Genomic DNA, 51,779 nt, shown 5'->3' on the forward strand with positions numbered 1-51,779 from the left:
TTTAGTAATATAGTAGAAGTTAGTGTGCGCCAGCCCTCCGCTATCGGTCCATGAACATATTTGCTGAATGAAGATAAATCCGAGTAAATATAAAAGTAGCGTCTCTCATTAACTGACAAAGTTTTTGTTAAGATTGAAGTATGGCAAAGGGGGAGGTAATAATCATGTCAAATGAATTTCTTACTCGAGAACAAATCGAAAAATTACTAGCTGCTAAATATGAAGTAATCCGTGCAACAACAATGGAAGATGTACAGCTGGTTAGACAAAATATAGATTGTTTGATTGAGATTCACCCTAACAGTAGTTTTGAGCCGACATTAAAAGAAAACTTAAACTTGCAAGAGTATTTAGATGAAACAACAATTACTGTTACAAATGAAACGGAACAACAAATTTGTTACAGAATCGATTTTCCTACCATTCAAAAAGAGAATTCGACATATCAAGATTCAGTGTATGTGAGATTCGATAAAAAATAGGAATCTGCACGCTTACTCTAAAATAACGAAGTAGAGGGCACGGATGAAAATTATAGAAATTCTAACAATATCAGATGTTTCAATTGCCCTAGTTAGTAATAGTGTCCCGATATTCTAGCAACAGAACTAGTCATGAACGAAAAGAAAGAAGTGACTTCGACCTGCAAAGATAACGGTAGCACCAAAAATTAGATGGTGGGAGGGGGCACTCAAGTTGCTTAATACTCAAATCTGCTATTTACAGGAGAGTCTAAAATATGGACAGCCTATTGCAATTTCAAGGGCATACCAGAAGGAAAATATGACTCGACAGAAGCTATTAAACGAGGAGATATTACTATCTTTTTGAATCGAATCCAAAATTTAGATCGGTTTGAGTAACTTTTTTTTATGTATCTACTACTTTAAAGAAGATTCTGTCCGATTGGAAATCTTTAAGACTAGTGGATGTTGGTGCAATATTCATATTTTAAAATAGGAAAGGTAGATGAGAACTGATGATAAGTAATGAGGTTTTAAAGCAATTGGAAAAACTTAAAGAAGAACAAGGCTCTTTTCCACAAGATGTTTATCAAGTAGAAAAAGACTTTGAAGAGGAGTTGGCAGCACTGACAGACTTTCAAAGTGATTTTCACTGGGCATACCTAAGATATTGCGAAAATACAGATGGTACGATGAGTTATGTTTTGACGGATTCAGTGAATAAGATTCCATTGAATCAGATTCAATATTTAAAAAATGACTTTTTTGAAGCAGAGCCATACTATGACTTTTTTAAAAACCATATTCACAAGTATCCTGAGCTGTATAAAGATTATCAAATCCATGAGCAGATTCGAATGATATTGTTACAAATACTGTAGTAATGAGCATCCAGTTGTACAATTTGTGCAGTTATTTAAGGGGAACTAACGAGGGGTTGTAAGATATAATGTCGTTGTCTTTAATGGACTTAAAGTAAATGATACCTAAAAGCATGAGTTTTAATGGTTTTTATATCGAAACTATTTTACTACAGTATTGGTAATATGGATAAAAAGGGGAATATTTAATGTATAAAGCAACAACGCCAAAGCACTTAATTGTATTTTTGCTTGGACTGGATTTAATTCTTGTCCCCGTAAGGTGGGGAGAAACATTATTTTGGATGTTTACAATTCTGATAGCGCTTACTTGTATGCTAATGTATTTTTTGAAGTATGAGTTTGACATAAATGAACAGACACTACTTTATCGTATCCAATTATTCACTTTCACGATTTATGAAAAACAAGTGAATGCGCAGGATGTTCGGATGATCCATTTTAAACGAATTAGTTGGTATACGAGGATAGCTATCGTGAAATTAAATAAAGGCTGGAATCTACGCATTTCTTTGTTTCGTCCAGACACTGTTCTAGAAGAATTGGAGCGGTATGCTGAAAGAAATAACATCTCGATTAGTAAAACGAAAGATTATAAAATTCTAGAGAAAATGGCTTAGCAGTATTTAGAGGTTCTAAATTTGATAGGAGAGTAGGTGTCGTTATGGGGAATTTAGGTTTATTTGGAGCAGCAAACTGGATTGGCATTCTCTCAACAATTTTTATCGTACTTTGCCTTTATTGTGTATTAACCTTCTTTCAACATTTGAAAAACAATGAAGAACGATTAATTAAACAATATAAGTTAGCTGCTGTATTTTGTCTAGCAGTTGCGCTACTAGTGCCGGCGTTTTATAACCTATACATATACAGTGAAATGATGAGATAAATCTACGAATGCTCCTTACACAATGACTGTGATGTAACGATTCTAATTGTTATTACTATTGACAGTAACCAGAGAAGTAAATTATTTATTGGGGGATCTATATGCATGAATTTTATTTGATAAAAAAGACCGAAACACAAGATGATGATTTTTTTCAATATTTTTGTAGGAATATTGACAATTACAAGGATATTATTGTTGATTACACTACACTTGATATCGATGTATATGATTATATTTTCGATTCTCTAACATGGATTCCGAGTGCAAACCCTGCACTCCCAGGAAGACCAAAAGACTTAGGGCTTAACAATATTGGAATAACCTTACTTGATGAGCATTCAGCGCCTTCTTTAATCGCTATTTTTACAGCATGGAGAGATTTGTTTAAGAATGGTCCTAGTGTGATTAAAAAGCTAATTTATTTCAATGGTTATTCTGAAGGTGAGGAAATAGTAAGTTTTAATCGAGATAGCACTATAGAAAAATTTGAAAAGATGATTAAACTATCTAAACAATTGTCTAGTGGAGATTATTATATATTTCATTGGGGTATTTAGTTTTTTTCGTTGTAATTTAAGTGACTTTCTAGATAAAGGTGAAAACTGAAGGGGGTATAAACGTTGAGAAAAGTCCTCTGGTGTATGCTGCTTGTGACGGTATTAGTGGCTTGCAATCAAGAAGATGTAGAAGAAACCCGTAAAAATACAATTGAAAATGCGCAAATGGATGCGCGTGAAGAGAATTTGTTGAGAGCTGCTGGTGGTGAGACAATGTTTATCTATGATGTTTCAGTGGACGAACAAGGCGGAAAGTTAGAAGTATGGCTAGAAAAATATGAATATGGGCAATTGGTGGACGAAATCATTGCCAGTTTAGGAACGGAAATGTTTAAAGATGGGCAAATCCTTGTTTCTATTCAAGAAATGCCTGAAATGTCGAAAGGGATTGTTACAATAGCGGTTACAGATGAGTCTGGCTCTTCATCAGTGAAAAATGTTATGGAAATACCGGGTATGAGTTCTCGAGTGACGAGCCCTTTTATTAAAGAGAATACTCCATTAATGGAAGATATGGCGATTGGACAAATTGTTTACTCAGAAGAAAATCCGATTAGCGTTAAGTCGAACTGGGGGGATCTTGTCAACGAACCAAGTTCAATAGCGAACGAATTAAAGGAACATCCTGTTGTGTATTTGGTGCGTTGCTCATTTGAAGAAAAGCCGGCAAAAGCGGACATAGATTAATGGTACTTTGTTTTTTGATGGGATGGTTAAGGAGGACGAAAATTGTTTAAATATGTGTTACAACTAATCGTTGGAATTCTAACTTTACTGGGATCAACGGCAGTTGCTTGGTATGAGGGAAGCGGTATTATAGACAACCCTTGGGAATAGAAATACTCAACACCATTTTCTAATTTATTTAATAGTGAGATCACGAATGGGTATGACATTAGTCAACTTGATTACTTTGTTTACGCAGCTAAATTTCAACCACTATTTCCGGCAATCATGCTAGTTAGTGTGCTTTATATTGTAATTGTAGTAGCTTTTTATCTTCTCCAACATAATCAAAGGTTAGCAATTTATTTATCAGCTATTACAAGCTGTTTACTCATTGTTAGTAGTGTTTTACTCATGAATGCTTCAACAGAGGGTGGTAAGATATTTTTTGGAATTACAGCAGGTGGCGCATTATTCCTTATATATATCGTGCTCAGTAGTCCTCCAACAGACAGATTTAACATTTGATGGTGAAACAATAACAATATTGTAGAGTGTATTAAGAGGAAAATTTCTACACAAGACGACATCAAGGCTACGATCAGTAGCGAAGATATTGTCATTTCTAATGGTAATAGTGACTTGCTTAACTAAAACATAATCATGAAATAGTTATTCGACTATGGAAATGTAATGACAGATTAGCATCATAAAACTTGGAGATTAAACTTCTAAAGGAGATTTAAATGTTTCAAGTTATTAGGTCAGTGTCGTGTAAGAGCATTCAAATATCTGGATGTGTTTTATTGTGCGAGTTCAAAAGGTTATAGCATAAATATTGAAGCACAGCAGCTCATTGAGCGGCTGTGCTATTTCTTTTTTTAAAATTCTTTATGCTTCTTATATTAATCGTTTGAATTGTCTTTGCATGATGAACTCAGGTTTGAGATACAATTAGTACCCTTGATTGTTCTTAGAGAATGGATAGTCACTATTCATTAATGAGATGGACCATTTATTTTAAACTTGATCGTTCTTTTTTTTGTAGTGGATGTTCGGGGGATATTTTTAAAAGTTAATATCGAATTAATATAACGTTAAGATTGTGTTTTATTTCAATTTGTATACTGTCCTTGGAGGTGTTTAGGATGTGCAATAACATAATCGAAACTGTTGATTTATGTAAAAAGTATAAAACAACATATGCTGTAAAGGATTTAAATTTGCAAGTTAAGAAAGGGGAGATTTATGGTTTTTTAGGACCAAATGGTTCGGGAAAAACCACTTCAATAAAAATGTTATTAGGGTTAATAAAGGCTACATCTGGATCTGTTACTTTATTTGGGAAACAACTAGAAAGTGATAGAAATCACATATTAAAAAAAGTGGGTGCTTTGGTTGAATCGCCCTCTTATTATGGTCATCTAACGGGTTATGAAAATCTTAAAATTATACAACGTATGCTTAATATATCAGAAAAGCGTATTGAAGAAGTATTAAATATTGTTAGATTAACAAAGGCTAAAAATAAACTAGTTAAACAATATTCTTTAGGGATGAAACAACGACTTGGAATTGCAATAGCACTTTTAGGAGAACCCGAATTACTTATTCTGGACGAACCTACAAATGGTTTAGATCCAGCAGGTATCCATGAAATTCGTGATTTAATTAAAAGTCTTCCGGATTCTGATGGGATAACCATATTAATCTCTAGTCATTTACTTAGTGAAATTGATCAAATGGCTACACAGGTAGGAATTATTTCTGAAGGAAATCTAATTTTCCAAGATTCCATAGAAGTATTGCGTAATAAGAATGATTCACAAATTAGAGTACGCGTGAATGATGCTATTAAAGCTAAAAGTATTTTGGAAAACAAATTCGATTACAATATTCAATTAGATCCTAATAGCAATTTGATTTTAAATAAGGCTGATGATAAACATATTTCTTTGGTGAATAATATTTTGGTTGAGTCTAATCTTTCGGTATACAGAATTGAAGAAGTAAAGTCTTCGCTTGAAGATGTCTTTCTTAACATTATTAAGGGGGAATATTCATGAGAGAAGTCATTATAGGGGATAGTATAAAGTTTAAACGTTCGAAGTTACTGTTGATTGCTACAATGTTTCCGTTATTCGTTTTTATTATGAATTTTTCTGATTTTTATTTCAGGTTCGACTTTAATAGGGAAATGGCACAAGAACTACATACTAGTGAATGGTCTTTTCTTGTTATTAGTTGTCATTGGGCTATGTTTATCATGGTTCCTCTAAGTATCGCCATATTCGCTTCTAAAATAGTCAATATTGAGCATGAAGCGAATACTTGGAAGATTTTATTTGCTTTACCTATATCACGATATTCTATCTATTTATCGAAATTTATTTATTTATTTTTACTCTGTGTGTTTTCGGCTACTTTTATTGTAGGGTCTATTCTTTTTATTGGTCTTTCTTTTGACTTTAATGGCCCAATACCATGGGGATTAATTTTAAAGCAAGCCTTTTACCCCTATATTGTATCTTTTCCATTAATGGCTTTTCAGCTTTGGATATCCATGGTTTGTCAGAACCAAATGATTCCTATTTCTTTAGGGATAATATTCACCCTTTCTGGATTTTTCCTTCAGAATTTAAAATGGTTATTTTGGGTATATCCAATTTGGGGGACTCCTATCTTAACATCTGATAAATTTGATGAGGTAATTACAAATACAGATTTATCATTTTTTTTCATTATGAGTTTTATTGTCGGAATCTTCTTCTTAATAAGCGGTATGATTCACTTTAGTAAGAAAGAAATGAAATAGGATAGAGGGTGAATGGGATTGATAAAGACAATGGTTTTTATTGAATATATGAAGTTAAGACGACAATGGCTTTGGGCGGTATTAATAATAATACCACTTGTTAGTTGTTTGCTTGGTTATAATAATTTTTTTACTTATCAAGATATGTTAGTGCAAAAAGACGATAATGAATGGACAGAGGCATGGACACAAGCATCACTTTTTTACGGAATGATAATGTTACCGATACTATCAGGATTTTACTGTTCTTTAAGTTGTAGAAATGAAAATTCAGGAGGGGGTTGGAAGCAAATGTTGGTATTATCGCCCTCAAGAGTAATAATCTATATTGCTAAAATGATTATTATTTTATTTCTAGTGTTTGTAACGCAACTGATTTTAATATCGGAGTTTGTTATCACAGGATTATTACTTGGACTCCAAGATTCTATACCGTGGTTTTTCTTATTTAAAGTGCTTGGTCTCGGCTTCTTAGCGGTATGTGCTTTAGTAGCTATTCAACTCTGGATGGCATCACAAATTAAGAGCTTTGTTACACCGATAGCAATAAATGTTGCGCTAACGTTATTAGCATTTATAGCAGCAGGGACCGAATGGGGGAATTTCTATCCTTGGGCACAGCCCACACTTGCTATGTCTTCACCAGATGAAATAGGAATCAGCTCTTTATTGTTCTTTTTATCAATAAATTTAGTGATATTTAGTCTAGCAACAATTTTAGGAGTTGTTACATTCAATCGGAAGGACATTTATTAATAACTATTTTTTAGCTTGAAAGGAGTAGGAAAATGAATAAAAAGATATTTATTACTAATTCAGTTTTAATGACCGTTGCCGTCCTATCTATGTTTTGGAATTATTTCCAGGCATCTGCGGTGTATAAATTGTTTACAAATGATATAGGGATAAAGACAATTGATTTTAAGTTGGTAACTATAGGGTTTAACGGAATGGATGGTTCAATACAGAACATATATAATTATTCGGTTTTTATAATAGGTTTAATGATGATAGTAAATATCTATTTCTATATTGTGAATAAACGTACTGAGGAAAACACAATAGATATTTAACTTGTTGGTAGTAGAACTTATGGGAATGCTTTGTTAGAGAGCATTTCCATAAGTTTTGTAGAATTGAATGTAAATAAAACTAGGAATATACTTGGGGAAATTAGTTGAAATCCAACTTAAAACTAATATGAATAACAGTACCTTTATTTACAGTACTATCAACAGAAATAGAACCTTGATGAGCTTCAATAAGTTGCTTAGCAATACTCATGCCTAATCCTGTTCCTTCAGAAGGTATTTTGGTTGAAGTACCTCTAAAATATCGATTAAATAAATTTTGCCTAGTTTCGTTATTCATTCCGACACCATTATCTGAAATTCTAATTTCTAATTTATCGCTTTTTTCAACTGATATCATAATTTCAGTATCATTAGGATTATGAATGATGGCGTTCATTAAAAGGTTATTAATAGCGCGTTTCAGCATCTGTTCATCGAAAGTAAAGGGCACGGACTGAATAGTATTTATCCCAATTGAAATATTTTTTTGTTTAAGCAAGGGGTTTTCAGTCATCTCTATGACTATGCCATGAATAAATTGAGAAATGTCTTGTCTTTTCAAATTTAAAGGGAAATGTCCATGATCAAAATGAAAAACTGTATTTAGATCTTCAATTATATTTTCCATATGAATGGCTTGTTTTTTTATTAGAGATGCGAACTCTTTCCTTTCTTGTTCACTCCATTCGTGTTCGGTAGAAGTTAACATAAATGAGTATCCCTTTATGTAAGTAAGAGGCGTTTTTAAATCATGAGATATTCCTGCTGTCCACTCTTTTCTCATTTTTTCTAATTCCGCTCTTTCTAAGTCATTTCTTTTTAAAATCTCTGTTAATCGTTTAAGTTGAATAAAGATATCTTGATAAATACTAAATTTTGGGTTCTTATGGGGTTTATTCTTTGCTATTTTCTTCTTTCTATTGGGTTCTTGATATACACCTTTTGATAATAATAATATCCATTCCAGTATGTAAAAAAAGTCTGAGCCTATCCACCAACCATAAAGCAAGCAGAATATAATCACCGCTAGATAAGGTAGTATAGGTAATAACTTTTGCTCTACAATGTAAGTAGCAATATAATCATCAGAAGTAAACCAAATAATTGCATGATTGATAAAAGTAGAAAGTAGAACAATCATACATAAAACAAAAATGCCCAAGATAATAAGGCTCCCAAGAAAGTGCAGTGCTAATTTTATTTTTACTTTCATATGTCCCTCGTTTTTGGAGGGATGAATTTATAACCAATGCTCCTCATATTTACAATTATTTTTGGTTTTTTTACATCTTCCTCAATTTTTTTTCTAAGACGCAGGATATGAACCATGACTGTATTTCGATCATTTAAGCCTGTTGATTGCTGCCATATTTTTTCATACAGTTGTTCAGCTGAAAAAACTTGATTGGGATTCGCACAGAAAAAGGACAGTAGTTCAAATTCCTTTGCAGGGCAAATTACTTTTTCTCCTTTTATAAATAATTCTCCCGTTTTTTTTGATAAGTTAAGATAGCCGTAGTCATATTGATCTGCCATTTTATTTTGTGTTGGTAAATGCAAATTTTGTCGACGTAAGTGAACTTTAATACGTGCTACTACTTCAAGTGGATTAAATGGTTTAGTAATATAGTCATCTCCACCAATGTTTAAACCAGTTAATTTATCAATATCAGACGTGCGTGCACTTATAAATAAAATAGGCACATCACTTATTTTTCTAATCTCTTGGCAAATTTGAAATCCGTCTATATCTGGAAGCATGATATCTAAGACGATTAAGGAATAACAAAAATTATTTAGTTTTTCAAGTGCTTGATTGCCGGTTGTGGCAACATCAATATCCATAATGCCTTCCTTTTGCAGCATTATACTTAACATATCTAGTAAACCTTCTTCATCATCAACTAATAATATTGGATACATCATATTTTCATCACCTAAATCAGTATTTTTTGGTTTATGTGCTTGATTTTTATAAAAATAGTGAAACATTTAAGAGGGAATTAGTTAAAGCAATCAATACATCAATCCTTAATAATTATTAATAGCATACTTAACTTTTATTTTCCAATGTTTATAATATTTTTCATTTTTGTTGTTAATTGTTTCTTTTCGAACAAAAAGTGTCTTTTGGTTTGAAAAGAATAAGCTCCTAATAAAATTTCATTAGGAGCAGGTTATATTGGTGCAAGAATGATGGGAACTAGAGTGATTAGATAAATATGTATAGTTTAAAACTACAAATAGTAGAAGGTCAATTAATGAAAGTAGGTGTGGAAAAATGATGTGTAGTGAGAATTTAAATAAAAATCACTTAAGTATAAGATCTAATGCTCCTTACTCTTTAAATTATTTAGTGTTTATGCAAAACATTTATGAAAACAGCCAAAACATCAATAGCCAAAGGCCGTTATTTCCATATGTCGATAGCTCGAAATGGGGGCTTTTACAAGGTGAAGAATTTAAAACGATATTTAGGTGCGTTTGGAATGAAGCTGTTAATAAGAATATGCAAAATAGTTTATATGACCATAACGGCATTTTAGAACTTGAAAGCAAATTCTATCAAAGACTTTTTGAGGACAATAACCAGGGGAGTTTTGGCTTTTCCGAAAGTGTAAAATTATTTTTATCTTGGTGGGGTGGCATCTATGGACAGATGGCCGTTGAGAGAGTATGTGATGGTTCTATACAAAACATCTATTGGAAGCTGTCAGAATCAATAAAGCCGATCGATGATATGGCAATCAATCGGCAATTGATCTTGGATATCGTTTATGATAAACCATTACACGGTGGGACGATGTCTGGACCGTGGTATTTCGTTCTACATGTGGAAGAAGTTTTTATTAACTGGCAAGTATTAGCGACAAAGTTATTAGATTGTTGTGCAAACGATTAACCAAATGATCTGTAATTATTTGGTTTCTTTTGAGCGGCGTCTGTAGTAAATTAGAGTTGTTCCGATATTTAATGTAGAGCCATTGTTTAAAATACGAAAAATAGAGGGTGAAGATATGAAAATTAGTTCTATAAATCCCTATTCATCAACTTCGTACTCACCACAACTAGCTGCTAACAAAGATTTTGCTTCAGTACTTTTATCATCGATCAGTCAATCAGCGGAAAATGCACAACAAGTAAAGTATCAGCCGGAAAAGACTACTTCTATTTATGAAGAATTTTCGAAAAAGTATGATGTACGCAAGGGGACTTTCAAGGAAGTAGTCGAAATATCAAACGCGCTGTATGCGGCGGGCGAAATTTCCTTAAAGGAAGTTCTCATCTTTACGTTTGATTTTGAAAGAGCGACTAGATACATAAAACAAAATGCGCCAAGTCCAGTTAGTGCGAATTTCAGTATGCTTGAAACCGTAGCAAATGCTCAAGGACAACGTGATTGGATTACTGAGTTTGAGGAAAGAGCAAAGAAAGATATTAAGTATGGGAACGTGATTGGCCATCAAAATAAACAGAAGATAGTCGATATTTTAAAGAAATTAGAGCAGTAGAAATTTTATAGTAGATATTTTCTTATTAAGAATAGTCTGGTTGAAAAATACTTGAAGCTACTATTATTTAGATAGAGCTAAGTTGGTTTGGAAAAACATTTTTTTCTGTATATGGGGGATTTCATGGAGATTTTTGATGCGCATTTTCATATTATTGATTTTGATTTTCCGGTAAAGGAGAATCAGGGGTACATACCACCGAGTTATGTTGTGGAGGATTATATATATGAGACAGCTGATTTCAATGTGACGGGTGGGGCGATTGTATCTGGTTCGTTTCAAGGTTTTGATCAGGGGTATTTAGTAAATGCACTTGCACAAATGGGCCCGACGTTTTATGGGGTAACGCAATTACCTTACACTGTTAAAGATGAAGAAATCTTAACACTGCATGACAAAGGTGTGAGAGCATTGCGTTTTAATATTAAGCGTGGGGGTTCAGAAGATATATCGAAGCTCGATTATTTTTCAAGACGTGTGTTTGATTTGGTCGGCTGGCATAGTGAGTTATATATCGACGCACAGGAACTGCCAGAAATTGCGCCAATTCTTCAGCGTTTACCAGCGATTTCAATTGATCATTTAGGATTATCGGAAAAGGGTTTACCGCATTTAGTTAAGCTTGTGGAGCAAGGGATTCGTGTGAAAGCGACTGGCTTTGGACGAGTCGAGCTCAATGTCGAACATGCATTGAAGGAAATTTATAAAGCAAATCCTGATGCCTTACTGTTTGGCACAGATTTACCGTCCACACGTGCAAAGCGTCCGTTCAAAGCTACTGACATCGCACTCATTCAAGAGCTATTCGATGCAAAAGCATCCGAGAAAATTTTATTTTCAAACGCTCGTACATGGTATACAAGAACAAATCGCTAAGTTATTTTTACTTATTAAGATAACAATGCCAGTGCTTGGTTGAACGGCCTTGGCATTGCTTCGTATTTACCATTTTAAGTTAATACTAGAAATTGCAATTTTTTCTTCACGCGTTTCCACAGGAAAATTGTGTATATGAATAGTACGAATATAATGATCATTGCTGACACCATGGAACTTTCCACATTGCCCATAAGGTTGAAAAAGTTATTTAAGCCGTGGAATAGTATGGTCATAATAATGGATTGACCATCTACAATGAGTAAAGAAAGAACAAGACCTACAAGCAGCGCATATAAAATTTGTATAATAGTATCCTCAATCGATTGTCCGCCAAGAAGTTGTAAGGAATGTGTTATACCGAAAAGTATACTAGTAATCCAAATAGCTGAAAAAGTACCTTTCGCTAACAGCATCCGCAGCATGATCCCTCTGAAAACAGTTTCTTCAATAAATGCTACGATGAACATCTGCATCAAAAACATGAACAATAAATCACTAAATGAATCAACATTCAAGCCTTTCGTACTGAATAAAATGATACATAAAACAAGAAGAAGCGGTGAGGCTATTAAAATACTATTTTTATTGATATTTTTAAAGAAGTAATGGTCCCACTTCTTTTTGATTGCAATGTATAGAATGAGTCCTATTGCTAGTGGTATCAGCATAACGAACTGTAAAAACAGGCTAGAAGGCTGTGTAAACGACACATAGGCACCGTTTAATACATAGAAAAACATCAGAAGTAATTCCAAGCCAATAATTTTAAAGATGACCTTTTTGTTCATTCGGTTGATTCCCTTCATGACAAATTTTCTTATAACCATACATCTTATGGTCTGGATTCAATGCTTAGATGTTTTTTTGCATATTTTGTATAGGAAACACATTAAGTAGGAATTGCAGATGCTTTTCGTAATGCGCTTGTAATCACTGAGTAGAGCAAAATAATTACAAGTAGCAAGCCGCTTAATATAGCGAAAATCGAAGCTTTTGACAGCATTTCAAATAGTGGTGTATACCATTGAAATATGATGAAGATGATAGGGATTAAAGCAAGAGTTCCGATAAAGCTGTAGCCACCAATAGTCCCAAAACGATAAAAGACTACATTCAGTAATAGACCAGAGATTAAGCAGAATAATAGTAATACAAAGTCAAAAGCGACTGTCAGCATAAATGGTTGGGCAGTATCGAAAAGTAAAATTGGATGAATGATAATAAAATCTTTTACATCTAACAGGTTGGAGAAAAATGCAATGAGTTTATGCGTACAAGCAATAATGACAGCACCAGCAATGCTCCAAGTAAGAAAAAATAAACCTATATGAAATACATACTGGATGCGGCTTAAGCCAAGCTTTAAAAAGTAAGGCATTGTTCTATTTAAGATCTTAGAAGACATTATGCTGTAAAAGATATAAACAGGAATGGAGATAGTTATAGCGAAAGAAATATACTTACCGAAAAATGAATCTAAGAAAAATGATAGAAAGACGATTGAAAATAAAATAATCCAGAAAATGATATTTTGTTTCTTATAGCTTTGAAAAAAGACGTATAAACTACCTTTTAATATATTCATTTATTTGACCCCGCCTTCCGCTGTTTGCTTAAATACACCAACATGTCTTGCAGCGACACATTTTCAAGCATAATATTTTCGGACGCCATTTGTTTACCATCTGCATACACAATAGCTGTCATTTCATTCATAAAGGATTGTTTGTAAATTATCTCAAATCCATCAATTGCCTGTTCAACGTAATGAGGTAAGCCTTTTACAGCAACGACATGTTGACGCCATTCATCTGAATTTTTTTGTAGCAGTAATTTCCCCTCATTTAGAATTAAGATTTCTTCGAATAACTCACTCGCTTCATCAATTAAATGCGTTGATAATATGAATAATCTTGGATTTTCGATCTGCTGTTCAATTAATAAATCGTAAAATGTATTTCGTCCAGCTACATCCAAGCCGATATACGGTTCATCAAAAATCGTGATGGCGGTATTACTAGCAAAGCCTGTAATAATACCAAGTGCAGACACCATCCCCTTCGATAGGCTTTTTACTTTATCTTTTGGGTTGAGGGCAAATACTTGTAGCAACTCTTTAGCGAAAGCATCATCCCATTTTGGATAGAAGAAGCTATTGGCTTTCAGGCTTTGTGCGATGGTCATCTCGTCTTGAAAGTTTCCACTTTCTGCAACGAAACAAATATCACTTAAAATGTGTGAGGCATTGAAGACATTTTCTCCGTTGACGCAAATTTCCCCATCAGTTGTTGTGATAAGCCCAGCTAACAGATTCAAAAAAGTCGTTTTTCCGGCTCCATTATGACCTAAAAATCCAATGATTTTCGGTCCTTCAATTTTCAAGTTTATATTTTCTAATGCATGTTTATGCTTAAATGATTTACTAACATTTCTCGCCTCGATGATCATACGTTAACCCCTTTGTAACATATTTTGTAATTCTACATCTGAAATGCCTAATCTAGTTGCTTCTTTTTTCAATGGTTCGATATGTTGCTTAAAAAAGCTGAGCTTACGTTCCTCAATTAAAATTGTTCGTGCTTCGTTACTAACAAACATACCCACGCCACGTTTTTTATAGATAACCCCTTTATCCACTAATTCGTTCACGCCCTTTCCAGCAGTAGCTGGATTGATTTGATATTCCTTAGCAAACTCATTTGTCGATGGAATGCGATCTTCTGGTTGTAACATACCATCGAGAATGGCATCCTCAATACGCTCGCGAATTTGTTGGAAAATAGGTTTTTCGTCATTTAATGATTGCTTCACAATCCACCTCCAGGTCAATTGGTTAATTACTTATGTAACTAACTGTATAACACGTTGAATTTTCTGTCAATTTGTTTTTTAGAAAAAATTGTGCATTGTACAGATGTACAGAACAAATAAAGTTGGAATCGTACAAAAAAGTTGGAACCGTACAAAAAAGTTGGAATCTGTGGATAACTTTCCACCTTATTATCAAGTAAACATAAATACGCGTTTTAGATAAAATTCATAATAATAATGTCGGTAACTAAACATAATTGTTATAAACAATGCTTGTTTTCTTAGAGATTGTTGCTATTCAACTACAGTTGAACAAGTATCTGTGTCTAGTGGAAAAAATATTTTCAAGTGAAGGTAAAAAGGAGAAACGATGAAAAAAAGCTTTTAATAAAGATGCGGTATTGAATGTTATTGCTATCGCTGTATTAATGCTGTTAATAATTGAATTTCTATTTGTGTTAACTGTACCTTTGTAATAAAGATTGATTAAAGATCCTGTGTTGATGCAGGATCTTTTTTATTCAACAATCGGGCCATAGTATTGAATAACATTCTTTTACAAAATATTACCAAACAACTGTTTGGGAAGGTTATAATTCAACTAATGAAGTAGTACATAGGAGGTAATCTTTTGGATAAAAAAACAAGTCTAATTTTAGGGTCGTTATTCATTTTAACTAGTGGATTAATTTTTACGATTGAACGCTTAACTGCATATGTATATTGGTCAGCACAAATTCATACTGGAACGTGGGATACTATACCTCAAACAATGCCGTTATCCGATAACCTTTTTACGGGGTTATTTTTTCTTGTTGGTATCGCCTTAATTATTCTGTCTTTCAAAAAAAGTAATTAAACTATCTGGTGCTTTAGAGCAACAAGCATTTCAAAAAGTCCCCAAACACCGCTTTGGGGAGGTATTTAATTCAACAATCGAGCCATTTGAATTCATATATTCAAGAAGTTTTAAATAAACGCGTTTTAAAATAAATAGTACGCTTTTCTCATTTAAGGACCACGTTGTTAAATAATGGATTAAATGGTACCATTGTAATAATGAAGTTCAAAGAAAGGGAGGGAGGGGAGAGTAATGTTTGATTCCATTTTATATATCTTTCCTGCTTTAGCATTAGGAATAGGTTTACTATTATTTTTTGTTGGTAGAGCAAAGAGAAATAATAAACTTATATTTGTTGGTTTAGGATTTATAGTCTGTCTGATTATGGTTGAATCACCTGATTTTATTCAAGGTTTTATTCAGGGATTTCGTGATGAATACAATGGCTAACTCAATACAACGATTGGACGCGATTGTTTAAGAAGCGTCTCTATTTTTATTAAATTCAAGATTACTTTAGTTCATTAAAGATTTATAAAGTATGCAAAATAAATCTAAATAATGTTCCAAAATGCAAGTTTGGGACACGGAAAAAATGATCTTCAACAATCGGGCGCTTTCCTGGAATAAGGAAAGTGCTTTTTTCATTAAAGGGCCATATTATTGAATAACATTCTTTTATGAAATGTCCCCAAACGACGCTTTGGGAAGGTTATACTTCCACTAACGGGTGTAGTTGTTGAATAAGGGCTGTGCTTTAATTGGATTAGATTGGAAAAAAGTGTATATTAAAATTAGAACAAAATAAATTTATATGTAGGGAGATGACTACTTTATGAAAAAGAGAATTTCTATAGTATTAACAATGATAGCTATCATTACTTTTGGTGTTTTTATTTTTTATGGGTCTTTGACCGAGGCTAATAAGGAAACCGACAGTATTGTAATAGATAAAGATGGAGAAGTAGTAGAACCACTTAGTGGTAACAACGATAATATAGGTCATTAATACACATTAATATCGGTAGACATTTTTCTTGACGTTCTATTTGTACCAATACTCTCTTAAGCAATCGGGCGTTTTAGTGCAACAAGGACTTATAAGCTATACAAAACAATCATAATAAACGTTCCCAAATGAAAGTTTGGAGAGAGACCGAAATCCAAGAAATACTGTTAAACCAACATTTCTTGGATTTTCCTTTAAATATTGTTTATACAGCTTTTTATGCAAATATATAAACAGGGCTACGATAGTACTTTTCAAGATTATGTAGAGTGTATTATCTGAATAAAAATCTGTATATTTGGCGCATTAAAACAAACTGCATTTTTTATCATTCATCATTCCTATACTTCAAGTACAGGGCCTTTAATTGAAAACCGATATTCAGCAATCGTGCGCTTTCCTTGAAGATCATTGAGTTGCATAAGCAGCTCTTTTTTTCTTATTGAACTAACGGAGCAGGTTAGTTGAATAAGGATCCTATAAGGAGAGATCGAATTTACCAGCAGACTAGAGATTATACAGAATTTATTTATGGGAGGAATTCCAATGAAGGAAAAAATATTGAAGTACATAGAAAATAATTTCCCTACCTTAACAAGCGATTTGTATCTAAGGTTCGAACTAGGTGACCCATATAAAAATGGAACTGAAGAAAGAATTAATCAAGTTGTTACAAGAGTGACCACATTATTCGAAGAAGTGTTCAAGCCGGATGATTTTATTTATCTTTATATAAAAGATTGGGATGTAACAGAGGGTGTTATGTTTGGAAATAACACCCCAGAATACCTGTATGATTTATTAAATAAACAAAATATAGAAGAGGAAACTTTCTTCGATTTAGATGAGGATTATGATGAGGTAACGGGTCAAACAATAGAAGTTAAGAATGAATACAAAGTGAAATTTGTATACTCAGAATTAAAGTCTGTACCCTACCAGGAAATACTTGAAGGTATAGGGAATTATGAACAAGGAAGAGAACCTTCTATTGGACAATCTGTGTACTTTATTAGTACTGACAAGGACATAATATTTCATATGTATGACGACCGTGGATGTGATGTTTTTGGCTTAAATAAAGATACTCTTGTGCCCTATTACCATAAGTTTAGGAAGTGGATTTTAGATTATAACCGTATTGAAATTGACGACGCTTTTGAAGAAGGTTTATTTAATTATTATGAAACTACCGAGGAAAAAGAAAAAAGGCTTAGAGAAAACAGACTGAAAGTAAAAGAAACTAAAATTAACTTATCTCAGGACAATACATGTCACATTACTCATGCTCTTGCCATACCAAATGAATGTGCAGAAGAATGTATCAATGAGATAGGTGGAACAGGATTTAATATCGCTATCGATAATAAAAATAGTGAGTGTACTAATATTAAAGCAACAAAAACAGAGGCTTTGGCGCTTGTTGATTATCAAACTGAACTTATGTCTTTATATTCAAAAAAATATAAAGGTGAGTATATAGGATGGTCAGTTAAAGAAGCTTTTTAATTAGAAAATCCTTATTCAACTAGAAGAGTGCATTAATTAAAGATCATTGAGTTGCATATCCAGTTCTTTTTTCATTTTTGAACTAACGAAGCAGTTTAGTTGAAGAAAAAATTAACAGGGAGGAAAGGTACTTGAGATTTACTGAAAGAACGTTAAGAATTCTAAAATATGCAGAAACAGAAGCTGAAAGGACAACCAAGGTTGTTTATCCTGTACACTTACTAATGGGGGTATTACTCGAAAGAACAGGTGTGTGTGCTGAGTTATATATTAATTATCCAAATCTTACAGAGATATTAAACGAACGAGTTAGGGAAGTGAAATTTAATATGGAAGATGAAGGTATTAGTTATGAACCTTTTACATCAAATATAACGCAAACCACGAAAATGGTAATAGCGAACGCAAATAATCGAATGAAACGATTCAAACAAATTTTTATAAATGAAGGTCATATAGTAGATGCAATTTTTAAAATTAATGACCCTTTAACAAGAGCAATACTTGATGGATTGGATTTTTCTCGTATACTTGAAATCGTGGCTTATCCCAGAGATATGATAGTTTCTTTAAAGGATTATTCGTTTCCACCTATTCCAGCAAGTAATTTAACTTTTAAAAAAGCAGAGCAAAGCGATTCTGCCTCCTTGAAAACCTTTGTAGAAAAAGAATTTGGAAAAGGATGGTTAGACTCTATTGAAAACGGTTTTTTACAAGTAGATATTCCTATTTTTATCGCTTTAGAAGACCAAAATCTTGTAGGTTTCTCTTGCTTTGACGTTGTTCGAGGGAAAAAAGGATTATTCGGTCCAATGGGTACATCTTTTTCAAATAGAATAAATGGAATAGGAAATACTCTGCTTCATCTATGTTTAGTTGAAATGAAGGAAAGAGGCTATGAATACGCTATTATTGGAGAAGTTGGTCCCCTTGAGTTTTATGAAAAATCTTGCAATGCCGTTGTTATTTCTAAAAACTTTCTAAACCCTGAAGAGAAATAGAAATGGATATAAAAAACTATGAAAAATTATATTCAAATATGGAATACCACTTTGGTATAGAGCTGAACAAGCTTGTGATTAATATGCTTGATTTCTTACCTTCCGATTCGCTTAAAGATAAAGTTGTCCTTGACTTAGGATGTGGTGAAGGTAGAGATAGTGTCTTTCTCGCTAAAAAGGGTTTTAAGGTAACAGGGGTAGAAATTTTAAGGAGTGGACTACTTAAGGCAGAAAAACGGGCAAAAGAAAATGGATTGAATATTAATTTAGTTGAGGAAAATGTAAACGACTTAGTTATTTCTGAAAAAGTGGATGTCCTTCTTGGTATGGGCATTTTACAATACCTTATACCTGAGAATAGGTTAAATCAAATTCAGCATTTTAGAGAGATGACTAACTCTGGTGGAGTACACGTTTTATTTGCCTTTACAGAGCATCCAGAGGTTGAGGAAGCTCCTCAGTTACTATGATGACTGGGAGCCGTTATTAATAAGAGAATATATAATGAAGGATATTACGTTCGATAAAATCCCACACTCGCATTATAAAACCGTTTTGATTGTTAGGAAACCCTAATGCTGTAAGTTTGTGAAAGATTGTACTTAAGCTAACGGGGTGCTTTAGTTCAATAACGATCTTCAACAATCGGGCGCCTTCCTGGAATAAGGAAAGTGCTTTTTTCATTAAAGGGCCATATTGTGGAGCAATATTTTTACTGCAAATTAATGAACAAGCCCCGCAAGTATAAATGCTGCTGTATCAACTGTTTGCGCCATTTGTATAAAAAGATGCATAAACATTAGTCCTCGCAAAAAAGGCGCGAATGTTGATTTAACAACATTTGCACCTTTCTTTTGGGCTTTTAGTATTTATTATATGTTTAAAGAATGGTAGTGCGATTTAGGAGATTAATGGCGAATTTTCTCGCCCTCCTTATCTATTTATCTGAAGCATCTGGCTCACTTTCGGCTTTAAAACTTTTCTTTTTAAGGAAAAGAGCTAAAATAAACGCAATTCCAGATACGATTAATGTCGCTAAAAAGGCATCGTTAACCCCGTTAATGGATGATTGAAGCATTAAATGTTGCTGTGATGTTTGGTCGGTTACTTGACTTGCTACAGCCGCCATATGGGTTTTCGTACGGCTTACCATCACTGATATGAGTAAGCTTGTTCCAATTGCGCCAGCTACCTGGTTTAAGGTACTGTTAATCGCAGTACCATGTGGTGTTTGGTCGGTTGTTAACGAGTTTAGCCCATGCGTTTGGATTGGCATGCTGACAAATGACATACTTAGCATTCGTAAAGCATAAACGACTGCGATATAAGTACTTGAAGTATTCTCATCTAATTGTGCAAAGGCAATCGTTGTCCCAATGGTAATCATCACACCGATCAGTACTAACGTTTTTGCCCCGATTTTATCGAATAATCGACCAGCAATTGGACTCATAATCCCGTTTAAAATGGCACCAGGTAATAAAATTAAGCCGGTTTCCATCGCCCCAAGTCCTTGTGTGTTTTGTAAAAACAGTGGAATTAAAATCATCGCAGAGTACATCGCAATGATGTTTGTCGCTGTAATTGCTGATGCCAATGCATATTGTGGCGATTTATAAATCCCAAAATCTAACATTGGATCATCTAAACGGAACTGGCGAATGATTAATAGTGCTAAGAAGACACAACCTAGTACGATTGGAAGCCATACGAATGTGTCCCCCCAACCTTTATTCCCGGCTGAGCTAAAGCCGTATAAAATGCCACTAAAGGCAAAAGCAGAGAAAAAAACTGATAGTGTATCGATTTTTCCTGAATAGCTTGGTTTCGTTTTATCTAAGCTAAAGTAGCCGATTAGCCAAACAATCCCCATAATCGGTACCATTATTAAGAATAAAACATTCCAGCTATAATGTTCGATTAAAAATCCAGATAATGTAGGACCAATAGCTGGTGCGAACATAATAACAATCCCGAATAGCCCCATCATCGAGCCACGTTTTTCTTTCGGGAATGATGTCATTAAGTAGAACGTCCCCATTGGCATTAACAGTGCAGAACCTACACCTTGGATTAAACGACCTGTTAATAATAAACCGAATGAACCTGCAACCCCTGCTAGTAATGAGCCGATAAAGAAGCTCCCGATGGACATTAAAAATAGGTTGCGTAACGAATATTTCTTCATTAAGAAGGCAGTTGTCGGTACTAAAATGGCGTTGACGAGCATATAGCCTGTTGTCATCCACTGAACTGTGGATTCTGAAATCGACAAGTCATGCATGATTTCAGCCAATGCGACATTTAAAAAGGCATTGTTTAGTAACGCAAAAAATGCGCCGGTAATTAAAACAATTAATGTTGTTTTTGTAGATGATTTCATGTGGTTCAACTTTTCCTTTCCCTAGTTGTATTCTTTTAGTAATCAACTTAAATATACTTTAAGTATAAAAATGAACTGCAAGTATAAAATGTATATTAAACCTTTTGTTTTTAAAAAACAAGAAAAATATACTTAGGTTCTAAAAGAGGAATCGTAGTATAATGATTGTATTCATGTGAGGGAAGTGAAAAGATGGAGGACAAAAAATTAGCCATTATCCAATCATCGTTTAATTTGTTTTTAAGCCAAGGCTATCATGCAACCTCGATTCAAGACATATTAAATCAATCCAATGTTTCAAAAGGAACATTTTATAAATACTTTGAATCGAAAAGCTCATTGTTACAGCAAACGCTACTTTACAGAGAAGAACGTATTCAGTATCAACGAGATTTATTATTAGATGAGGATAATCTAGCGGACCGTGATGTATTCATTCAACAAATAGAAGTGACGTTCTTAAATAAGGGGACCATCAATATGTCTGAATTAATGGATGATGCAGCCGTTTCAGATGACTCTAGTTTAATTAAATTTATGAAGGATTTGCGAAATGCGTTTATCGAGTGGCTTTATAAACGATTACAACAGGTTTATGGCATGAAGTACGAGCCTTATATTGCGGAGATTACACTCGTGTTTGCGGGGATTTTACAGAATTTATTTCATTTCTCGAATTTAATGGATCATAAAGAGGATGCGTATATCCCATTAATTGAATATAGTCTGACAAGTACAGAAAAGATTATTGCGAGTAAAGCAAACGGAGAGAAGCCATTGGTGTCAAACGAGGTATTTGAGCAGAACTTCAAAATTAACCAGCAGGTCGATTCAATATTTAGTGATTTTGCCATTCATACGAACAGTTTACGGAAAGCCATAGAGCGCTTATATGAAGAAGATGCACAAATAAGTGAATTATTATATGAGTTGGTCACATTTGTACAACAAGAAATCGTGACAGAACAGCCGAATCGCTCCTTAATTTTAAGTGCGATGACGACGATTCATTCATTTGAAAAAATTCATACATCGAATGAATTAGCGGATTTCCTAGAAACGATGAAAAATTTAGGGTATGAGTTGCTCTAGTGATTGATTGTTGGTACTAATCCCATTAGAAAAATCCGTGGCATAATAAATGAAAAATGCTACGGATTTTTAGGTCCCCAAAGCGTCGTTTGGTAACATCTTTAATGATTAACATTGTAAATGCATAAATCTGATACCACCCTTTATACAACAAACGGGCGCTTTTCCTTAGTAAGGAAAGGCGTCTTTATTCATGGAAAGGGCCAGATTATGAAATTATTTAGACAGTTTAGTTCAATAAGAAATAGCAATGAAATAAATGATATATTTAGAAATAAAGGGATGAGGTTTGCGAAATGAAGAAAATAGGAACTATCCTTTTAGTTTTGCAACGCCATCAATTATGTATAAAGTAATCAACGACTTAAAGGTATTCTGAAGTTCAAGTCCCTTAGAGTCTAGAAGAATAAACGGAAGTATCTATTATAATATTTATTCATTATTTTTCGCTATACAACTAAAAAGGAGTGGAATGATGTTTTTCTTAACACATGAACGACAAGAAGTATTCAATGCAGCACATACATATCCATTTGAGGAAGAGTTCGATGCTGAATTTGAAGATCATTTATATGAGCATTTAGCCGAGTATATAGATGTCTTACCACAAAAGTTTCAGTCGGGAATTATTGAACGAACTTTATTTCGAAATGATATTTTAATGAAAGAATTTGAAGAATGGTGCAATGTGACAATTGAGCAGTTCACAACTAAGAGTAATGCTATTTATGAAAAGCGTGAAGCAATTGTTGAACGCTTTAATCCGTCTGCACAAACCGTTTTTTCACAATCATTTCATGATGGTAAAATTTTAAATGCTGAGCAACAAGGAAATAATTTTACGCTTCTATTAGATATGAGTGGCGGGTTTACAGTCGAGTCAATTGTACAATTAGTTTTTCATGATGCACAAACAGAAGGTAATCTAGAAGGCTATTACGTGTATGATGAATTACTAAAGATCGAAGGTAGATTTGCATTACGAGTTTTATCTAGTTTTGGTAGCCCTTATGCTGAATGGACGGTTTTCTTCAAAGATGTGTCAGCAAAATACTTGTATCGCCCTGCAGTTTATATTGAACCGGGAGAAGTCGCTACGTGGGATGATTATGTTATTGCGCTAAATCTAGATGACAAATACTATATTGTAAAAGATATGCACTTTGTAGAGATTGATTTGGCTACTCTTTCGCAAACGGATAATGGGATTTTTGCTGGAGGGTTATTACTAGGTGATACCTTTGAGGAGGCAAGAGAGCGAATTTATTGTGCTACTTATAAAGATCCTTATGCTCATTTTAGTGAGCCTATTCCGACTGATGAGTTGTTATTTGCTATGTTTGATTTAGACCAAAATATACGAGTACGTGCCTTCAATACAATTTTTGCACTAGGAGAGGATGCTGCATATATCGTTAATGATGCGCTACGTAAAGTCGATGTAAGCGCAGATGAAAATATGTATTTTAGCATTATAGCAAGCCATTTCGATCAACTCGGTTGTTTAGAGGATGATGTAAAACTGAAATGGCCTAGGGAATAAGAAGAGTGCTGTTCAAAACGTTCTCCGATTGAACAGCCTTTTTGTTTTTATTTAAGCCAGTATAGCCTGAGATTTTTTTTATCATAATTTTCTTAATACCTGAAAAACATCTTTTCTTTTACTAGCCGAGCTAATAGATGAACCTACATTACTCCATTAAAGGGCCATAATGTGGAATAATAAAATTTGTCATTATTTTAATGTGTAATAGACTTAGTAACTATGTTTTTCCTTAATACTTACTTGGGATGAATTTTTTATTTTTTAAACAGAGAGGAGAGTCAATATGGAAGTAGTATATTTTGCAGGTGGATGTTTATGGGGAGTACAAGCTTTTATAAAAACTTTACCTGGAGTTAAGTTTACAGAAGCAGGAAGGGCTAATGGAACAAGTCATACACTTGAGGGGGATTATGATGGGTACGCCGAATGTGTAAAAACAGGATTTGATCCGACAGTTGTAACAATCAAGGAATTAATGGGATATTTTTTTGAAATCATTGATCCATACAGTTTAAATAAACAAAGACAGGATGTTGGCGAGAAATACAGAACAGGAGTTTATAGTGAAAAGCCTGAACACTTAAAAGAAGCGAAGGCTTTTCTTAGTGAGAGAAATGATTATGACCTTATAGTTGTTGAAGTATTATCTCTTACAAACTATATAAGAAGTGCAGAAGAACATCAAGATAGGTTAGCTAAATGTCCAAACGATTATTGTCATATTCCAGAAGAAATATTAAATAAGTATAAGTAATGAATTTATAACGTATACATAAATAAACCTAATAACGTTCCAAAATGTTAGATTGGGGTCAAAAAAACGCTTAAAACGTTGTCATATCAATGTTTTAAGTGTTTTTTTGTTCCATTCATATACATATTTTTATGCACTATCGTTTGAACTTAGATACAACAAGGTTTTTAACGCTGTTCAAAAGAAACTGTACTGGCTCAAGTCTTGAATAAAATCTTGCATACGCTGCTCATTTATTAACGTTGTAAATTCGCACTTTTCTGACGGGATCCCTATTGAGATTGGCGTTACGCCTATAATGGCTTCAATGGTTTTCTCAGGTATATGAGGTACAACAGTTGGCATTGGAACAAATATTTCACTTTCCATATCATCTCCATCTTCCTGCTCACGTTCAAAGGAATTCGTTCCTATAACAGCATCAAATGTACTGTAAACAACCGGACTTTCATAGAGCACGTAAAGTCCAGAAGCAGGAACTGAGTATGATTCACTCGATAAATACGACATGCTAGCTATCCAATCCGCCTCATAAAGCTTGGCTAAAATCGATTCTTTTGGCGCCAATGTTTCGGGTAGGCTAGGTAGATTTTTTGTATAGCCTCTGAAATTGAAATTCAGTACTTGTCCATTATGGCTAATCTCAATGAAACAGTAGTAGGTTGCTAATGGATAGCCTCCTACTAATTGTTCGAACTTGAATCGTGTGTAGTCCTCATTTTCCATTACCTTTGATAAAGTAAAATAATCGAGCGCTTCTGCATACTGAGACGTTAAAAATTGTTCGGCAATCAGCAGCTGTTCTTCTACAGAAATACGGACATTCGTTGTGATTGAGGGTTGTGAAAGATATAGGAGTTTGCCGTTTTTATCTAGTTCCACGTAATAATCTTCGTCACTATTTATATCCTTCCACATAAACATCGCTTTTTCACCTTCAAAATCGTCAATACAGAGCTCATATCGAGCAGGGACTGTAAAGAACTTTAAGGCAGTTATTTTTAATTGTTCTTTTAACATTGCGTTCACATCATTTTAGTTAATTGTGAAAATCATACTTGCTTCAAGCTACTACATAACAAAAATATTCGTAGATCCATCCGTTAGGGGAAATGGGTTGCAGGTTGTCGAAACACATCTTTAACGATTAACAATTTTAAAGTTGTTGTGCCCTCTTTTTTAAAACGGTTAAGAACCGAACAATCCCTTCGTTTTTTAGTTCGCCATCTCTCGTTTTCGGATCGATACGGACATCTTTTATTCGTTGCTCAAACCATATCGTCAGCTCTTTTTGTAGCTCGGCATCGATATCTTTTAGCTCGGTTACATGGATAGGCTGCGCACGATTGGATAGTTTCATATTCATAACGCCTGTTGCTCTTTGTAGCAATGAGCGCTCAAATACTAGTTCAATTAGTTTTGATCGTTTCGTAACGAGTGTTTCAACCGTAAAGGTACCTGATTGCACTTGGACATGGTGCTCCTGCAATGTGAATGCTAAATTTTTATAGGCTAAAATACGATTTGCATAGGTTAAGATGAATAAGACTGCCCCGATAATGTAAAAAATCCATTGCCATAACCCTAAAATTGCGACAACAATAGCAAAAATCGGTGGTCTTAACCAAATAAGCTTTCTCGCTTTTTTAGAAGCGCTATGTGTCATTGATTCACGCGTAAATTTTGGAAGCAATGTTGCCATAAGCTCTTCTGCTTTTGCAGTTGGTAAATACGGGAAAAATTCGTTAATTTGCTGCTCGCCAGACGTCATAATTTCTCCTGTTGAGATGAGGCGAATTGTCGTGACACGCAATAGCCTTTGATACAAACTTTGCTTATAAATGACTGCTTGTACTTTTTCTTTTCGAATCGAAAAGCTTTGTTTCGATAGCCAACCCTTTTGTACGTAAATGCGCTCATTGTCCATCGAAATTTCATATTGGTAATAGCTATTAAACGTCCTCAGTATACCAATACCAATCGCCACCATAATGGCTAGTAAAATAAGTACTAAGGTCAACCATAAAGGAAGCTTTACTGCCTCAATATCTACAAATTTTTCTAGTTTTAGATCCGACCAAACATTAAGAACAATCGGGATAAAAGCTAAAAAACTAAACGATGTAAGTGAGGCTTTTAATAAATCTTGTACAGTCGGTCTGAATAGCACCCCTGCATTCTCATCTGTTGATGCTATGATGGATAGATTACTTGCCGATAAAACATACGCCTCCATTTTGTCGCGCTCAGCCTGTCTGACAAATTTAAGTGTTACATCTCCAGTTGCATCACCTGTTTCCATTGTGACTGTATGTGCGCCGAATAATCGTTGTAATACCGTTGTGGCAGTTTGTACATTTTCAAACTTCTCTTTCGGTACGAATCGCTCCGATTTTGAAAACAAACCCGTATAGACACGAACCCCATCTCCAGCAAACAACACTTTTGTAAAGAGCAGTTCTTTTAAACGCCCTAAAAAGCTCAATGTCACAATGGCGATCAAGACGAACCGAAGCACATTGATAAACGTTGAATCACTGTTGAAATTAATGATAAATACAATAATGAACAAGTAAAAATTACTTCTAATTATGTCTAGGAAATCGTATAAAAATTTGATTTTTGGATACTTGAATGTCACTATTCGTCAAGCTCCTTTAAACGCGCGAGTTTTGAAATATCATCTCGCAGCTTTTTTGCGACTTCCTCTTCTACATGCGGAATTGCATGACTTCCTTGCATCGTCGCAATATCGACCGATGAAACGCCATATTTTCGCATGATGACACCTTGTGTTAACTCAATCGATTGAATTTTAGCCATCGGAACGACTACCTCTGAAATCGACCAAACACCACTTTTTATATATAAAAAATCATCTGTTACTCCATAACGGAATGTTTTGTAAAAAATTGGCGAACTAACGACATAGGTCCAAGGGATGCCAATGATTGTAAGTGCAATCAATCCAATCCACACATACTGTAACCAACTCCACCAATGAAATTGATAGGTGAAAAAAAGTAATACTGCGAAAATAATAATGCCAATAACGGATGTAATGAGTTCATTGACATTACGAACTTTAATTGCTTTCGGTGATATTTGCTTATAATCTATATCCATTTTTAGGCCTCCATTACTTGTTATAGTACTATACGTTTTGAAAATATGATTTGTTTCGAAATTTTTTAACTTCCGTTAGTTATGATTACCGTTGCATTAATAAAATGATAATACTCCTACTGTTTTTATATAAAACTTACATCAATCAGGAAATCGTAAGTACCAATCGTACTCTATTTACATCCAAGTGCTTATTTAGCTGTTTTTATTCATGATACCCTCCTGTTTAGAGTTTGCTGAAACATTTCACATTTAATATCCGTATATTGGTATAAGATGAAAAGAAAAAACAAACAGAGAAGGTATAATATGATTCATTTATTGAAATATGATAAGGAATATGAGTGGTTGATTGAAGTTAATGGCGATTATGTTGCTTACGCTGTATCAGGTGAAGCATATGATTATGTAGAACAGACAAGTAAGCGAATGCGACGGCTAGCGGAAAAAATGTATTCATTCCCGTTTTATTTGTATTTTGAAAGCTATTACGAAAGCCCCGAGTGCATTTTGCAAGAAAAGGATTTTGATATCCGTTATAAGCCTTCGGAGAGAACGGTATTAACGCAAACTGGGCGAAAGACGTTTCAAGCAGAGGTGCCTGCTTTTACGGTGACGATTACAAATACATACTTGCTCGATAAAGCCTTTGAGCTATGGTTTCAAAATTCCTTTGATAATCATTTATGGGCGATAACGCAAGAAGATATTGTTTACTATAAGAACGGCTATGCTTCTGTTGATTTAACGGGAGGTATAACCATCCTTGCAACCGAGCATGATGCCAATGGATTTACGCTTATAACAAATCAAGTTGATTATCAGAAGGAGTCATTGTTACGAGCTTTTTTAGAGGAGACGATAAAGGAGTTATAGAAAATGGATGAAATAAAGGAGATTTTTCGAAAATAAAGGTGGAACCAAAAAGGTTATTCATAACAAGTGAGTCCCGATATATTATCAGTAACTAGTTAATTAACTTAAATCCTTAGAGAAGTAAAAACGAAAAATTGGTTTAAAAATAATGTACTTATTTAGACGGGAGATAGCTATTTTTGGAACAAAAAATACTAGAATTGCTCAACGGAATATATCCAGTGGATTTTATAAAAGTTGAAGCAGTAACAAATGAAATGTTTCGGTGTACCGCAAAACAAGGTGAATACTTTGCAAGAATTACAAACTACAAAGCTTATGATGAACAATTAGAAGAGGTTACATATACAAACTACTTGCATAAAGAAGGGCTAGGTGTATCACCTGCAATAGTTTCAATAAATAGTAAAGTGGTAGAAAAGATATCCTTTAATAACAAGGAAGTATTAACTGTTCTTTATGAATCTGCTGCTGGTAATCACTTATCAAGAAATCAATGGAATGCATATGTATTATAAAAGTTAGGAATGCAAATAGGTAAATTACATCGCCTTTCTAGAAAATTTGAAGAGATAAATCCGACTAGATATATAAATGATTGGTATCAAAATGAGGAATACGCTTTCTTAAAATATATTCCTGAGGAAGAGACTACAATTAGAGATGTTGCACAAGAAATTTTAACAACGATTAAAAACATGCCAAAAGAAACTTCCAATTATGGATTGTTACACGGCGACTTATGGTTAGAGAATATATTGGTAGATCGTGATTTAAAACTGTCAATGGTTGATTTTCAAGATTGTGAGAAGAATTTTTATATCTTTGATTTAGCTGTTCCCATATATAGTGCGATAGAGTATTCTTTTGTCGGTGGTGGGAACATCATTGAATATGGAAGAGGTATTACAAAAGCAATCATCGAGGGATACCAAGAGGAAAACGATTTCCCAAATGAAATGTTAGATAAACTCCCTTTATTTATAAAACTAAAAGAAGTCTTTGAGTATAGCTTGATGCATATGTACTGGAATAAAGAAAGGTTAACTGAAGAACAGATAAGAATAATGAACCATTTTAGAATGAGAATTGAAAAAGATCATTCTTTCCTTGACACAAACGATTTATTGATAAACTAATCTTAATTTTCTGCAATCGGGCACGATTTTTGAATAACACAGGTAGAAAATAATCAAACATTTTTATAAAATTAAACCCACTCATTTTGACTAATCTTTTTTTCAAAATGAGTGGGTTTCTTCTATCTATAAAAAAACGTTTGTAGCTTATTTTTCATCTTTATTCATGAGTTACTCCAGTAGCTTATCGTAGATAAAAAAGTGGAACTCTTTACTTTTATTGAAATGATGGAAGTACAAAACTCCGGTTTTTCATAACTAGCAAGCGCTATTTATAAGATTTGGAGAATTTTGACGAAAAGTGTTCATTCGATTCAAACAGTTTCTGCTGATTCTATTTTAGCTGTTACATTCATCTTCTTTTTCATATACATTGAGTAAAAGTATACTTACGATATACTGATTATCTTGTATCCATTGATTATAAATTCCATCATGCTCTTCTACTATTCTTTTCACATTTTTAATTCCTATTCCCTCGAATCGTCTATTCTTTCGAGTTTGAAGCTCCGAAGTATCAAATACATTTGAAATTTCTATAAGTAGGTTATTATCAAATTGTTTGATAATAAGTGAAATCTCTTTTTCTTTAGAATTAGATAAACGTAAGACTGCGTTTATAGAATTATCTATTAAATTTCCTAGCACAACTGCAAAAATATCAGTATCTAATTTAATCTTTTCAGGAAAGAAAGATTTAACGTTTAAAGTTATTCCATTGCTTTCAGCAATAGATATTTTTTCATTCAGAAGATAATTTAGCACATAGTTATTTGTAAAATAATAATCAATGTGTTCGATTTTCTGTATCGAATTTTGAAGATATTTTTCAGCTCCAGTAGTATCTCCTTGACTTAACATCCCCATTAGAACCACGTATTGATTTTTCAAGTCATGCTTCATTGAATATAGTTTAGATTGTGAATCCTTTAGTTGTTTGAAAAATTTTAATTCTGATTCAAATACCTTCTTTTGCGTTTTAGTTTTTTCAAGCTTTTCATAATATTTTCCGAGTGTTATATAAAGATATAGTATGCATAAATTCATATAAATAATACAAGTAGCAATCAATTTAAAAATAAAATTAGGTTGATCAATAATTTGATTTTCAGGTAATACGGCAGTACTTAACAGAAATAGCGATATCACTGGTATAGAAAATGTTATCATTAGGGTAAAAATATTTATAGGACCCTTTAATTTGTACATTTGAAGAACGATAATTATTAAAAAAGCTACAGCCTGTAGCATTAAAATTAAAGCCATACCTCTCCCCCCAGCCACAAAGAGAAAATTTGAATCATAAATTTTTAATCGTAATATATAAAGAACGAATCAACAACTAAAAACATAAATAGTAAATAAGTTTTCAAAAAGAAATACTTTCAAATTGGATTTGAGTCACTTTGCTAACCTTAAAAAACTATAATGTAATGAAGATGATATTGATAAGAATAGATGGAAAATAGTTAAAGTTGAATAATAAAACGATAGTTTCCATTCATTATATTATGTCTCTTAACTTCATCAAAATTTGTTTTTTTGCATTATCCTTAAATTTGCGACTTATTGGTATGTCAACAGTTTGTTTATCATTTAAATTAACAATAATAGTATTATTTCTAATTTGTTTTACATATCTAACATTAACAATATACGAGGAGTGAACCTGTATAAAATTATCATTAACTTTGGATAAAAGGTCTCTTGTTGCAAGAATTGTTTCATATATATCAGAAGGTGTGTGAATAAGTACTTTCCTTCTATTTTTTTCAAAGTAAACAATTTCACTAGAAGAAAGACTGTAAAAAGCTTTGTTATAAGTAAACATAAATTTTGATTCATTTAAATCTAAATATTTGATCGCCCGATTCAAGGCAGGATATACTTTGTTTTTTGTTACTGGTTTTAGGATGTAATCAAACGTGTTAACCTTAAAAACTTTTTCCATATATTCTTTGAAACTAGTAATAAAGATAATCGGACAAGTATAATTATTCTCTCTAATGGTCTCGGCAATCTCTATTCCTGATAGATTGGGAAACTCAATATCTAAAAAATACATATCATATGTATTTTCTTTAAGTGATTCAATTAATCGAAATGGATTATAGTATATATCAATTTCAAATAATGAGGAGTCATATTCTAACATTAAATCTTCGATAGCTTTTGTAATAACAGGAACATCATCACAAATCGCAACTTTTATTACCATCGTTTCACTCCTCAATTCTAACTATATTTGTCCTAGACAGAAACCTGAGACATTCTGAAAATGCTTGTTATTTTTATAGTTTATCACCATTCAAGAAGAATTTGTAAATTAGTTTAAATGCTTAGCCACTTCTACCATTCTACAACCATCTTATATTAGAAAAAATCCTACTCTCTAAATCCAATCATTAGACTAGAATAGAAATAATGTCAAAAATTACATATAACTTGCAGTTTGTTACACGAAAGAAAAATAGTTTGAAAATAGATTATTATTAAAACAAATCATTTTAGTTATCTGAAATCATTAACGATGTTAAGTTCCTATTTGTTTAATTCAGAAACTGAAATTCTGTTAATCAATACTAATTTATTTCAAAGGAGATATTTATATTGACGAATACAACAAACAATATTGTTATATCACAATTATGTAAGCGACATGGAGAAAAGGATATATTAAAAGATGTGTCTTTTGAAGCGAAACAAGGGAGAATCACAGCTTTCCTTGGACCAAATGGTGCAGGAAAAAGCTCAACTCTTCGTATTTTGTTAGGACTTGATCGTTCAACAGGAACGGCAACTTTTGGCGGAAGTAACTATATAACATTCGATACTCCATTGAAAGTGGTAGGAGCAGCATTTGATGGTATAGGAGGTACTCCTTCTAGAAGGGTAGAAACCCATCTGAAAATCATAGCACAAAGCAACAACATTTCTTCCCGTCGTGTGTCCGAAGTATTGAAAATAGTCGGATTATCAGATAAAGGCAAAGCTAGGCTGGGAACTTTATCGTTGGGTGAAGGGCAACGTCTTGGACTTGCAGCCGCCATGCTGGGAGACCCACAATACCTCGTCCTGGATGAACCAACCAATGGACTTGATCCAACAGGTATTCGCTGGTTTAGGAAATTTATTCGTCAGCAAAGAGACTTAGGAAAAACAGTTCTGTTGTCCTCACATATTCTAACTGAAGTGGAAGCTGTGGCGGATGATGTAGTCATTATTAATCGTGGAAAAATAATAGCACAGGGTGAGCTTCGTTATGTTATGAAGAATCTGGAATCATTGGAAGATGTGTTTTTCTCTCTTACAGAAGAAGGTGAGTCAAATAAATGAAAATCTTTCATAGAACCATACAATCTGAACTGATAAAGATTTGTTCAAGAAGAGTGTGGTGGGTAATTGCTGCTTTAGTAGTCGTTCTTCAACCAATATTTGCAATAATTGTAGCCAAAAGCTATGTACAGATTGGTTTAGACGCGACACCAGAAACTCACCCTGATATCTTAGTAGAAGCTATCCCCCCTTTGGATTATATTGGATTAGAAGTCGTATTATTTGGTTTACTACCGATGGTTGTCTTTGGAGGGATGATAGGGGCAAGTGAATATAAACATCACGAATTACGTACAACTTTACTATGTCAAAGTAGTCGTATGCAGGTGTTTTTAGCAAAAGTGCTTGCACTATTGATATGCAGTACATTTGTATCTTTTTTATCCATTTATGCTACCATTTCTACTATGCATTTCAGCTTGGGAGAACTAGGATTACATCCACTTTATTTAAGTTCAATAGCTTGGCAGTTTATTGGCTTTTCAGCACTCGATTGGATTTTACTGACTTTACTCTCTTTTGGCATCGGAATGCTCTTTAGAAATGCCATTGTACCTTTAATTTTCTTAGTTCCTCAGGTTTTCAATCTTGGAACTTATTTAGCACGAAGGTGGGAATGGGGGGAGTATCTCCCGGTGGCAGCAGGTAATCTTCTCTTTGCAACACCAACAGACCCTCTTGAACATGAACCACTAAAAGGCGGTATCGTACTACTGATATGGGTGATGTTAGCTTTAGTTACATCTTATTACACTTTTATTCGTAGAGATGTAGGAGGAAAATATTAATGTACGCTGTGCTCCGTAGTGAGAAAATAAAATTTTTTACTTTTGGTTGGTGTATTTTAGGTGTAATCGGAGCTATTATCGTTCCCTTACTCTTCTTATTAACATCCGATACACCAAAGATAGGGAGAGAGAAGGAGATACTTTCTCTTTGCTTGCAAGCTCTCTATTTAGGTCAATTAGGAATTATTGTTGCCAGTGCAGCTTATTTTGGTCAAGAATATTCGCACTCTGCTCTAAGAACAACACTTCTTACACAACCATCAAGAATAAAATTATTATATGTGAAATTTGTGAATATTACTATAATTACAGTATTTACAGGATTATTTTCAAGTGTACTTAGCTTACTTGTTCTTTTTTTTCAACATGATATGGAATGGACAGGTACTTTCATGATACGGTCACTTGGAAGTATTTCTCTTGGCATACTTAGTTGGATTCAATTAGCTTGGATTACCTCAGCCTTATCTATTATGACAAAATCGCTTATAGCACCTATCGCTATCATGTTTCCGCTTATTTTGGGACTTAGCCAAATGTTGTTTTCACTTTCTCAGTGGGCAAAATTTTTACCGACTCTTGCTACATTGAATCTTTTTTCAATACCTGCGGTAAATACCTTATTGGATAGATGGTCGGGGCTATCGGTTCAATTTTCTTGGGTAGTATTATTTCTAATTATTTCTTCTTGGTTGTTTTTATATCGTAATGTTCGTTAAGTTGGTATAGACTTGATTCTATTAATAAAGTGCAATAATACTGAAGGTTTTGTTGTAAATTCTTCAGTATAATTACGTAATTTGTTTTATGTAAAGATTCCTGAAAGACATTTTATGGATTAACTAGAGGGCTTTCAAATGGTTATAGGACAGTTTAGATTGTAGTGGGCCATAGCCTTGAGTATGGAAAGATGAGGGTATATTTTAAGCTTAAACAACAAATGAATGCATATGCAATATTATATCAAAAAGGCTTGGTATGAAAATTTACATAAATCAATTCCGCTCTAAATTGTTGATTTCTATGGAAAAGTCATACCTGAATATTGATGATGATATGCCAATAATTAAAAGTAATCATATTTATCATTTTCTAATTGGACGAAATAACATAGATTTATTTCAGAAACAAATCACTAGCGTCGCATTAAAAAGTTTAACGTAGTAAATGAAACTGAATTTTCTGTAACTGTATTTAGATTAATCGCATGGATAATTTTACACGAAAAACATCAGGTACTACTTTAACTTCAATCGTATTAAAGATAAAACGTGAAAGAGGTGGGCATACTTGAGTGCCGCATTCAAAGAAAAAAATAATGATGTCAATATAATTATAGGCTTTCTAGTCTTTTTTTACTTAGCGTGGACCATTAAAGAATTATGGTTAATCGAATACATATATTCATTCGGTGAAATAATATCCCCTCTATTAGAGGCGTTGGTTAAGAGTCTCATTTGGATTGTTCCAGTGTGGATTTATATAAAAATCCATTTACATTCAGATCCAATCAGCCATCTGAAAATGAATGTTAATGTGAAGGAAGGTGTGTTTTGGGGAATTCTTCTTTCGCTACTGTTAGGAGCCGGTTTAATTTTAGAAGCATTCCTCTTTAATGGTGTTTCTTTTCATTTTTCATTGTCTTTTGATGACTATCTAAATACTGTTCTAATGGCGGGGCTTGCTGAAGAGATTGTATTTAGAGGATTAATTTTACAAGAGTTCAATAAAAAATTAGCTTTTTGGAAGGCGAATATAATGACGGCTTTATTATTTTTAGTCATACATTATCCAATTTGGATATACAATGATATCATTTTTCAATTTGGTTCTCATATTTACGTTTTTCTTATCGGCTTACTTTTTGGATTTGTTTTTAAAAAGACGGGGTCATTATGGACTGTCATCTTACTACATGCATTTCATAATTATGTTCTTAGCATCATTTAATCAAAAGGATTTATTATTAAGAGGAATTATTCAATTAAAGGGCGCTTTAGTTTAATAAAGCAACGGTAGAAGAATGATAAGAAAAAAAGGACTCGATTCTTCTAAATAGGAATCGAGCCTATATAATTAAACCCACCAGCACCAATGTGTTGCCACATACACTCGACACATTGTGAGGCCGTCGAGTGGTTGGAGTTAGTGTAAGTAAATAAAAAATAGCTGTGTTGAAAATCCTTATGTGAATCTCAGCCTCTATGTTTTTTTTATTTAAAGTTTTAAATGGCTAGTTTTATTTGTTCAATTCCTTATATAGAACATATTTTAAAGCAGAGATTTCATCTTCAGACAGTTTACCTTCAATTTCGGATAATACTTCATCCTTACTAATTGAACCGTTTTGCACTTGTTCTTGAATATCAAGTAAACGATTAACGCCCACTTTTTTTATTAACACTCGTGTCGCTTCTTCCTTAGTCTGGAAGGGAAGAGTATCCGGATTTATAGTTGCTGCCTCGCTTACAATTTCTTGAACCTTCGAATCGTTCTCGATATAGGATTTTACTTCTTCTAGATTTTCGTCATCTAAAGTAGATTCCACTTTTTCGACTATTTTTTCGGAAGCGATATTTGTCCCAAAATGCCACACAGCATAGCCAGCTGCTCCGAGTAAAACAAGAATTATTGCGGTAATTGTTAAAAACTTTTTCATCAACTCACTCCTTACACTTTGAATATAGCACAACTCCTCAAAAAGCACGACGAAAAGAAGTTTTCTATAATTGGTTTAATTACAATTATTTTCAAACCCAGAGTAGATAAGTTTTCACCCTAATATATAGATAGCTTAATCATCTATTGTAGGTACGTCTATATTTCCATATGGGTACTTGTTCCACAATCGGGCACGATAGTTGAGCAACACCATTACGAAATGATCAAACTTTTTTGTGAAAAGGAAACTAAGATCTGCTGATAAAGAATCCATTTAGATCAAACTTTAATTCAAAGCAACAATATTAGTTTTGAATAAACTGGAAGATAAGGGAAAATTTAATCATAGATGAATCATCAAATATAGATAATTATATTTTCTATGTGAATCCTTATCGTGAGGAAGATAGAAGTAAGAGTACGGGAGATTTTGAAATCAACAATATGGAAGGGCTCGCCATCATGAATTTTCAATCGGGCGAGCTTTTTCTATTTCTTGAAGAACCGATATTATTAAAGAGGGCATCACGTGAAGGCTGCCAGATTGTCGACAAAATTACTCAATGAACAGCCAGCGCAGTAACTCGCCGGAGACAACCGTTTCGTCGAATTACTATCATGTCAAGTCGTACTAAAACCGCTATTAAAAACTTGACCTAGAAAATTAGGAACTCCATAAAACTACCGACACCGAGGTAAACCTCGCAATCACTCGGTTTTTAACTTGCCTGTGCCGCTCTAAACTTGCGATACGTATGGGGTAAATCTTCTTTTTATCCATCTTGATAGTGACCTGTCGCTTCTAAAACAATAGGTGGTTTCATCCCTGTTTGCAGCTCTAAATCTAGTAAATAAGCATGTACCTCTTCCAATACTTCCACCGTATGATTCACTTTTACACTGTTTTTATAGGGCATTTTTTTATCCAAAAGCATTTGAACATGACTTTCACCTTTTGCGATATCCAGGCCAACAACTGGATTCATAAATTATCTCCTCCTTAGGTAATGGATTGACCGGTAACCTCTATCTAGCTTGTTATACGGGATCACAATGTCCCAACTAGCCTAATCATGTGTTAACAAGTAGAGGGCGACTGTTTAGTTGTCGGGTTCTAGCCCTACGAGCAGGCACGTTCTACCCCGGCTACTATCAATCTATAAATTGAAAAAAATAGTCAACCAGATTTCACGCTGGTTGACCTTATAGAAGTAGGAAAGTGATATAAGCACTTGTACGATTTCAACTAGATCGTTAAACGGAACTCTTCAAAAGACGAATAAACTGTTGAAGCATTTATTCTGTATATCAATTTATTAGATTTAGTCCGTATCATAAAAGGCTATGTGTTAGACGATTACGTGTATCAAAGCATTTCTCAAATGGGATTTTTTCTATAGCAAAGTAACCTTTATTATCACATTATGATGAAGATGTATTGTGATAATTGTGAATTAAACATAAGTGTATTAGTGAGATTTTATAGTTGGGTAAATAATTAGGTGTTGATATTTTTTCCTGTATTGTTATACTTAAACAAGATATTGAAATTGATAATCATTATCAATTGTTTGTGTTGACGCTGTGCACTATGTGAAAAAGAAATACTTATTATTTAAATCAAGCGTAAAAATATAACATAGATATTAATTTTATCAACTCAATTATCTGTTTATCAATATTGTTTACACATAAGGAAAGAGGTATTAGAAATGAGAAAGTTTAGATTAACTGTCATTATGGCAATGTTTGTTTTGGTGTTGGCAGCTTGTTCAAATACAAGTAATGAATCTGCTAAAACTGAACCTAAGGAGAAAGAAAAAGAAACTGCAGAGGTTACAACAGTTGAAATCACTGATGCTCATGGAACAGTTACGGTTCCTGTAAATCCTAAGAATGTAGTTGCTTTGGATAATAGGACGTTTGAAACTTTAGCAAATTGGGATATTGAGTTAGCGGCTGTTCCAAAGGGTGTAATGCCTGCGGATTCACCATATGTAGCTGATGAAAAAGTTCAGGATATTGGAAACCATGGTGAACCAAAACTTGAAATTATAGCAGCTGTAAACCCTGAACTTGTAATTGTTGGTCAAAGGTTTTCTAGCTATTATGAAGATATAAAAAAATTAGTACCAAATGCAGCTGTTATTGATCTTAGTTTTGATGTTTCTGAGGAAGCTGGTGCACCTGGAGAAAATTTAGTAAATGGACTTAAAGGTGCTACAATTAGTTTGGGACAAATTTTTGATAAAAATGAAGAGGCTAAAAAATTGACAGCTGATTTTGATCAAGCTATCGAAAATACTAAGTCTGCATATAATGGAAAAGATAAAATCATGAGTATAATAGTTTCTGGAGGAGATATTGGCTTTTCAGCTCCTCACTCTGGACGTGTCTGGGGACCAATGTATGACATTTTTGGATGGAAACCGGCATTAGAAGTTAATGATTCTTCTTCAAATCACCAAGGTGATGAAGTTTCTGTTGAAGCTATTGCACAAAGTAATCCTGATTGGCTTTTAGTACTAGATCGTGATGCTTCAATAAATTCTACAGAAGAGAAAGTTCCTGCTCAGGATGTAGTTGATAATTCACCTGCTCTTCAAAACACAAAGGCAGTTTCTGAAGGGAAAATCATTTATGCACCAAATGACACTTACACAAATGAATCACTGCAAACTTTTATAGAGATATTTGAAAACATCGCTAAATCTTTAGCTAAGTAGTGTAAAGGAGTATAACATAGTGCCGAAAACTGTTATTACCGGGGTTGAGAATTATTCTCAACCCCAGTTCTATAACCACAATAAAATATGGACAAAACCTTTTATACTAGCAATTATAGTTGTTATTATTTTAGGGACTATATCACTGTTTACTGGAGTTTATGATATACGTGGACAAGAAGATGGAATGGAAATGTTTTTCATAACTCGTGTTCCAAGAACAGTTGCACTGATGCTTACCGGAGCTGCCATGGCAATGGCAGGACTCGTAATGCAACTTATTACACAGAATCGTTTTGTTGAACCTACCACAACAGGAACGATTGAATGGGCAGGCTTGGGACTCCTTGTTGTTTATTTATTATTTCCTGCGCCCACTTTAGTACTTAGAATGACTGGTGCAATCATTTTTTCTTTTATAGGAACTATGATTTTCTTTTTGTTTTTAAGGAGAGTTAAACTTCGTTCGTCTTTAATTGTTCCAATCATTGGACTGATGCTTGGTGCAGTCATTTCTGCAGTTTCCACTTTTATGGGGCTCTTTTTTCAAATGACGCAAATTATTGAAAGTTGGTTTGTAGGCTCTTTTGCGGCTGTTCAAGTTGGAAGATATGAATATTTATGGATAATTGTTATAGTTACTATTCTTATTTTTATTTATGCTAATAGATTGACTTTAGCTGGACTAGGGGAAGATGTTGCAACAAGCCTTGGAGTAAATTATAATATGCTACTTCTTCTTGCTAATGGTCTTATTGCTGTTGCAGTTGGAATTGTTGCAGCTGTTATTGGAAACTTACCTTTTTTAGGTTTAATTGTCCCAAATATTGTTTCGATGTTTAGAGGAGATAATCTCAGAAGTAACTTGCCTTGGGTATGTGTGATAGGAATGGGTACTATTACTCTTTGTGACATAATTTCTCGAATAATTATTATGCCTTTTGAAGTGCCTGTCTCTTTAATACTTGGAACGGTGGGGGCAGTCGTATTTATTACTATTTTATTGAGACAAAGAAAACCAAGGAGGCTAAGATGAACGCATTGGAATATAGAAATAAAGAAAATGTCGAAATCAATTCTAGCCTTCATAATGAAAATAGATTAGCTAGAGCTTTTCGTTCTAAGAAAGATGAAAAACGTTATTGGATTGTGCTAATAACATTGATTGTTTTAGGTGTTCTTTCTTCGTACGGACTTTTAGTTTATAACAATCCAGTTCCAGTAGATTCGCCTTCTTTTATCCCAGTTGTTATGAGAAGGATAGAGGCTCTTGTTGCAATGCTTATTGTTGCAATTTGTCACAGTTTGTCGACCGTTGCTTTTCAATCGATAACGAATAATAGGATTATAACTCCTTCTCTTTTAGGTTTTGAATCACTTTACTCAACAATTCATACTAGTACAATGTTTTTCTTTGGTGCTGGTGCACTGAACAATTTTAGTGGTATTGGATCATTTCTATTTCAAGTAACTGTTATGGTCATGATGAGTTTGATACTTTATGGGTGGTTACTCTCTGGAAAGTATGGAAATTTACAACTTATGCTTTTGGTCGGAATTATCATTGGAACTGGACTGAATTCTGTGTCGACTTTTATGAGAAGACTTCTTGCGCCGTCTGAGTTCGATCTTTTACAAGCAAGATTATTTGGTTCTGTCAATAATGCGGATGCTGAATATTTTCCAATTGTGATTCCAATGGTAATAATTATAGCAATATTAATTTTTGCTTATTCTAAGAAATTAAATGTATTGTCACTTGGAAAAGATGTCTCTACTTCTTTTGGAGTTAAATATCAATCTAGTATAATTTATACCCTTATATTAGTTGCCGTTTTGATGTCAATTTCGACGTCTTTAGTTGGACCACTTACTTTCTATGGATTTTTAGTTGCAACTTTGAGTTATCAAGCGGCGCCAACTTATGACCACAAATATATTTTTTCAATGGCTCTTGCTATGGGCTTCTTTATACTAACGAGTGCATATTTTTTAATGTATCATGTATTTGATTCTCAAGCTGTAGTTTCAGTTATTATCGAACTGTTTGGTGGAATAATATTTTTAATTGTAATTTTAAGGAAGAGGTCTCTATGATAAAGATTGATAATGCTAGAAAGTTGTATACGGATAAGGTCAAGATAGGACCTTTGGATATTGAAATACCAAAAGCAGGTTTTACTTCTTTAATTGGACCAAATGGTGCTGGGAAGTCTACAACACTTATGATGATTGGAAGACTTTTGGATATGGACGAAGGTCAAATTATAGTGGCAAATATGGATGTTTCTGAATCTAAATCAAAAGATTTGGCGAAAATTGTCACTATTTTGCGACAAGAAAATCATTTTGTAACGAGGCTTACTGTTAGACAGCTAGTTGGTTTTGGACGTTTTCCTTATTCAAAGGGAAGATTAACGAAAGAGGATGAGGTTATTATTTCTAAATATATCGATTTTTTAGACTTGACGGATCTAGAAAATAGATATTTAGATGAGCTTTCGGGTGGTCAAAGGCAAAGGGCATATGTTGCAATGGTATTGTGTCAAGAGACTGAATATGTACTTTTGGACGAGCCTCTGAACAATCTTGATATTGCTCGTTCTGTTCAAATGATGGAGCATTTGAGACGTGCTGCTAAAGAATTTGGAAGAACAATTCTGACTGTTTTGCATGATATAAATTTTGCAGCCAAATATTCTGATAGAATTTGTGCCATGAAAGATGGACAAATTGCCGCTTTTGGAACAGTAGAAGAGATTATGGACCCAGAAGTTTTGACAGATATTTTTGAAACTAAAATAGAAATTCTCCATGGTCCTAATGGGCCAATAGCGATTTATTAGTCATAAAATTTAAAAAAGAGAAGCATCTCAAAAAATGATTGTGCCAAAGAAACCTAATTGAAAATTATATTATTTACTTGCAGCTCGCACAAATCATAACAGCTATGCAATGATTCGAAAACATTGAGATAGCTTTTGATATCAATTCTTTTGAGCTTCGTAAATTATAAAATCGGTTCAATCGATCTGAGTAATTGAGGAGGATGTATAATGCAAATATATTGGACTAAAATAAATAAGATTATTGAAGAAACGCCTGAGGTTAGAACTTACCTACTGGACTGTCCGCGAGACTTTACATGGGAAGAAGGTTCCCACACCCACTTCGCACTGGAGGGCTTTAATGCCGGAGATAAACCAAATCGAAGCCTGATTCGCCATATGTCAATTTCCACTTTACCGCATGAAGATTCGATTGGAATTACAACACGCATCAGAGAGCAATGCTCTGAGTTCAAAATGATTTTGAAAAATCTCGAAGTAGGCAATGAAGTTGCAATATTTAAAACGCATTCAAACGTACCGCTGAAAAGAGAAGGAAAAAATATTTACCTGTTGTCATCAGGTGTAGGCCTTGCAACTTTCAGGCCGCTTGTACTGGATTATTTCAAGTGTGTTGATAACGTCAATCGAATCCATTCCTTAAACATAGATTCATCAAAAGATTTCTTATTTACAGATATTTTTAAATCAGCACCTGATAAGAAGTTTACATCACAGTTCGTCGATAATCGTAAAGACTACTATGAAGAAGTGAAAAATCTTGCTGGTGACAAGGATGGGCTCTTTTATGTTGTCGGCAGTGACCAATTCCTCGTGCAAAACATTGAAGTTCTACGTGAGCAGGGCATCAAGGCGGAGCAGATTATGCTCGATAAGCATGAACGACAACTGACTGAGTTTTTATCATTCGATATGTCAAATTAAGAATCGGGAAAAGGGGTTTACTAGCTCTGTCCTCAAGAGCTCAAGCCTCTCGTTGAAAATAAATACGAATAATATTCTGCTATATGGTCATTCTTTAGCAGGATATTATTCTATTTGGTGTTATTTGAATAATTGCATGGACTTTCAAACATATTTGGCATAAAGCCATTTCATTTTGTGGAAAGAAAAAGAGTTATTCCGATATTTGAAGCGAGTTAATCCGTTAAAATTGCAAAAATTATACACTACAGTAGGTGAGCATGAGGGATTTATGGTGGAAGATGCTACAGCATTTTATAAAGAGATGCCAGCTTTTTCGATTTATTTTTGAATGATAAAAATGTAAAACTAAAGTTCAAATTATAACTAAAGAGTTGAAGGTGAGGAATATATTAAAACAATATAATATATTCCTTTTTGGTATACCACATAAGATGTAGTTTTATAGAAAAGATTGATAATTTGTATTAAAGTTGATTAAAATCATCCCACCCCAAATATTTCACAGAAGTGAGATGGTTTTTTATTGGATATTTATGCTACTATCACTATAAAGATTGTGAAGAAATGTACTTAAATGTTGTGTAGCGCTTAAGTTTATATTCCTATAATTGCATTCAAAGAAAAATCCCTGCATTTAATAAAAAAATCGGGACTTTTTTCGTTTTAATAGACTTAGGGATTGTCTAAAAATTAGTGACCTTATTGAGGAAAAGCCCTCCGTTAGTTGAACAAGTAAAGCAATTATTTAAAAATGTATTATAGCTCATTTCCACTCTTCTTCTAAAATAGCGTAATAATACTCATCCCACCACTCATTTCCGTTCGGAATACATTTTTTAAAATAGCCTTCCCTTCGCATTCCAATCTTCTCCATAACTCGGTATGATGGAATATTCTGAGGTTGACAAGTTGCTATAATCCTATGTAACTTCATTTTTTCAAAACCAAATTCCAAAATCGCTTTTGCTGCTTCAGAAGCATACCCTTTATTGTAATATTTCGGATTAAACACCCATCCAATCTCATATGTATGTTCACCAAAATATTTATAGAAGAAAATGTGTCCAATAAGAATGTTCTCATCAATTAATACGACAGGAAATTTCTCAGTTTTATCACCAATGTTTCTATTTACAAACTCTTTTGCATCTACTTCAGTAAAAACACCTTCTGGTATATACTTCATAACATTACTATCTGACGTATATTCAAATACAGCTGGCCAATCTTTGAATTCAAATTTACGTATCAATAACCTTTTTGTTTTAATGTACATTTTCTAACCCCCATCAATGAGATTAATCCCATTATCATTGTTTCGCTATTAAGACAAAAATAACCTCTAAAAAATATCAATCCTTATGGAACTAACCTGCGAAGTTAGTTGAAGTAGAAAAAGGCTCTACTCCTTATTGAAGAAAAGCCCTCGTTAGCCATCCATGTCGCAGAAAATCATTGCCACATCATAGAAAATGAAAGATTATTACGTTCTTTCATGGGAGTTGAAGAAAGAAGATTATTATAAAAACCATTCGCCCTGGGCAATTTTTTCTACCTTACCTCCAACATAAACGTTTATTCTCCCGTTATCATCACTTGCCTTTAAAAACAATAAAGAAGGTCTGTTAATTTCATATCCCTGTTCTACACGAATATTTATTTCCTTTGTTTCAAAATATTCGTATTTAACTAAATAAGATGCTAAACATCCATTACTACTTCCAGTAGCTGCGTCTTCGGGAATACCATAATAATCTGCAAAGTCTCGAACATTTAAATCATTTTCAGAACTATACGTTTCAGGAGAAAAAACCATAATGGCTTTTGCATCAGTATGTTCAATTAACTCATAGTATTTTTTTCTATCTATACTTACTTTTTTTACTGCTTCTAAAGATTTTAAAGGTACAATAATTACTGGAAGTCCAGTTGAAACTTCTTGGATAGGAAATCTAGTATCTATGTATTCTTTATCTATATTTAAAACATCGGAAACCTTATTTGTATCTAAAACCTGACCAAAAGTTGGTTCATTTTGTTTCATCCATAGAACTTCTTCTTGATTATCGAACGAAACAGGAATCTGTCCAGCTTTATAATTTAAAATGAGTCTATCACAAGGTTTCTCTAATAGTTCATTTTGAATGACATATGCAGTTCCTAAAGTCGGATGTCCAGCAAAAGGAATTTCTTCATTAGGTGTAAAAATACGAACGTCATAAACACTATCTTTTTTCGTACTTGATAAGATAAAAGTAGACTCGGAAAAATTAATTTCCTTGGCAATATTTTGCATTTCATTCTCCGAAATTTTTTCAGCATTTTTAAAAACAGCAAGTTGATTTCCTGTATATTTCCCTTGTGAAAAAACATCAACAATAGAATAATTAATTTTACCCAAAATTCTCTCCCTCATTTACGTTTGTAATGTTTCGAATAATATACCATTTATTTCGAGGTAATTAAAAAAAGATGATATTCTTCAACTAAACTGCGCTGTTAATTTAATAACAAAGCTTCAATTTCTTCTTTAGACTTATTAAAGTCAGCCAAGTTATTGCTGCAAGCGGGTGCATGGATGACTGGATCATATTTAACGTTTTTTTTCAGAAGAGAATAGATTAAATTAGCCAATTCACGACACAAATGACCGATTGCTTTTTTCTTCGAGTAAGTTGAACATTGAGATACCAACGATCTCTCATGACAGTTCTAAATAGGGATTGTAATACTGTTTGCGGTCTTATTAAAGTTACACCTTGCATATTAGGGTGTAGTTGTTTACGCCATCCCATATATGACATTACCTTTACATCCATCAAATCTGATTTTTCGCTTATTCCTAAACTTTTACGGAATTCCCCAACTGCTTTATTCTCTATCTGAAACAAATCAAAACCCTTATTTAATAACACTTGTTGGACTAAATAAGATAATGTCCACCCGTTGGTTCTAAGAGGGTTAAGAAGTTATCTTTATTTAAATTGAACTAAAGAGTCATTATTCAAAGCTCCAAACAACGGTAGAGTTTCAACTGTTAAAATAATATTAGATTAAAAATGTTCTCTATATAGTCTATTAAATATTAAAAATACGACATCCATTTTAATGTTCCTTTCGAAATATAAAAAAATCCTGTCGAAAATTAACAGGATTTAAGTAGCTATGTATAAATTTAAGTGCAGTGCCGTAAATAGTATGGAGTGCCTCACGACAATATTAGAGGGATAGGAAACTAGCCCAAATCCAGTAAAGGTCGGAATCACCATAAAGGTCACTGCACCTTTATATTTTACATGATTCTGGAATTAAAAAACAATGTCCCAAAACTAACGGCAGAGTTTCTCACTCTGAGAACCCATGTCTAAGTCAAAGGTACATTGATGAGTATAATTTATATTAAGTTACATTTTTTAAAAATACATAGGTTTTAGCATTTAGACTACTGAAATTAATATAAAATAGTTAAAGACTTACAGAAACTAACGGTGCAGTTTAGTTGAACAAGCGTAAATAATTCTTCTGACCTTGTTTAGATAAAAATAATATTACTTAGGGGGAAAAAATGAGTAATTTTAGAGGAATAATCTTAGAAGGCTACTCGAATGCTGGAAAAACATCAGTCTTAAAAGCGTTGAAACAACTTCATACAAGTGATGATGCCGAACGTAGTGTCATAGTTCTCAGTGAGCATTATTCGCAAGTATTACACAAAGTAAATGGTGAATTAAAGTCGTTAAGTCGAGATGAACACTTACAGGTATTAAGAGAAAGAGTCACGATGCTGAAAATGTTAAATAATTGGTCAAGAGAAATTGGACAAACCCAACGTTCAAAAGGCTTATTCTTTATATTGGAAAGGTTTCATTTAAATCATCGAGTAGCATTTTCTCATTCAATATCAGATGAAATCAAGGAATTAGAAGCCGAGTTATTTGAAATGGGAGCAAGATGTACTTTGTTAACTGTATCACCAGAGAATTTAGAGCAAAGAATAAGTAGTAGAAATCCCAATGAATGGGAAGGGAAAACCATAGAAGAAAAGAAATTAGCGTGTGAATTATTATTAGAACAACAACAAGAATATAGGAGTCAAGCTGAAAATTCGATCATTCCTACAATTGAAATAAATACTGATAATAAAGATTGGGATTCCTACGCAAAACTGAGTTACTTTTTCAACTAACGGAGGCTTTACTTGAAGAACATAGAGTTGCATATGCAGCTCTTTTTTTCTTTATTGAACTAAGGGTGCAAGTTAGTGCAAGAAGTAACGGTTACTTGTGGTGAAATTTGTTTTAAATGAAGGTAAAAATGAGAAACGATGAAAAGAACTTTAAATAAGTTAGATAAGATACAAATTGTTATTGCTAGCCTCGCATTACTTCTAGTCATACTTGGGTTTGCTTATGATAATTTAACAGAAGTCGCATTCATCTTAATATTTATAAGTTTACTTGTAAATGAAGTACGAGATTTTAAAAAAGACAAGAAATCCATTTATTTTTATATGAGAATAGTGATGAAGATACTAATAATTTTCCTTTTAATCTATATGTTATTGTACTAACGTGGTGCTTTAGTGCATTAAGCATTTCAAGAACGTCCCTAAACGAGGGTTTGGGAACTTACTAAAATAAAAACAGTCTATAATAAAAGGAATTATTTAACTTCTCGAAAATTTCTTTGATTATTAGTTTCATTCAAACGTTAATCTTAAATAAAACTATAATGGAGGTATAATTATGTGGTTAATATTAGGTCTTATTGCAATCGTAGCAACTTTTATAAATCTTTATATGTATACAGTAGGGAAGGATTATAAGCTTGCTATGGCGATAGGACTATCATTTACAGCATTAACACTGTGTTCAGAATATAGTCTTGTATCTCGGTGGGTAAAAGTGGAAGATTGGTCAGCTTTAGGGGATGTAGTCCCTGGTATGGAAAGGGCGTTATGGTTTCTGACAATTGTTTCTATCTTACTAAATATAGCACCTATACTTTTAGAATTTAAAAATAAAAAATAATTTCTTATTGAGGTTCATACGGCATTACAACATTAAGAGCAAAAAATCCCCAAATCTCGCTTTTGGAACTTATTTAGAAATTTTTTGACTGATATAGAAACAAAAAAGGAATAATGTTACAATCTGTAGGATTATATTTATATATGAGGTGTTTCTTATGAAATTATTACTTTACTTTTTTTACACTATCGCAGTTCTTGCTATTATCACTTTTACTTATGATTTAGTTAAGTTAGGCACTTTCGATTGGTCTTCTCTTGCAATAACTTTTTGTATGATTGGGGTTGCAACGGGATTAAAAAAGAACACTAAAAACATTCAATCTAAAGTCGGGTAAAAAAACAATCAATGCTTTAAAAGCAGAAGCACATCAGCGAGTAAAACCTACATCGAGTTCGATTGATACGTTTATTTAAGCTATACGATCACATACAAAATAACGTTCCCAAACAAAAGTTTGGGGCCACAACAAAATACTTAAAACGTTGTCATATTAATGTTTTTAGTGTTTTTTTGTTCTATTCATATACACCTTTTTATGTACTATCGTTTGAATTTAGATACAACAAGGTTTTAAACGCTGTTCAAAAGAAACTGCACTGGCTCAAGTGAATAAAATCTTGAATTCGCTGCTCATTTCTTAACGTTGTAAATCCGCACTTTTCTGACGGGACCCCCCTATTTAGATTGTGAAAGAATGTACTTAAAGTAACGAAGCAGTTTAGTCGAATTACTAATTTGGTCATTGTGGTAATATAAGGAAGGGGGTGTCCGGATGAAGGTGATTTTTCAAGCAATTATTGGTTCAATTGCAATACATATAGTCTATTTAATCGGTATGATGTTAGTCAGTTTTATAAGAACAAGAAACTATAAACCCGATCTTACAAGTGCCTGGGATAATGTAGAGACACTTCAAAGTGAAGTGGTTTTTAGTAAGGCTAATTCTCCTTTTCTTTACTTATTCACATTTGTAGGGGTAGCTATATTTTGTGGAATTATAATATTTTTCATCTAAAAAACTATTGTACGCCCATGAAAGAATGTAATAATCTTTCATTTTCTGAGTTGTAACGTTGATTTTATGTGAGGACGGCTAACAGGGAGCTTATGAAGGAGGAAACACACAGTTGAAACTGATTTGTAAAGCATGTAACTTAGCAATTTCTGAATCATTATCGGAACTAAAAGACTTGAATTTGGTAAATAAAAACGATGGTCAAGATTATGTTCCTAAAGGCTCTTATTTAATTCAAGAGGAAACAGATTATGAACGAATAAAGGGTTCTATCATTATAAACATCAAGGATTTAATCAATTCAAAGCACCATTCAGATAGGAGTAGATTAAATGGCTGTTGTGGTCTGGATGGTTGTGATGGAATGAACAGAGTTTGCTTACATAATCACGAAATTGGTACAGAATACTCTGATTGTTGGCGGGTTCATTTTGTTGCATTAAATCCAGAGCTAGTAAAACTTATTTAAGATTTACATTTTCATTGGCTTATTAAACTAAAGAAGAATAGTTGAATAAGATATATGGACTTAATATACATTGAAAAATAACTGGTTTGAGTCTTAAAAGTGTATAATGTAACAATATTATATAGAAAGTGAGTGATTTAATATGATAGTCAGCTCTTTATCTACATCTAACAAACTTGAGGTGCGGAAGTTTTAATAATTCAATTAAAATTCTTCCGCGTCTAATATCGGAGGAAATGAAATGTTTAGTTATTACGGTGCATTAAGTACGGAAGTATATGATTTTACTAAACCAGTGGGATATTCTATTGACGGTGATATTGAATATTATCTTGAAAGATTAAAAGGGACTAAAGGGAAGATACTTGAAGCTGCTGTCGGATCGGGCCGATTCTTAATTCCCTTACTTGAAAATGGATTAATTGTTGATGGTATTGACTATTCAACTGAAATGTTAGATTCTTGTCGAAAACGATGCAAAGAAAGAAATTTAAATCCGAGGCTATATGAAGGTAACTTACGTAGTTTTTCTTTGGATTCAAATTATGAAGCTGTCGTTATACCTACAGGCTCCTTTTGCTTGATTGATAATTTAACGGATGCTAAAGATGCTCTGAAATGCTTTTATAATCATCTAATACCAGGAGGACGTGTAATAGTTGATTTGGAATTACCTAGCAATTGGCGTGCAGGAGAAATTACTACTGCAACCTTTCCTCTTTCTAACGAAGAAGGTATTTCTTTAGAAAGCAAATCAATTGAAATCAACTGGATCGACCAATATACCCTATCTTATTTAAAATACGAGAAATGGAGAAAAGGTAAGCTGGTAGACACAGAATTACAGAAGTTTGCAATGAGATGGTACGGAATCGAAGAATTCAAACTTATATTGGAAAGCGTTGGTTTTTCTGATATTACTTGTTCTGCCGATTATACTTATAAAAAGCAACCATCAAAAGATTGCCAACTCATTACATTCGAAGCTGTACGAAAATAATATAATTGCAAATTTATAAAACTGGATGTTTGCAAAAGAACTGAGCGAATAATAAAGCTCAGTTCTTTTATTTATAAAAAAGACTTTTATCTAAACCTGCTAAGATTTTATAAAGAATTACACTTCAACTAACGAAGCAGTTTAGTTGAAGAAGGCACATCTATAGAAATGGAAGATTACATGGTAAAATAGTGAAAAAAGACTGTATCTAATATGGATGTTTCTTTAACCAATAAGATTAATATAAGATTTTAAGAAAGTCCATTTTAGTAAATTTAAAATAAAGTTTGCTAATGATAAGTTCAATCATTTGGAATAGATTTTATCAAAATTCCAAGCATATTGTTCCACTTACAGGGGATTAAAGACAATCGAAATATTTTTCTGTAAGAGCATAAAACCAGATTGATTAGGAGGTGTGAACTTGAAATAACGTTGTACTGTTTTATACTTTTGGATTTAAAAGATATAAGGAGCATTCCTGTTAGAAGGATTTTCAGGGGCTTGAAATAGAGAAAGCCCTCTTGTATGATGCATGAGTGTCAACGCCTAAATTGACCCACCATCATACAGGAGGACTCCATTTATGAATTCTAATACGAACCAAAAGATTAATCAAGTCACTGAAAAAACGCTCGTCATCGGTATCGACATTGCCAAGCGTACACATTATGCATGCGCTATCGATGAACGTGGGCGTGTGCTCCAAAAATCGTTTCCTTTCGCACAATCTAGAGCGGGTTTCGATGCTTTTTATGAAAGATTACTGGCTTTGCGTGCTACGCATGAAAAAAGCGACGTGTTAGTCGGTTTTGAGCCTACCGGCCATTACTGGATGAATCTCGCTGCTTATCTTTGTGCACATGGGATTCCGTTTATCATGGTGAATCCTCATCATGTGAATCGTTCCAAAGAGCTAGATGACAATCTTCAAACGAAGAACGACCAAAAGGATGCGCTCGTCATTGCGCGTTTAATGCGTGATGGACGATTTAGTTACCCACGTATTCTTGAAGGCATGGAAGCCGAATTGCGTAATGGCGCTACTTTGCGTGCCAAAATCCAAGAAGATTTAAATGCGCTTCACAATCGAATGATTCGCTGGATTGATCGTTTCTTCCCTGAATTTATGTCTGTCTTTAAGCAATT

General features: G+C 33.5%; 56 protein-coding genes and 3 pseudogenes. 42 read left to right on the plus strand and 17 right to left on the minus strand.

What is annotated here, in order from left to right; genetic code table 11:
- Positions 1-164 precede the first annotated feature (164 nt).
- From ACIQZG_RS03940 to ACIQZG_RS03985, 10 genes and pseudogenes are all read left to right on the plus strand, one after another.
- Positions 165-482 carry a hypothetical protein gene (locus tag ACIQZG_RS03940; protein WP_402753860.1) on the plus strand — a complete coding sequence of 106 codons (318 nt, stop codon included), beginning with the start codon at positions 165-167 and terminating at the stop codon, positions 480-482.
- 524 nt (positions 483-1,006) lie between these two features.
- The gene (locus ACIQZG_RS03945; protein ID WP_402753861.1) at positions 1,007-1,345 is read left to right on the plus strand and encodes a YxiJ family protein; all 339 of its coding nucleotides are present in this window, start codon (positions 1,007-1,009) and stop codon (positions 1,343-1,345) included.
- Between the two features lie 188 nt (positions 1,346-1,533).
- Positions 1,534-1,965: a diguanylate cyclase gene (locus tag ACIQZG_RS03950; RefSeq protein WP_402753862.1), complete on the plus strand. Its 432-nt coding sequence runs from the start codon at positions 1,534-1,536 to the stop codon at positions 1,963-1,965.
- 44 nt (positions 1,966-2,009) lie between these two features.
- The gene (locus ACIQZG_RS03955; protein WP_402753863.1) at positions 2,010-2,234 is read left to right on the plus strand and encodes a hypothetical protein; all 225 of its coding nucleotides are present in this window, start codon (positions 2,010-2,012) and stop codon (positions 2,232-2,234) included.
- 101 nt (positions 2,235-2,335) lie between these two features.
- Positions 2,336-2,794: a hypothetical protein gene (locus ACIQZG_RS03960; RefSeq protein ID WP_402753864.1), complete on the plus strand. Its 459-nt coding sequence runs from the start codon at positions 2,336-2,338 to the stop codon at positions 2,792-2,794.
- A gap of 63 nt (positions 2,795-2,857) precedes the next feature.
- A complete protein-coding gene (locus ACIQZG_RS03965; protein ID WP_402753865.1) occupies positions 2,858-3,481 on the plus strand; it encodes a hypothetical protein in 624 nt (207 codons plus the stop codon).
- A 54-nt stretch (positions 3,482-3,535) separates the two neighbouring features.
- Positions 3,536-3,988, plus strand: a pseudogene (locus ACIQZG_RS03970) (YjdJ family protein).
- Positions 3,989-4,608: 620 nt separating this feature from the next.
- Positions 4,609-5,526, plus strand: coding sequence for an ABC transporter ATP-binding protein (locus ACIQZG_RS03975; protein ID WP_402753866.1), 918 nt, complete (start codon positions 4,609-4,611; stop codon positions 5,524-5,526).
- Complete coding sequence (locus tag ACIQZG_RS03980; protein WP_402753867.1) at positions 5,523-6,275, plus strand: ABC transporter permease; 753 nt, start codon at positions 5,523-5,525, stop codon at positions 6,273-6,275. The genes ACIQZG_RS03975 and ACIQZG_RS03980 overlap by 4 nt, the downstream gene beginning before the upstream one ends.
- Positions 6,276-6,323: 48 nt before the next feature.
- Positions 6,324-7,031, plus strand: coding sequence for an ABC transporter permease (locus ACIQZG_RS03985; RefSeq protein ID WP_402753868.1), 708 nt, complete (start codon positions 6,324-6,326; stop codon positions 7,029-7,031).
- A gap of 417 nt (positions 7,032-7,448) precedes the next feature.
- Here the strand turns inward: ACIQZG_RS03985 and ACIQZG_RS03990 are convergent, their stop codons facing one another.
- Together ACIQZG_RS03990 and ACIQZG_RS03995 are read right to left on the minus strand one after the other, a co-directional pair.
- Entirely contained in the window at positions 7,449-8,561 is a 1,113-nt protein-coding gene (locus ACIQZG_RS03990; protein ID WP_402753869.1) for a sensor histidine kinase, read from the minus strand.
- Positions 8,558-9,274, minus strand: coding sequence for a response regulator transcription factor (locus ACIQZG_RS03995; RefSeq protein WP_402753870.1), 717 nt, complete (start codon positions 9,272-9,274; stop codon positions 8,558-8,560). The genes ACIQZG_RS03990 and ACIQZG_RS03995 overlap by 4 nt, the downstream gene beginning before the upstream one ends.
- Positions 9,275-9,629: 355 nt before the next feature.
- Between ACIQZG_RS03995 and ACIQZG_RS04000 the strand changes: the two genes are divergently transcribed.
- The 3 genes from ACIQZG_RS04000 (at position 9,630) to ACIQZG_RS04010 (ending at position 11,736) form a co-directional block, all read left to right on the plus strand.
- A complete protein-coding gene (locus ACIQZG_RS04000; protein WP_402753871.1) occupies positions 9,630-10,250 on the plus strand; it encodes a group-specific protein in 621 nt (206 codons plus the stop codon).
- 115 nt (positions 10,251-10,365) lie between these two features.
- On the plus strand, positions 10,366-10,860 hold the full coding sequence (locus ACIQZG_RS04005; protein ID WP_402753872.1) for a hypothetical protein: 495 nt from the start codon (positions 10,366-10,368) through the stop codon (positions 10,858-10,860).
- 123 nt (positions 10,861-10,983) lie between these two features.
- Positions 10,984-11,736 carry an amidohydrolase family protein gene (locus ACIQZG_RS04010; RefSeq protein WP_402753873.1) on the plus strand — a complete coding sequence of 251 codons (753 nt, stop codon included), beginning with the start codon at positions 10,984-10,986 and terminating at the stop codon, positions 11,734-11,736.
- 74 nt (positions 11,737-11,810) lie between these two features.
- On the opposite strand, the gene ACIQZG_RS04015 is transcribed toward ACIQZG_RS04010, so the two are convergent.
- From ACIQZG_RS04015 to ACIQZG_RS04030, 4 genes are all read right to left on the minus strand, one after another.
- Entirely contained in the window at positions 11,811-12,527 is a 717-nt protein-coding gene (locus ACIQZG_RS04015; protein WP_402753874.1) for a CPBP family intramembrane glutamic endopeptidase, read from the minus strand.
- 101 nt (positions 12,528-12,628) lie between these two features.
- A complete protein-coding gene (locus ACIQZG_RS04020; RefSeq protein ID WP_402753875.1) occupies positions 12,629-13,324 on the minus strand; it encodes a hypothetical protein in 696 nt (231 codons plus the stop codon).
- Positions 13,321-14,187 carry an ABC transporter ATP-binding protein gene (locus tag ACIQZG_RS04025; RefSeq protein WP_402753876.1) on the minus strand — a complete coding sequence of 289 codons (867 nt, stop codon included), beginning with the start codon at positions 14,185-14,187 and terminating at the stop codon, positions 13,321-13,323. Before ACIQZG_RS04025 ends, ACIQZG_RS04020 begins: the two co-directional genes overlap by 4 nt.
- 3 nt (positions 14,188-14,190) lie before the next feature.
- Complete coding sequence (locus ACIQZG_RS04030) at positions 14,191-14,550, minus strand: GntR family transcriptional regulator (RefSeq protein ID WP_402753877.1); 360 nt, start codon at positions 14,548-14,550, stop codon at positions 14,191-14,193.
- Positions 14,551-15,181: 631 nt separating this feature from the next.
- Here ACIQZG_RS04030 and ACIQZG_RS04035 point away from each other — a divergent pair.
- The 6 genes from ACIQZG_RS04035 to ACIQZG_RS04060 all read left to right on the plus strand — a co-directional run bounded on the left by ACIQZG_RS04035 (position 15,182) and on the right by ACIQZG_RS04060 (position 19,380).
- Entirely contained in the window at positions 15,182-15,409 is a 228-nt protein-coding gene (locus ACIQZG_RS04035; RefSeq protein ID WP_402753878.1) for a hypothetical protein, read from the plus strand.
- A 234-nt stretch (positions 15,410-15,643) separates the two neighbouring features.
- Positions 15,644-15,841 carry a hypothetical protein gene (locus ACIQZG_RS04040; RefSeq protein WP_402753879.1) on the plus strand — a complete coding sequence of 66 codons (198 nt, stop codon included), beginning with the start codon at positions 15,644-15,646 and terminating at the stop codon, positions 15,839-15,841.
- A 385-nt stretch (positions 15,842-16,226) separates the two neighbouring features.
- Positions 16,227-16,400, plus strand: coding sequence for a hypothetical protein (locus ACIQZG_RS04045; RefSeq protein WP_402753880.1), 174 nt, complete (start codon positions 16,227-16,229; stop codon positions 16,398-16,400).
- Between the two features lie 546 nt (positions 16,401-16,946).
- Positions 16,947-17,909 carry a DUF3885 domain-containing protein gene (locus ACIQZG_RS04050; protein WP_402753881.1) on the plus strand — a complete coding sequence of 321 codons (963 nt, stop codon included), beginning with the start codon at positions 16,947-16,949 and terminating at the stop codon, positions 17,907-17,909.
- Positions 17,910-18,040: 131 nt separating this feature from the next.
- On the plus strand, positions 18,041-18,910 hold the full coding sequence (locus ACIQZG_RS04055; protein WP_402753882.1) for a Clp protease N-terminal domain-containing protein: 870 nt from the start codon (positions 18,041-18,043) through the stop codon (positions 18,908-18,910).
- A gap of 2 nt (positions 18,911-18,912) precedes the next feature.
- Positions 18,913-19,380, plus strand: coding sequence for a class I SAM-dependent methyltransferase (locus tag ACIQZG_RS04060; RefSeq protein ID WP_402753883.1), 468 nt, complete (start codon positions 18,913-18,915; stop codon positions 19,378-19,380).
- 467 nt (positions 19,381-19,847) lie between these two features.
- Here the strand turns inward: ACIQZG_RS04060 and ACIQZG_RS04065 are convergent, their stop codons facing one another.
- Positions 19,848-21,293, minus strand: a complete 1,446-nt coding sequence (locus ACIQZG_RS04065; protein ID WP_402753884.1) for an MDR family MFS transporter — start codon at positions 21,291-21,293, stop codon at positions 19,848-19,850.
- Between the two features lie 192 nt (positions 21,294-21,485).
- Between ACIQZG_RS04065 and ACIQZG_RS04070 the strand changes: the two genes are divergently transcribed.
- From ACIQZG_RS04070 to ACIQZG_RS04080, 3 genes are all read left to right on the plus strand, one after another.
- Positions 21,486-22,385 (plus strand): TetR/AcrR family transcriptional regulator, encoded by a 900-nt coding sequence (locus ACIQZG_RS04070; RefSeq protein ID WP_402753885.1) that lies wholly within the window; start codon positions 21,486-21,488, stop codon positions 22,383-22,385.
- 475 nt (positions 22,386-22,860) lie between these two features.
- Entirely contained in the window at positions 22,861-23,928 is a 1,068-nt protein-coding gene (locus ACIQZG_RS04075; protein WP_402753886.1) for a DUF4085 family protein, read from the plus strand.
- 286 nt (positions 23,929-24,214) lie between these two features.
- Positions 24,215-24,685: a peptide-methionine (S)-S-oxide reductase gene (locus ACIQZG_RS04080; RefSeq protein WP_402753887.1), complete on the plus strand. Its 471-nt coding sequence runs from the start codon at positions 24,215-24,217 to the stop codon at positions 24,683-24,685.
- Positions 24,686-24,862: 177 nt separating this feature from the next.
- Here ACIQZG_RS04080 and ACIQZG_RS04085 read toward each other — a convergent pair whose 3' ends face one another.
- The 3 genes from ACIQZG_RS04085 to ACIQZG_RS04095 all read right to left on the minus strand — a co-directional run bounded on the left by ACIQZG_RS04085 (position 24,863) and on the right by ACIQZG_RS04095 (position 27,811).
- Positions 24,863-25,705 carry a YcdB/YcdC domain-containing protein gene (locus ACIQZG_RS04085; RefSeq protein WP_402753918.1) on the minus strand — a complete coding sequence of 281 codons (843 nt, stop codon included), beginning with the start codon at positions 25,703-25,705 and terminating at the stop codon, positions 24,863-24,865.
- A 136-nt stretch (positions 25,706-25,841) separates the two neighbouring features.
- Entirely contained in the window at positions 25,842-27,257 is a 1,416-nt protein-coding gene (locus tag ACIQZG_RS04090) for a PH domain-containing protein (protein WP_402753888.1), read from the minus strand.
- Positions 27,258-27,325: 68 nt separating this feature from the next.
- Positions 27,326-27,811, minus strand: a complete 486-nt coding sequence (locus ACIQZG_RS04095) for a PH domain-containing protein (protein WP_402753889.1) — start codon at positions 27,809-27,811, stop codon at positions 27,326-27,328.
- Between the two features lie 309 nt (positions 27,812-28,120).
- Between ACIQZG_RS04095 and ACIQZG_RS04100 the strand changes: the two genes are divergently transcribed.
- Positions 28,121-28,687: a hypothetical protein gene (locus ACIQZG_RS04100; protein WP_402753890.1), complete on the plus strand. Its 567-nt coding sequence runs from the start codon at positions 28,121-28,123 to the stop codon at positions 28,685-28,687.
- Positions 28,688-28,866: 179 nt separating this feature from the next.
- Positions 28,867-29,826 (plus strand): annotated as a pseudogene (locus ACIQZG_RS04105) (phosphotransferase enzyme family protein).
- 339 nt (positions 29,827-30,165) lie between these two features.
- Here ACIQZG_RS04105 and ACIQZG_RS04110 read toward each other — a convergent pair.
- On the minus strand, positions 30,166-31,092 hold the full coding sequence (locus tag ACIQZG_RS04110) for a sensor histidine kinase (protein WP_402753891.1): 927 nt from the start codon (positions 31,090-31,092) through the stop codon (positions 30,166-30,168).
- Positions 31,093-31,330: 238 nt separating this feature from the next.
- Positions 31,331-32,044: a LytR/AlgR family response regulator transcription factor gene (locus ACIQZG_RS04115; protein WP_402753892.1), complete on the minus strand. Its 714-nt coding sequence runs from the start codon at positions 32,042-32,044 to the stop codon at positions 31,331-31,333.
- Positions 32,045-32,436: 392 nt separating this feature from the next.
- On the opposite strand from ACIQZG_RS04115, the gene ACIQZG_RS04120 reads away from it, so the two are divergent.
- The 4 genes from ACIQZG_RS04120 to ACIQZG_RS04135 all read left to right on the plus strand — a co-directional run bounded on the left by ACIQZG_RS04120 (position 32,437) and on the right by ACIQZG_RS04135 (position 35,900).
- Positions 32,437-33,162, plus strand: a complete 726-nt coding sequence (locus tag ACIQZG_RS04120) for an ABC transporter ATP-binding protein (protein WP_402753893.1) — start codon at positions 32,437-32,439, stop codon at positions 33,160-33,162.
- Positions 33,159-33,950 (plus strand): ABC transporter permease, encoded by a 792-nt coding sequence (locus ACIQZG_RS04125; RefSeq protein WP_402753894.1) that lies wholly within the window; start codon positions 33,159-33,161, stop codon positions 33,948-33,950. The genes ACIQZG_RS04120 and ACIQZG_RS04125 overlap by 4 nt, the downstream gene beginning before the upstream one ends.
- Positions 33,950-34,669, plus strand: a complete 720-nt coding sequence (locus tag ACIQZG_RS04130) for an ABC transporter permease (protein WP_402753895.1) — start codon at positions 33,950-33,952, stop codon at positions 34,667-34,669. Before ACIQZG_RS04125 ends, ACIQZG_RS04130 begins: the two co-directional genes overlap by 1 nt.
- A 571-nt stretch (positions 34,670-35,240) precedes the next feature.
- Positions 35,241-35,900: a CPBP family intramembrane glutamic endopeptidase gene (locus ACIQZG_RS04135; RefSeq protein WP_402753896.1), complete on the plus strand. Its 660-nt coding sequence runs from the start codon at positions 35,241-35,243 to the stop codon at positions 35,898-35,900.
- 289 nt (positions 35,901-36,189) lie between these two features.
- Here the strand turns inward: ACIQZG_RS04135 and ACIQZG_RS04140 are convergent, their stop codons facing one another.
- Positions 36,190-36,609 (minus strand): hypothetical protein, encoded by a 420-nt coding sequence (locus ACIQZG_RS04140; protein WP_402753897.1) that lies wholly within the window; start codon positions 36,607-36,609, stop codon positions 36,190-36,192.
- Between the two features lie 386 nt (positions 36,610-36,995).
- Between ACIQZG_RS04140 and ACIQZG_RS04145 the strand changes: the two genes are divergently transcribed.
- On the plus strand, positions 36,996-37,178 hold the full coding sequence (locus ACIQZG_RS04145) for a hypothetical protein (protein WP_402753898.1): 183 nt from the start codon (positions 36,996-36,998) through the stop codon (positions 37,176-37,178).
- A 206-nt stretch (positions 37,179-37,384) separates the two neighbouring features.
- Here ACIQZG_RS04145 and ACIQZG_RS04150 read toward each other — a convergent pair whose 3' ends face one another.
- Positions 37,385-37,597 (minus strand): hypothetical protein, encoded by a 213-nt coding sequence (locus ACIQZG_RS04150; RefSeq protein WP_402753919.1) that lies wholly within the window; start codon positions 37,595-37,597, stop codon positions 37,385-37,387.
- Positions 37,598-38,323: 726 nt separating this feature from the next.
- Between ACIQZG_RS04150 and ACIQZG_RS04155 the strand changes: the two genes are divergently transcribed.
- From ACIQZG_RS04155 to ACIQZG_RS04180, 6 genes are all read left to right on the plus strand, one after another.
- Positions 38,324-39,337, plus strand: coding sequence for a siderophore ABC transporter substrate-binding protein (locus ACIQZG_RS04155; RefSeq protein ID WP_402753899.1), 1,014 nt, complete (start codon positions 38,324-38,326; stop codon positions 39,335-39,337).
- Between the two features lie 19 nt (positions 39,338-39,356).
- Positions 39,357-40,373: an ABC transporter permease gene (locus tag ACIQZG_RS04160; protein WP_402753900.1), complete on the plus strand. Its 1,017-nt coding sequence runs from the start codon at positions 39,357-39,359 to the stop codon at positions 40,371-40,373.
- Entirely contained in the window at positions 40,370-41,434 is a 1,065-nt protein-coding gene (locus ACIQZG_RS04165; RefSeq protein WP_402753901.1) for an iron chelate uptake ABC transporter family permease subunit, read from the plus strand. The genes ACIQZG_RS04160 and ACIQZG_RS04165 overlap by 4 nt, the downstream gene beginning before the upstream one ends.
- Positions 41,431-42,183 (plus strand): iron ABC transporter ATP-binding protein, encoded by a 753-nt coding sequence (locus tag ACIQZG_RS04170; RefSeq protein ID WP_402753902.1) that lies wholly within the window; start codon positions 41,431-41,433, stop codon positions 42,181-42,183. The genes ACIQZG_RS04165 and ACIQZG_RS04170 overlap by 4 nt, the downstream gene beginning before the upstream one ends.
- 210 nt (positions 42,184-42,393) lie before the next feature.
- Positions 42,394-43,110 carry a dihydropteridine reductase gene (locus ACIQZG_RS04175; protein WP_402753903.1) on the plus strand — a complete coding sequence of 239 codons (717 nt, stop codon included), beginning with the start codon at positions 42,394-42,396 and terminating at the stop codon, positions 43,108-43,110.
- Between the two features lie 205 nt (positions 43,111-43,315).
- On the plus strand, positions 43,316-43,441 hold the full coding sequence (locus ACIQZG_RS04180; RefSeq protein ID WP_402753904.1) for a hypothetical protein: 126 nt from the start codon (positions 43,316-43,318) through the stop codon (positions 43,439-43,441).
- 435 nt (positions 43,442-43,876) lie between these two features.
- Here the strand turns inward: ACIQZG_RS04180 and ACIQZG_RS04185 are convergent, their stop codons facing one another.
- From ACIQZG_RS04185 to ACIQZG_RS04195, 3 genes and pseudogenes are all read right to left on the minus strand, one after another.
- Positions 43,877-44,389, minus strand: coding sequence for a GNAT family N-acetyltransferase (locus ACIQZG_RS04185; RefSeq protein WP_402753905.1), 513 nt, complete (start codon positions 44,387-44,389; stop codon positions 43,877-43,879).
- A 243-nt stretch (positions 44,390-44,632) separates the two neighbouring features.
- Entirely contained in the window at positions 44,633-45,514 is an 882-nt protein-coding gene (locus ACIQZG_RS04190; RefSeq protein ID WP_402753906.1) for a PhzF family phenazine biosynthesis protein, read from the minus strand.
- Positions 45,515-45,767: 253 nt separating this feature from the next.
- Positions 45,768-46,096 (minus strand): annotated as a pseudogene (locus ACIQZG_RS04195) (IS110 family transposase); the annotation flags it as partial.
- A 582-nt stretch (positions 46,097-46,678) separates the two neighbouring features.
- Between ACIQZG_RS04195 and ACIQZG_RS04200 the strand changes: the two are divergent.
- The 7 genes from ACIQZG_RS04200 to ACIQZG_RS04230 form a co-directional block, all read left to right on the plus strand.
- A complete protein-coding gene (locus ACIQZG_RS04200) occupies positions 46,679-47,299 on the plus strand; it encodes a hypothetical protein (protein WP_402753907.1) in 621 nt (206 codons plus the stop codon).
- A 559-nt stretch (positions 47,300-47,858) separates the two neighbouring features.
- Entirely contained in the window at positions 47,859-48,143 is a 285-nt protein-coding gene (locus tag ACIQZG_RS04205; protein ID WP_402753908.1) for a hypothetical protein, read from the plus strand.
- Between the two features lie 157 nt (positions 48,144-48,300).
- Complete coding sequence (locus ACIQZG_RS04210) at positions 48,301-48,480, plus strand: hypothetical protein (protein ID WP_283871626.1); 180 nt, start codon at positions 48,301-48,303, stop codon at positions 48,478-48,480.
- A 438-nt stretch (positions 48,481-48,918) separates the two neighbouring features.
- Entirely contained in the window at positions 48,919-49,161 is a 243-nt protein-coding gene (locus ACIQZG_RS04215) for a hypothetical protein (protein WP_402753909.1), read from the plus strand.
- Positions 49,162-49,273: 112 nt separating this feature from the next.
- Positions 49,274-49,630: a hypothetical protein gene (locus tag ACIQZG_RS04220; RefSeq protein ID WP_402753910.1), complete on the plus strand. Its 357-nt coding sequence runs from the start codon at positions 49,274-49,276 to the stop codon at positions 49,628-49,630.
- A gap of 241 nt (positions 49,631-49,871) precedes the next feature.
- Positions 49,872-50,630 (plus strand): class I SAM-dependent methyltransferase, encoded by a 759-nt coding sequence (locus ACIQZG_RS04225; RefSeq protein ID WP_402753911.1) that lies wholly within the window; start codon positions 49,872-49,874, stop codon positions 50,628-50,630.
- A gap of 586 nt (positions 50,631-51,216) precedes the next feature.
- The coding region (locus ACIQZG_RS04230) for an IS110 family transposase (protein WP_402753912.1) at positions 51,217-51,779 on the plus strand (563 nt) is incomplete at its 3' end.

This window comes from Lysinibacillus sp. NPDC096418 (assembly GCF_044762775.1).
Taxonomy (GTDB): Bacteria; Bacillota; Bacilli; order Bacillales_A; family Planococcaceae; genus Lysinibacillus.

Bases quoted from the DNA above. Each gene is read 5' to 3' on its own strand.
- ACIQZG_RS04005 (WP_402753872.1), top strand. From the start codon at position 10,366: ATGAAAATTAGTTCTATAAATCCCTATTCATCAACTTCGTACTCACCA.
- ACIQZG_RS03980 (WP_402753867.1), top strand. From the start codon at position 5,523: ATGAGAGAAGTCATTATAGGGGATAGTATAAAGTTTAAACGTTCGAAG.
- ACIQZG_RS04140 (WP_402753897.1), bottom strand. From the start codon at position 36,609: ATGAAAAAGTTTTTAACAATTACCGCAATAATTCTTGTTTTACTCGGA.
- ACIQZG_RS04175 (WP_402753903.1), top strand. From the start codon at position 42,394: ATGCAAATATATTGGACTAAAATAAATAAGATTATTGAAGAAACGCCT.
- ACIQZG_RS04150 (WP_402753919.1), bottom strand. From the start codon at position 37,597: ATGAATCCAGTTGTTGGCCTGGATATCGCAAAAGGTGAAAGTCATGTT.
- ACIQZG_RS04125 (WP_402753894.1), top strand. From the start codon at position 33,159: ATGAAAATCTTTCATAGAACCATACAATCTGAACTGATAAAGATTTGT.
- ACIQZG_RS04225 (WP_402753911.1), top strand. From the start codon at position 49,872: ATGTTTAGTTATTACGGTGCATTAAGTACGGAAGTATATGATTTTACT.
- ACIQZG_RS04000 (WP_402753871.1), top strand. From the start codon at position 9,630: ATGATGTGTAGTGAGAATTTAAATAAAAATCACTTAAGTATAAGATCT.
- ACIQZG_RS04080 (WP_402753887.1), top strand. From the start codon at position 24,215: ATGGAAGTAGTATATTTTGCAGGTGGATGTTTATGGGGAGTACAAGCT.
- ACIQZG_RS03995 (WP_402753870.1), bottom strand. From the start codon at position 9,274: ATGATGTATCCAATATTATTAGTTGATGATGAAGAAGGTTTACTAGAT.
- ACIQZG_RS04015 (WP_402753874.1), bottom strand. From the start codon at position 12,527: ATGAACAAAAAGGTCATCTTTAAAATTATTGGCTTGGAATTACTTCTG.
- ACIQZG_RS04075 (WP_402753886.1), top strand. From the start codon at position 22,861: ATGTTTTTCTTAACACATGAACGACAAGAAGTATTCAATGCAGCACAT.
- ACIQZG_RS03985 (WP_402753868.1), top strand. From the start codon at position 6,324: ATGAAGTTAAGACGACAATGGCTTTGGGCGGTATTAATAATAATACCA.
- ACIQZG_RS04065 (WP_402753884.1), bottom strand. From the start codon at position 21,293: ATGAAATCATCTACAAAAACAACATTAATTGTTTTAATTACCGGCGCA.
- ACIQZG_RS04200 (WP_402753907.1), top strand. From the start codon at position 46,679: ATGAGTAATTTTAGAGGAATAATCTTAGAAGGCTACTCGAATGCTGGA.
- ACIQZG_RS04110 (WP_402753891.1), bottom strand. From the start codon at position 31,092: ATGGCTTTAATTTTAATGCTACAGGCTGTAGCTTTTTTAATAATTATC.
- ACIQZG_RS04130 (WP_402753895.1), top strand. From the start codon at position 33,950: ATGTACGCTGTGCTCCGTAGTGAGAAAATAAAATTTTTTACTTTTGGT.
- ACIQZG_RS04045 (WP_402753880.1), top strand. From the start codon at position 16,227: ATGAAAAAGAGAATTTCTATAGTATTAACAATGATAGCTATCATTACT.
- ACIQZG_RS04170 (WP_402753902.1), top strand. From the start codon at position 41,431: ATGATAAAGATTGATAATGCTAGAAAGTTGTATACGGATAAGGTCAAG.
- ACIQZG_RS04100 (WP_402753890.1), top strand. From the start codon at position 28,121: ATGATTCATTTATTGAAATATGATAAGGAATATGAGTGGTTGATTGAA.
- ACIQZG_RS04115 (WP_402753892.1), bottom strand. From the start codon at position 32,044: ATGGTAATAAAAGTTGCGATTTGTGATGATGTTCCTGTTATTACAAAA.
- ACIQZG_RS04060 (WP_402753883.1), top strand. From the start codon at position 18,913: ATGGATATAAAAAACTATGAAAAATTATATTCAAATATGGAATACCAC.
- ACIQZG_RS03960 (WP_402753864.1), top strand. From the start codon at position 2,336: ATGCATGAATTTTATTTGATAAAAAAGACCGAAACACAAGATGATGAT.
- ACIQZG_RS03990 (WP_402753869.1), bottom strand. From the start codon at position 8,561: ATGAAAGTAAAAATAAAATTAGCACTGCACTTTCTTGGGAGCCTTATT.
- ACIQZG_RS03950 (WP_402753862.1), top strand. From the start codon at position 1,534: ATGTATAAAGCAACAACGCCAAAGCACTTAATTGTATTTTTGCTTGGA.
- ACIQZG_RS04040 (WP_402753879.1), top strand. From the start codon at position 15,644: ATGTTTGATTCCATTTTATATATCTTTCCTGCTTTAGCATTAGGAATA.
- ACIQZG_RS04215 (WP_402753909.1), top strand. From the start codon at position 48,919: ATGAAGGTGATTTTTCAAGCAATTATTGGTTCAATTGCAATACATATA.
- ACIQZG_RS04020 (WP_402753875.1), bottom strand. From the start codon at position 13,324: ATGAATATATTAAAAGGTAGTTTATACGTCTTTTTTCAAAGCTATAAG.
- ACIQZG_RS04165 (WP_402753901.1), top strand. From the start codon at position 40,370: ATGAACGCATTGGAATATAGAAATAAAGAAAATGTCGAAATCAATTCT.
- ACIQZG_RS04050 (WP_402753881.1), top strand. From the start codon at position 16,947: ATGAAGGAAAAAATATTGAAGTACATAGAAAATAATTTCCCTACCTTA.
- ACIQZG_RS03955 (WP_402753863.1), top strand. From the start codon at position 2,010: ATGGGGAATTTAGGTTTATTTGGAGCAGCAAACTGGATTGGCATTCTC.
- ACIQZG_RS04210 (WP_283871626.1), top strand. From the start codon at position 48,301: ATGAAATTATTACTTTACTTTTTTTACACTATCGCAGTTCTTGCTATT.
- ACIQZG_RS04185 (WP_402753905.1), bottom strand. From the start codon at position 44,389: ATGTACATTAAAACAAAAAGGTTATTGATACGTAAATTTGAATTCAAA.
- ACIQZG_RS04070 (WP_402753885.1), top strand. From the start codon at position 21,486: ATGGAGGACAAAAAATTAGCCATTATCCAATCATCGTTTAATTTGTTT.
- ACIQZG_RS03940 (WP_402753860.1), top strand. From the start codon at position 165: ATGTCAAATGAATTTCTTACTCGAGAACAAATCGAAAAATTACTAGCT.
- ACIQZG_RS04085 (WP_402753918.1), bottom strand. From the start codon at position 25,705: ATGTTAAAAGAACAATTAAAAATAACTGCCTTAAAGTTCTTTACAGTC.
- ACIQZG_RS04095 (WP_402753889.1), bottom strand. From the start codon at position 27,811: ATGGATATAGATTATAAGCAAATATCACCGAAAGCAATTAAAGTTCGT.
- ACIQZG_RS04010 (WP_402753873.1), top strand. From the start codon at position 10,984: ATGGAGATTTTTGATGCGCATTTTCATATTATTGATTTTGATTTTCCG.
- ACIQZG_RS04205 (WP_402753908.1), top strand. From the start codon at position 47,859: ATGTGGTTAATATTAGGTCTTATTGCAATCGTAGCAACTTTTATAAAT.
- ACIQZG_RS03975 (WP_402753866.1), top strand. From the start codon at position 4,609: ATGTGCAATAACATAATCGAAACTGTTGATTTATGTAAAAAGTATAAA.
- ACIQZG_RS04025 (WP_402753876.1), bottom strand. From the start codon at position 14,187: ATGATCATCGAGGCGAGAAATGTTAGTAAATCATTTAAGCATAAACAT.
- ACIQZG_RS04155 (WP_402753899.1), top strand. From the start codon at position 38,324: ATGAGAAAGTTTAGATTAACTGTCATTATGGCAATGTTTGTTTTGGTG.